Source organism: Tumidithrix elongata BACA0141 (assembly GCF_036349135.1).
In the GTDB taxonomy this organism is placed as follows: Bacteria; Cyanobacteriota; Cyanobacteriia; order Pseudanabaenales; family Pseudanabaenaceae; genus Tumidithrix; species Tumidithrix elongata.
The window spans coordinates 1-54,513 of sequence record NZ_JAZBJZ010000022.1 but is presented as its reverse complement, the minus strand read 5'-3'; the positions used below and the strand labels follow the sequence as shown (position 1 = coordinate 54,513).

67 protein-coding genes, 3 pseudogenes and 1 riboswitch are annotated in these 54,513 nt (G+C 44.8%); of the genes and pseudogenes, 29 read left to right on the top strand and 41 right to left on the bottom strand.

Going from position 1 to position 54,513, the window contains the following annotated elements:
• The first annotated feature begins 236 nt into the window (after positions 1-236).
• From V2H45_RS07865 to V2H45_RS07850, 4 genes are all read left to right on the top strand, one after another.
• Positions 237-461 carry a hypothetical protein gene (locus tag V2H45_RS07865; protein WP_330483077.1) on the top strand — a complete coding sequence of 75 codons (225 nt, stop codon included), beginning with the start codon at positions 237-239 and terminating at the stop codon, positions 459-461.
• 311 nt (positions 462-772) lie between these two features.
• Positions 773-1,165 (top strand): hypothetical protein, encoded by a 393-nt coding sequence (locus tag V2H45_RS07860; protein WP_330483076.1) that lies wholly within the window; start codon positions 773-775, stop codon positions 1,163-1,165.
• An 83-nt stretch (positions 1,166-1,248) separates the two neighbouring features.
• The gene (locus V2H45_RS07855) at positions 1,249-1,644 is read left to right on the top strand and encodes a pentapeptide repeat-containing protein (RefSeq protein ID WP_330483075.1); all 396 of its coding nucleotides are present in this window, start codon (positions 1,249-1,251) and stop codon (positions 1,642-1,644) included.
• 619 nt (positions 1,645-2,263) lie between these two features.
• On the top strand, positions 2,264-2,683 hold the full coding sequence (locus V2H45_RS07850) for an STAS domain-containing protein (protein WP_330483074.1): 420 nt from the start codon (positions 2,264-2,266) through the stop codon (positions 2,681-2,683).
• A gap of 311 nt (positions 2,684-2,994) precedes the next feature.
• Here V2H45_RS07850 and V2H45_RS07845 read toward each other — a convergent pair whose 3' ends face one another.
• Positions 2,995-3,822 carry a hypothetical protein gene (locus tag V2H45_RS07845; RefSeq protein WP_330483073.1) on the bottom strand — a complete coding sequence of 276 codons (828 nt, stop codon included), beginning with the start codon at positions 3,820-3,822 and terminating at the stop codon, positions 2,995-2,997.
• Positions 3,823-3,984: 162 nt separating this feature from the next.
• Entirely contained in the window at positions 3,985-4,473 is a 489-nt protein-coding gene (locus V2H45_RS07840) for a WbuC family cupin fold metalloprotein (protein ID WP_330483072.1), read from the bottom strand.
• 487 nt (positions 4,474-4,960) lie between these two features.
• On the opposite strand from V2H45_RS07840, the gene V2H45_RS07835 reads away from it, so the two are divergent.
• Positions 4,961-6,193, top strand: coding sequence for a glycoside hydrolase family 10 protein (locus V2H45_RS07835; protein ID WP_330483071.1), 1,233 nt, complete (start codon positions 4,961-4,963; stop codon positions 6,191-6,193).
• A 13-nt stretch (positions 6,194-6,206) separates the two neighbouring features.
• Positions 6,207-6,800, top strand: coding sequence for a 2'-5' RNA ligase family protein (locus tag V2H45_RS07830; RefSeq protein WP_330483070.1), 594 nt, complete (start codon positions 6,207-6,209; stop codon positions 6,798-6,800).
• A 302-nt stretch (positions 6,801-7,102) separates the two neighbouring features.
• Here the strand turns inward: V2H45_RS07830 and V2H45_RS07825 are convergent, their stop codons facing one another.
• Together V2H45_RS07825 and V2H45_RS07820 are read right to left on the bottom strand one after the other, a co-directional pair.
• Positions 7,103-7,348 carry a hypothetical protein gene (locus V2H45_RS07825; protein WP_330483069.1) on the bottom strand — a complete coding sequence of 82 codons (246 nt, stop codon included), beginning with the start codon at positions 7,346-7,348 and terminating at the stop codon, positions 7,103-7,105.
• 12 nt (positions 7,349-7,360) lie between these two features.
• Positions 7,361-7,671, bottom strand: a pseudogene (locus V2H45_RS07820) (ISAzo13-like element transposase-related protein).
• Between the two features lie 57 nt (positions 7,672-7,728).
• Between V2H45_RS07820 and V2H45_RS07815 the strand changes: the two are divergent.
• Positions 7,729-7,968, top strand: a pseudogene (locus V2H45_RS07815) (DUF433 domain-containing protein); the annotation flags it as partial.
• Between the two features lie 159 nt (positions 7,969-8,127).
• Here the strand turns inward: V2H45_RS07815 and V2H45_RS07810 are convergent.
• Together V2H45_RS07810 and V2H45_RS07805 are read right to left on the bottom strand one after the other, a co-directional pair.
• Positions 8,128-8,382 carry a hypothetical protein gene (locus V2H45_RS07810; RefSeq protein ID WP_330483067.1) on the bottom strand — a complete coding sequence of 85 codons (255 nt, stop codon included), beginning with the start codon at positions 8,380-8,382 and terminating at the stop codon, positions 8,128-8,130.
• A gap of 156 nt (positions 8,383-8,538) precedes the next feature.
• Complete coding sequence (locus tag V2H45_RS07805) at positions 8,539-9,465, bottom strand: AraC family transcriptional regulator (protein WP_330483066.1); 927 nt, start codon at positions 9,463-9,465, stop codon at positions 8,539-8,541.
• Between the two features lie 161 nt (positions 9,466-9,626).
• On the opposite strand from V2H45_RS07805, the gene V2H45_RS07800 reads away from it, so the two are divergent.
• The 3 genes from V2H45_RS07800 (at position 9,627) to V2H45_RS07790 (ending at position 13,795) form a co-directional block, all read left to right on the top strand.
• Entirely contained in the window at positions 9,627-10,703 is a 1,077-nt protein-coding gene (locus V2H45_RS07800; protein WP_330483065.1) for an alpha/beta hydrolase, read from the top strand.
• Between the two features lie 158 nt (positions 10,704-10,861).
• Positions 10,862-12,196, top strand: a complete 1,335-nt coding sequence (locus V2H45_RS07795; protein ID WP_330483064.1) for an NACHT domain-containing protein — start codon at positions 10,862-10,864, stop codon at positions 12,194-12,196.
• 417 nt (positions 12,197-12,613) lie between these two features.
• Positions 12,614-13,795, top strand: coding sequence for an RtcB family protein (locus V2H45_RS07790; RefSeq protein WP_330483063.1), 1,182 nt, complete (start codon positions 12,614-12,616; stop codon positions 13,793-13,795).
• A gap of 96 nt (positions 13,796-13,891) precedes the next feature.
• Here the strand turns inward: V2H45_RS07790 and trhO are convergent, their stop codons facing one another.
• The 3 genes from trhO to V2H45_RS07775 form a co-directional block, all read right to left on the bottom strand.
• The gene (gene trhO, locus V2H45_RS07785; protein ID WP_330483062.1) at positions 13,892-14,716 is read right to left on the bottom strand and encodes an oxygen-dependent tRNA uridine(34) hydroxylase TrhO; all 825 of its coding nucleotides are present in this window, start codon (positions 14,714-14,716) and stop codon (positions 13,892-13,894) included.
• A 153-nt stretch (positions 14,717-14,869) separates the two neighbouring features.
• Positions 14,870-15,361: a hypothetical protein gene (locus V2H45_RS07780; protein WP_330483061.1), complete on the bottom strand. Its 492-nt coding sequence runs from the start codon at positions 15,359-15,361 to the stop codon at positions 14,870-14,872.
• Positions 15,362-15,502: 141 nt separating this feature from the next.
• Positions 15,503-16,129 carry a glutathione S-transferase gene (locus V2H45_RS07775; RefSeq protein WP_330483060.1) on the bottom strand — a complete coding sequence of 209 codons (627 nt, stop codon included), beginning with the start codon at positions 16,127-16,129 and terminating at the stop codon, positions 15,503-15,505.
• 144 nt (positions 16,130-16,273) lie between these two features.
• On the opposite strand from V2H45_RS07775, the gene V2H45_RS07770 reads away from it, so the two are divergent.
• From V2H45_RS07770 to V2H45_RS07760, 3 genes are all read left to right on the top strand, one after another.
• The gene (locus tag V2H45_RS07770) at positions 16,274-16,510 is read left to right on the top strand and encodes a NifU family protein (protein WP_330483059.1); all 237 of its coding nucleotides are present in this window, start codon (positions 16,274-16,276) and stop codon (positions 16,508-16,510) included.
• A 107-nt stretch (positions 16,511-16,617) separates the two neighbouring features.
• Positions 16,618-17,565, top strand: a complete 948-nt coding sequence (gene bioB, locus V2H45_RS07765; protein ID WP_330483058.1) for a biotin synthase BioB — start codon at positions 16,618-16,620, stop codon at positions 17,563-17,565.
• A 118-nt stretch (positions 17,566-17,683) separates the two neighbouring features.
• Entirely contained in the window at positions 17,684-18,406 is a 723-nt protein-coding gene (locus tag V2H45_RS07760) for a Uma2 family endonuclease (RefSeq protein WP_330483057.1), read from the top strand.
• 40 nt (positions 18,407-18,446) lie between these two features.
• On the opposite strand, the gene V2H45_RS07755 is transcribed toward V2H45_RS07760, so the two are convergent.
• Positions 18,447-18,974 carry an MgtC/SapB family protein gene (locus V2H45_RS07755; RefSeq protein ID WP_408648752.1) on the bottom strand — a complete coding sequence of 176 codons (528 nt, stop codon included), beginning with the start codon at positions 18,972-18,974 and terminating at the stop codon, positions 18,447-18,449.
• Positions 18,975-19,190: 216 nt separating this feature from the next.
• Between V2H45_RS07755 and V2H45_RS07750 the strand changes: the two genes are divergently transcribed.
• Entirely contained in the window at positions 19,191-20,984 is a 1,794-nt protein-coding gene (locus V2H45_RS07750; protein WP_330483055.1) for a phosphodiester glycosidase family protein, read from the top strand.
• Between the two features lie 192 nt (positions 20,985-21,176).
• On the opposite strand, the gene V2H45_RS07745 is transcribed toward V2H45_RS07750, so the two are convergent.
• Positions 21,177-21,989 (bottom strand): SDR family oxidoreductase, encoded by an 813-nt coding sequence (locus tag V2H45_RS07745; protein ID WP_330483054.1) that lies wholly within the window; start codon positions 21,987-21,989, stop codon positions 21,177-21,179.
• A gap of 164 nt (positions 21,990-22,153) precedes the next feature.
• Here V2H45_RS07745 and V2H45_RS07740 point away from each other — a divergent pair, with 164 nt between their 5' ends.
• The 3 genes from V2H45_RS07740 to V2H45_RS07730 all read left to right on the top strand — a co-directional run bounded on the left by V2H45_RS07740 (position 22,154) and on the right by V2H45_RS07730 (position 24,944).
• A complete protein-coding gene (locus V2H45_RS07740; protein ID WP_330483053.1) occupies positions 22,154-23,143 on the top strand; it encodes a LysR family transcriptional regulator in 990 nt (329 codons plus the stop codon).
• Between the two features lie 128 nt (positions 23,144-23,271).
• On the top strand, positions 23,272-24,324 hold the full coding sequence (locus V2H45_RS07735; protein ID WP_330483052.1) for an anthranilate phosphoribosyltransferase family protein: 1,053 nt from the start codon (positions 23,272-23,274) through the stop codon (positions 24,322-24,324).
• A 52-nt stretch (positions 24,325-24,376) separates the two neighbouring features.
• Positions 24,377-24,518: riboswitch (cobalamin riboswitch) on the top strand.
• 21 nt (positions 24,519-24,539) lie between these two features.
• On the top strand, positions 24,540-24,944 hold the full coding sequence (locus V2H45_RS07730; RefSeq protein WP_330483051.1) for a DUF1636 domain-containing protein: 405 nt from the start codon (positions 24,540-24,542) through the stop codon (positions 24,942-24,944).
• Between the two features lie 123 nt (positions 24,945-25,067).
• Here V2H45_RS07730 and infA read toward each other — a convergent pair whose 3' ends face one another.
• The 4 genes from infA to rplO form a co-directional block, all read right to left on the bottom strand.
• Positions 25,068-25,304, bottom strand: a complete 237-nt coding sequence (infA, locus tag V2H45_RS07725) for a translation initiation factor IF-1 (RefSeq protein ID WP_330483050.1) — start codon at positions 25,302-25,304, stop codon at positions 25,068-25,070.
• 66 nt (positions 25,305-25,370) lie between these two features.
• Positions 25,371-25,934 (bottom strand): adenylate kinase, encoded by a 564-nt coding sequence (locus tag V2H45_RS07720; RefSeq protein ID WP_330483049.1) that lies wholly within the window; start codon positions 25,932-25,934, stop codon positions 25,371-25,373.
• Positions 25,934-27,235 (bottom strand): preprotein translocase subunit SecY, encoded by a 1,302-nt coding sequence (secY, locus tag V2H45_RS07715; protein WP_330483048.1) that lies wholly within the window; start codon positions 27,233-27,235, stop codon positions 25,934-25,936. Before secY ends, V2H45_RS07720 begins: the two co-directional genes overlap by 1 nt.
• 110 nt (positions 27,236-27,345) lie before the next feature.
• Positions 27,346-27,789, bottom strand: a complete 444-nt coding sequence (gene rplO / locus V2H45_RS07710) for a 50S ribosomal protein L15 (RefSeq protein ID WP_330483047.1) — start codon at positions 27,787-27,789, stop codon at positions 27,346-27,348.
• On the opposite strand from rplO, the gene V2H45_RS07705 reads away from it, so the two are divergent.
• Positions 27,788-27,928 (top strand): hypothetical protein, encoded by a 141-nt coding sequence (locus V2H45_RS07705; RefSeq protein ID WP_330483046.1) that lies wholly within the window; start codon positions 27,788-27,790, stop codon positions 27,926-27,928. The genes rplO and V2H45_RS07705 overlap by 2 nt on opposite strands.
• On the opposite strand, the gene rpsE is transcribed toward V2H45_RS07705, so the two are convergent.
• From rpsE to rplC, 17 genes are all read right to left on the bottom strand, one after another.
• Complete coding sequence (rpsE, locus tag V2H45_RS07700; RefSeq protein WP_330483045.1) at positions 27,925-28,545, bottom strand: 30S ribosomal protein S5; 621 nt, start codon at positions 28,543-28,545, stop codon at positions 27,925-27,927. The two genes, V2H45_RS07705 and rpsE, sit on opposite strands and share 4 nt — an antisense overlap.
• Before the next feature lie 84 nt (positions 28,546-28,629).
• A complete protein-coding gene (rplR, locus tag V2H45_RS07695; protein WP_330483044.1) occupies positions 28,630-28,992 on the bottom strand; it encodes a 50S ribosomal protein L18 in 363 nt (120 codons plus the stop codon).
• 35 nt (positions 28,993-29,027) lie between these two features.
• Positions 29,028-29,567: a 50S ribosomal protein L6 gene (gene rplF / locus V2H45_RS07690; protein WP_330483043.1), complete on the bottom strand. Its 540-nt coding sequence runs from the start codon at positions 29,565-29,567 to the stop codon at positions 29,028-29,030.
• A gap of 79 nt (positions 29,568-29,646) precedes the next feature.
• Positions 29,647-30,048, bottom strand: coding sequence for a 30S ribosomal protein S8 (rpsH, locus tag V2H45_RS07685; RefSeq protein WP_330483042.1), 402 nt, complete (start codon positions 30,046-30,048; stop codon positions 29,647-29,649).
• Between the two features lie 24 nt (positions 30,049-30,072).
• Positions 30,073-30,615, bottom strand: a complete 543-nt coding sequence (gene rplE / locus V2H45_RS07680; RefSeq protein WP_330483041.1) for a 50S ribosomal protein L5 — start codon at positions 30,613-30,615, stop codon at positions 30,073-30,075.
• A gap of 93 nt (positions 30,616-30,708) precedes the next feature.
• Positions 30,709-31,077 carry a 50S ribosomal protein L24 gene (gene rplX / locus V2H45_RS07675; RefSeq protein WP_330483040.1) on the bottom strand — a complete coding sequence of 123 codons (369 nt, stop codon included), beginning with the start codon at positions 31,075-31,077 and terminating at the stop codon, positions 30,709-30,711.
• Positions 31,078-31,446 carry a 50S ribosomal protein L14 gene (rplN, locus tag V2H45_RS07670; protein ID WP_330483039.1) on the bottom strand — a complete coding sequence of 123 codons (369 nt, stop codon included), beginning with the start codon at positions 31,444-31,446 and terminating at the stop codon, positions 31,078-31,080.
• 52 nt (positions 31,447-31,498) lie between these two features.
• Positions 31,499-31,750 carry a 30S ribosomal protein S17 gene (rpsQ, locus tag V2H45_RS07665; protein WP_330483038.1) on the bottom strand — a complete coding sequence of 84 codons (252 nt, stop codon included), beginning with the start codon at positions 31,748-31,750 and terminating at the stop codon, positions 31,499-31,501.
• A 68-nt stretch (positions 31,751-31,818) separates the two neighbouring features.
• Positions 31,819-32,022, bottom strand: coding sequence for a 50S ribosomal protein L29 (rpmC, locus tag V2H45_RS07660; protein ID WP_330483037.1), 204 nt, complete (start codon positions 32,020-32,022; stop codon positions 31,819-31,821).
• A 4-nt stretch (positions 32,023-32,026) separates the two neighbouring features.
• Positions 32,027-32,440 (bottom strand): 50S ribosomal protein L16, encoded by a 414-nt coding sequence (gene rplP / locus V2H45_RS07655; protein ID WP_330483036.1) that lies wholly within the window; start codon positions 32,438-32,440, stop codon positions 32,027-32,029.
• Between the two features lie 59 nt (positions 32,441-32,499).
• On the bottom strand, positions 32,500-33,246 hold the full coding sequence (gene rpsC / locus V2H45_RS07650) for a 30S ribosomal protein S3 (protein WP_330483035.1): 747 nt from the start codon (positions 33,244-33,246) through the stop codon (positions 32,500-32,502).
• A gap of 2 nt (positions 33,247-33,248) precedes the next feature.
• On the bottom strand, positions 33,249-33,605 hold the full coding sequence (gene rplV / locus V2H45_RS07645; RefSeq protein WP_330483034.1) for a 50S ribosomal protein L22: 357 nt from the start codon (positions 33,603-33,605) through the stop codon (positions 33,249-33,251).
• 6 nt (positions 33,606-33,611) lie between these two features.
• Positions 33,612-33,890: a 30S ribosomal protein S19 gene (gene rpsS, locus V2H45_RS07640; RefSeq protein WP_330483033.1), complete on the bottom strand. Its 279-nt coding sequence runs from the start codon at positions 33,888-33,890 to the stop codon at positions 33,612-33,614.
• A 49-nt stretch (positions 33,891-33,939) separates the two neighbouring features.
• A complete protein-coding gene (gene rplB / locus V2H45_RS07635; RefSeq protein ID WP_330483032.1) occupies positions 33,940-34,803 on the bottom strand; it encodes a 50S ribosomal protein L2 in 864 nt (287 codons plus the stop codon).
• 90 nt (positions 34,804-34,893) lie between these two features.
• A complete protein-coding gene (locus V2H45_RS07630; protein WP_330483031.1) occupies positions 34,894-35,208 on the bottom strand; it encodes a 50S ribosomal protein L23 in 315 nt (104 codons plus the stop codon).
• A gap of 30 nt (positions 35,209-35,238) precedes the next feature.
• On the bottom strand, positions 35,239-35,883 hold the full coding sequence (gene rplD / locus V2H45_RS07625) for a 50S ribosomal protein L4 (protein ID WP_330483030.1): 645 nt from the start codon (positions 35,881-35,883) through the stop codon (positions 35,239-35,241).
• A gap of 50 nt (positions 35,884-35,933) precedes the next feature.
• A complete protein-coding gene (gene rplC, locus V2H45_RS07620) occupies positions 35,934-36,575 on the bottom strand; it encodes a 50S ribosomal protein L3 (RefSeq protein ID WP_330483029.1) in 642 nt (213 codons plus the stop codon).
• Between the two features lie 425 nt (positions 36,576-37,000).
• Here rplC and efp point away from each other — a divergent pair, with 425 nt between their 5' ends.
• Both efp and accB read left to right on the top strand, forming a co-directional pair.
• Positions 37,001-37,561 (top strand): elongation factor P, encoded by a 561-nt coding sequence (gene efp, locus V2H45_RS07615; protein ID WP_330483078.1) that lies wholly within the window; start codon positions 37,001-37,003, stop codon positions 37,559-37,561.
• Entirely contained in the window at positions 37,562-38,038 is a 477-nt protein-coding gene (accB, locus tag V2H45_RS07610; protein ID WP_408648751.1) for an acetyl-CoA carboxylase biotin carboxyl carrier protein, read from the top strand. It abuts the gene before it with no gap.
• A gap of 73 nt (positions 38,039-38,111) precedes the next feature.
• Here the strand turns inward: accB and V2H45_RS07605 are convergent, their stop codons facing one another.
• On the bottom strand, positions 38,112-38,948 hold the full coding sequence (locus V2H45_RS07605) for a universal stress protein (RefSeq protein WP_330483027.1): 837 nt from the start codon (positions 38,946-38,948) through the stop codon (positions 38,112-38,114).
• A 276-nt stretch (positions 38,949-39,224) separates the two neighbouring features.
• Between V2H45_RS07605 and V2H45_RS07600 the strand changes: the two genes are divergently transcribed.
• From V2H45_RS07600 to accD, 4 genes are all read left to right on the top strand, one after another.
• Positions 39,225-39,521 (top strand): (2Fe-2S) ferredoxin domain-containing protein, encoded by a 297-nt coding sequence (locus V2H45_RS07600; RefSeq protein ID WP_330483026.1) that lies wholly within the window; start codon positions 39,225-39,227, stop codon positions 39,519-39,521.
• An 88-nt stretch (positions 39,522-39,609) separates the two neighbouring features.
• Positions 39,610-40,368: a nucleotide exchange factor GrpE gene (grpE, locus tag V2H45_RS07595; RefSeq protein ID WP_330483025.1), complete on the top strand. Its 759-nt coding sequence runs from the start codon at positions 39,610-39,612 to the stop codon at positions 40,366-40,368.
• Positions 40,369-40,513: 145 nt separating this feature from the next.
• Positions 40,514-42,373, top strand: a complete 1,860-nt coding sequence (gene dnaK / locus V2H45_RS07590; protein ID WP_330483024.1) for a molecular chaperone DnaK — start codon at positions 40,514-40,516, stop codon at positions 42,371-42,373.
• 257 nt (positions 42,374-42,630) lie between these two features.
• Positions 42,631-43,656 (top strand): acetyl-CoA carboxylase, carboxyltransferase subunit beta, encoded by a 1,026-nt coding sequence (accD, locus tag V2H45_RS07585; RefSeq protein ID WP_330483023.1) that lies wholly within the window; start codon positions 42,631-42,633, stop codon positions 43,654-43,656.
• On the opposite strand, the gene nagA is transcribed toward accD, so the two are convergent.
• The gene (nagA, locus tag V2H45_RS07580) at positions 43,571-44,659 is read right to left on the bottom strand and encodes an N-acetylglucosamine-6-phosphate deacetylase (RefSeq protein WP_330483022.1); all 1,089 of its coding nucleotides are present in this window, start codon (positions 44,657-44,659) and stop codon (positions 43,571-43,573) included. The genes accD and nagA overlap by 86 nt on opposite strands.
• Positions 44,660-45,227: 568 nt before the next feature.
• On the opposite strand from nagA, the gene aat reads away from it, so the two are divergent.
• A complete protein-coding gene (gene aat, locus V2H45_RS07575) occupies positions 45,228-45,815 on the top strand; it encodes a leucyl/phenylalanyl-tRNA--protein transferase (protein ID WP_330483021.1) in 588 nt (195 codons plus the stop codon).
• A gap of 13 nt (positions 45,816-45,828) precedes the next feature.
• Here the strand turns inward: aat and V2H45_RS07570 are convergent, their stop codons facing one another.
• Positions 45,829-46,218: a hypothetical protein gene (locus V2H45_RS07570; RefSeq protein WP_330483020.1), complete on the bottom strand. Its 390-nt coding sequence runs from the start codon at positions 46,216-46,218 to the stop codon at positions 45,829-45,831.
• A gap of 150 nt (positions 46,219-46,368) precedes the next feature.
• On the opposite strand from V2H45_RS07570, the gene psbO reads away from it, so the two are divergent.
• Positions 46,369-47,202 (top strand): photosystem II manganese-stabilizing polypeptide, encoded by an 834-nt coding sequence (gene psbO, locus V2H45_RS07565; protein WP_330483019.1) that lies wholly within the window; start codon positions 46,369-46,371, stop codon positions 47,200-47,202.
• Between the two features lie 76 nt (positions 47,203-47,278).
• On the opposite strand, the gene V2H45_RS07560 is transcribed toward psbO, so the two are convergent.
• Complete coding sequence (locus tag V2H45_RS07560; RefSeq protein ID WP_330483018.1) at positions 47,279-48,511, bottom strand: lipid-A-disaccharide synthase-related protein; 1,233 nt, start codon at positions 48,509-48,511, stop codon at positions 47,279-47,281.
• Between the two features lie 248 nt (positions 48,512-48,759).
• On the opposite strand from V2H45_RS07560, the gene V2H45_RS07555 reads away from it, so the two are divergent.
• The 3 genes from V2H45_RS07555 (at position 48,760) to V2H45_RS07545 (ending at position 52,042) form a co-directional block, all read left to right on the top strand.
• Complete coding sequence (locus V2H45_RS07555; protein WP_330483017.1) at positions 48,760-49,629, top strand: DUF3120 domain-containing protein; 870 nt, start codon at positions 48,760-48,762, stop codon at positions 49,627-49,629.
• A gap of 221 nt (positions 49,630-49,850) precedes the next feature.
• A complete protein-coding gene (locus tag V2H45_RS07550; RefSeq protein ID WP_330483016.1) occupies positions 49,851-50,861 on the top strand; it encodes an adenylate/guanylate cyclase domain-containing protein in 1,011 nt (336 codons plus the stop codon).
• A gap of 173 nt (positions 50,862-51,034) precedes the next feature.
• Positions 51,035-52,042 (top strand): adenylate/guanylate cyclase domain-containing protein, encoded by a 1,008-nt coding sequence (locus V2H45_RS07545; RefSeq protein WP_330483015.1) that lies wholly within the window; start codon positions 51,035-51,037, stop codon positions 52,040-52,042.
• 75 nt (positions 52,043-52,117) lie between these two features.
• Here V2H45_RS07545 and V2H45_RS25560 read toward each other — a convergent pair.
• From V2H45_RS25560 to V2H45_RS07525, 5 genes and pseudogenes are all read right to left on the bottom strand, one after another.
• Positions 52,118-52,213 (bottom strand): annotated as a pseudogene (locus tag V2H45_RS25560) (type II toxin-antitoxin system VapC family toxin); the annotation flags it as partial.
• On the bottom strand, positions 52,207-52,407 hold the full coding sequence (locus tag V2H45_RS07540) for a type II toxin-antitoxin system VapB family antitoxin (protein ID WP_330483014.1): 201 nt from the start codon (positions 52,405-52,407) through the stop codon (positions 52,207-52,209). The pseudogene V2H45_RS25560 and the gene V2H45_RS07540, both read right to left, overlap by 7 nt.
• A 135-nt stretch (positions 52,408-52,542) precedes the next feature.
• Positions 52,543-53,088 (bottom strand): DUF4334 domain-containing protein, encoded by a 546-nt coding sequence (locus V2H45_RS07535; protein WP_330483013.1) that lies wholly within the window; start codon positions 53,086-53,088, stop codon positions 52,543-52,545.
• A gap of 108 nt (positions 53,089-53,196) precedes the next feature.
• Positions 53,197-53,883 carry a phospholipase D-like domain-containing protein gene (locus V2H45_RS07530; protein ID WP_330483012.1) on the bottom strand — a complete coding sequence of 229 codons (687 nt, stop codon included), beginning with the start codon at positions 53,881-53,883 and terminating at the stop codon, positions 53,197-53,199.
• A gap of 4 nt (positions 53,884-53,887) precedes the next feature.
• Positions 53,888-54,244 (bottom strand): hypothetical protein, encoded by a 357-nt coding sequence (locus V2H45_RS07525; protein ID WP_330483011.1) that lies wholly within the window; start codon positions 54,242-54,244, stop codon positions 53,888-53,890.
• Between the last annotated feature and the right edge of the window lie 269 nt (positions 54,245-54,513).

Here is a 54,513-nt window from a genome sequence, read left to right as displayed (position 1 = left end):
AAGGAAAGGCTCTGGCAGTTTAACGGTAGACATTTTTACGCCGTAGTCTACTAGGTACAATTGGTTTCAATGCAACGCTCCCAGCGATCGCCTCAACATTATTACCAGAATTATTACCAGAGAGCCGACCATCTCAGGCAGTCACCAGCGATAAGATCAAACAAGGCGGCGACAAAATCAGAGAACTCAATCTCACAGATGCGCAAAAACAGCAGGTGCGGACGATTAGAAAAGATATGCACCAAAAGATTGACGCTGTTCTTACCAGCGAACAACGAGCAAAAGTTCTGCAAGCAAGGCAGTCAGGGCAAAACCTTAAAGATATGATGAAATCAATTCAGCTTACGGCTTTACAAAAACAAAAAATTCGTGCCATTCAGCAAAATTCCTATCAACAGATTAATGCGATTCTTACGGCTGAGCAACGAGCGAAATTAGGACAAATGCGACCACAACGCTAGTCAACTCTGGGAAGGTAACATCTTTTCCGAAATTGTTCTCAAATTTCAAGGGAATTGCGCCCTCAGAATCGGGGATTAGGGAGTTTATTGGAATTCTATTGAGAATAGTTTCAGGTTTAAAGGGGATTACCCCCTTTTTTTGCGCCTTTGGGCTTTTTGCTGTGCCTTTGGGCATAGATGTTCTCGAAAATTCAATGCTTGCGCTTAAATCTAAAGACAAGATAAAGCCTATACTGATAGGATGAAACTCTCAGTCACTTTTAAGCTAATTGACTGATTAACGAAAACTTACTTCCACAATAAAATTCACAATGCCATCTGCTGTCAGTTACTATTTTCCTTCCGATCCTCCTTACCTATTATTCATCGTTTCTCTAATTGCGGGGTTAGCCTGCGGTAGAGCATTTGAAGCCACATTGAGGGAACTAGTACAAGAATGGGCAGAACGTAAAACCTCGCGTACCCTCCTCCAGCTAAAGGGAATCAGTATACAAATCCCCTACTTAGGTATCACCCTATGTGTGGGTGTGTTTCTATCCTCTGGGCTAGAGGTTTTTGGGTTTCCTTCTGGGTTAGCTTATTCTGTCGCAATTCCCTTAACCTTGGGCAGTGCTTATTTTGTTTGGAGACAATTGGGAACTATGTTAGTAGAGTTAGAACGAGGTGGTTCGATGGCTATGGATCTTGATGTTTTTGAAAAGTAAAGAATAGATCATTCATCAACTGAGTGATTTCTAGTAAGTCAATAAATTGTAAAGCGAGCGTCTAAGCTTTTTAGGGCAAACCAATGGATGCCAGTGAACTCTTACAACTGTATAAAGCAGGCAGAGTTGAATTCTCTGATGTCGATCTGTCGGGGGCAGATTTGAGTGCAAGAGACTTGCATAAGGTTAATTTTAGTAGAGCTAGACTCTGCAAGACTAATCTCAAGTCTGCTAAACTCTGTCGCGCAAATTTAAGTGGAGCCGATCTGAGTTCTGCCGATCTTAAGGGCGCAGATCTGCATAAAGCAAATCTCCGCAGAGCAAATCTTAAGGGAGCAGATTTAAGAAATGCTGATTTGAGAGACGCAGATCTTAGAGGAGCCGATTTAAGTCGGGCTTATCTACAAGATGCGGTGTTTCAAGGCGCAAAGATGCAAAATGCGATTATGCAAAATGTAATTTGGGATCGAAGGTTTTAGCCTTGAATTACCCTCGTTAAAAACAGAGGCTGTAGAGGTTACAAAAGTTATATTTACCGATTTGGTAGTTGATTATACAGGAATCGCAGTTACGATCGCGGCATGGAAGGATGCCATGAAACCCTTGTAAATCAACGGTTTTAGCTTAGACTTCCAGCGGATTTAATCTAAAAGTTAGCTTTTAGAACCATTCGCGATCGCTAACTACTCGGTTATGTAGAGAGTGCTTTGCCAGTTAAAAAATAACTTTTGCGTCGGATCTCACCCCTTACGCAGATATTTTTGTGAAAATTTTGGGATTGTTTTAGCTGTCCCTCATAAAAAATATATCTATCAATTGGTCGAAATTAGTTTCACAAAAGTTGAAACCCTTATTCTTTCTTGGTTTCAGTGCGGGATTCCCCTATGGGTTAAACCTAGGTTATCTAGATTTGCTAGGAACTAACTTTTGTATAACTTTTCATACAACCTTTCACTAACTTTTTATACCTATTGGAGATTGTGCATTTTTTTTTTACGTGAATAATAGGTGAATGGAATCTAGATAACTTAAAACTAATTTTAAAGTTCTATCTTTTCTAGATTCCTTTCTCAATTATTTAGTTCAATGCGAGGCAATATGAAAATCCAATCCAGACCTGATAGCGCCACCTTTCGTCGAGTATTCAGCAATAGCCAAGCTTATGCTATGAGACTCACCTGCAATCGGTTCGATCGCGCAGAAGGCATTGAACTGCTTCAGAAGATTGAATCATGGGTTTCGATTAATGCCATGGTTAATTCTCAACAGATGCCTTTACTCACCCTAGATATGCAAGAAGTTGATTTTCTTGATAGCAATGGTCTGGCAGCACTTTTAGAAGCACGCAGAATTTTGAGATCCCATGGTAGCAACTTGTCACTCTGCTCTCTCCAAGTCTCTGTAAAACTAATCCTAGAGATTTCCAAGAGCGATCGCGCCTTTGCTATCTTTGATAGTTTCGACGGTTTTGTTGCCTATGTTGAGGCAAATCAAGAAGTAGAAGTAATGGCTGCATAATTCTAGAAACGTTAAGCATTCGGTTGATGGATAGCGTTAAACGCTCAAAGAGCTGAAAGCTGATTAATCTGGAAATGTAACAGACAAAACTTTTAAACTATGGCTTGCCTCGAAGCTCGTTTTCTTGAGATTCTCCTGTTTTCTGGGTTCGGTTTTCAACGCGATCGCGATTTTATCTGATAGGTCAAGTTTTTCAGCGCGGCGGAGCTTATCCTAAAAGAGTCATCTTTTCTTCGCTCTAAGGGATGAGAATTAAGCTCGTCAGCACGCTCGATGTACGCTCGCTAGGATCTAAATTTACCTGAGTCTGTTTATCTTCTCTGAATCTCAGGATGTTTTAGATCGTTTCTCAAGTCTTTTTTTCTTTCTAGAACTGGTTTTGCATTAGGGAAAAGTTGTTGAAACTTAGCCTTCATCTTTTCTCGTCCAGGCAGTTCGCGCTTGTGATCTTTTACCAAAGGACTGTTCAATAAGGTCTCGTACTCTGTCTGCGAGATTTTTTGAAGTTCTGCTCGTTTTTGTTGCCTTAATACGCGAAATCGTTCCCCACCTCTAACCACTTGGATCTGAGCTTGGGGTTCGTCTTTACGCGTAACTTCAACTTCACCCTCTAAAACCTGAATTTGATCGTTTCCCTGTTCATCAGCCTCTAGGATGTAGGTGGTGCCATGTACTGCCGCAACCATTGAGGAGGTACAGGTAGGAACTGCGCCATCGATCAAGACACTGCCACGTTGAAGTTGAGCACCGCACTGTCCGATGGTTAAAAGAGAATTTTTGCTGAGGCGCGCGATCGCGTCATTGTTAAACAACAACTCAGCACGGGACTCACCTGTGCGAACTTGTTCTTGCGATTTGGCGATATCATCAATGGCTGCTTGGCGATCGCGGATAAATACCTGTTGCCCATCTAAAATTTCAGTGACCTTTGCCGATTGAATATTTCCATTAGGTGTATTTGTAGACATTCCTGCTGAGCTGCTGGATGTTGATGGAGTCGTTGATGGAGTTGTTGATGAATGTGAAGCGATCGTTGCTATTGGGGATGAAGTGTTACCTTGAGAAGAATTTGGTGAAGGTACATCGCTATTGCAGCTAGCTGTGAGCAAGATACAACTGAGTAGAAGTATTTTTTTCATAGGATCGACTCAAGCTTAATAAAGTGGTTCGGAGACGAAATATCGGGTAAAATGTTCCCGATCTTCCCATTTAGCAATTTCTTGATAGACGTTATTTAGAGTCTGCTGAAACAGCGATTCCCTTCAGGATTCGTATCGCCGCTTATAGGGCAGGAGGTCGTTTCAACCAGCATGGCTAAAGTACCCCGTCCAAAGATGCACCAGTTCTGCCGCCTCTATAGTTCCTTCAAAAGGGAAGTTGGGGAGGAAATCCTTGTCTGAGGTCGGTTCATAGGGACCTTCCTTAATTTCTAAAATCGCCGTATTTGGTTGAAGAGCCACCAGAGTATGATAGACCCCCTCTGCCAGTTCTAAGCCCCAAGGATCGCCTCCTATGCGGCAGTGACTCTGCACATGGCCAGTCTCATCCAAAATTATCAATCCGATCTCCCCCTGAAGCACAGCGAATAATTCAAAACCGTTTTTCCCTTCTCCGCGAAGGTGGCGATGGGGGCGCACGTAGGTTCCAGGCTGAAGCACATTGACAAAGCGTTGCACGTGGTCGGAAAGTTTGTGCAGGTTATGATTTTGCCGCAGTCGCGGACTTAAACTAGCCTGTTCGCCTGTTTGGGTTAGTAAGGCAAGGGTTAAGGGTTTAACAAGATTGTCCATAGACCAAGAAATAAATTTAATTAACCTGAGTTCGGGTTAAGAATTTCGGAACAAAGCAAGCCAACTTGCTGGAACCGAGAGGTTTAATCGCCCTGCCCTATCGGGCATCCCCCTTTTTTAAGGGGGACAAGTGAGTTCTCCCCCCTTTTTTCAAGGGGGGCTGGGGGGGATCCTTGGGATGTATAGCGTTTCAGGTTTTCTTATCCCGAACTGACGTTAATTATCCTTGTTTATGGTGGTTGCGATCGCATCTATAGCTATCTTTAATCGTAATTGTGGTTTTTGGGTTCGTGCAGGCAAGATGCCTGCGCTACAAATTAATTGAAACTCATTTACGATCGCATCTATATCGTGATTTTCGCTTTTTGTTACGGTCGCACAAATCTTGCATGACGACACCCTTCGAGGTAAAGTGCTAACTCAGATCTTTATGGAAAAAGGAGAACTCTGAAATTCGTAAATTCAGGGTTTGCTCGGCTTAATCGTCATGAAAAAACTTCACATAAAAACTTGGCAGAGACCTTTACGATCGCTTGTTTCGCTCTGGTTGGGCTTGGCGATCGCGCTTATGACAAACCTTCCCTTTTTTAATTCCTTCTTTTGGGCGGCGGCACAACCTCCAGACCCTGATTCCAAATCTGCATCGGAACTGAGAGGGGTATGGCTGACCAATGTAGATAGTGATGTTCTCTTTTCGCGGGATAAACTCAGTCAGGCAGTTCAACGCCTAAAGCGCCTCAATTTTAATACGATTTATCCTACGGTTTGGCATGAGGGATATACCCTCTATCCTAGCGTAGTCGCTGAGAATACCTTTGGCAAAGCAGTCTCTCCGATTCCAGAATGGCAGGGGCGAGATATGTTAGCGGAAGCGATCGAACTGGGTCACGAGCAGAAACTAGCCGTAATTCCTTGGTTTGAGTTTGGGCTAATGTCCGAAGAGAGAGCCGAACTCACAAGACTGCATCCCGAATGGTTGACTAGTCGCAAGGATGGCTCCAAGGTGTTTGTTTATGGCGAACGAGGGCAACATCGTTTTGTTTGGCTCAATCCTTTACGACCTGAAGTGCAAAAACTGCTTGTCGATCTAATTATGGAAGTCGTCACCAAATATAATGTGGATGGCATTCAAATTGACGATCATTTTGGGATGCCTGCTGAGCTTGGCTACGATGACTACACGATCGCACTCTATCAAAAAGAACACAACGGCAAACGCCCACCCGAAGATATCAACGATCCAGAATGGACGCGCTGGCGATCGCATTTTGTGACAGATCTGATGGTGAAGATATTCGCCTCGATCAAAACCACCAAACCTAATTGCTTAATTTCTCTCTCTCCTAATCCTAGAGCTTTCTCTTACCAGCACTACCTCCAAGATTGGTATCGCTGGGTCGATCTGGGATTTATCAACGAACTGATCGTACAGGTCTATCGTTCCGAGATGGCTGAATTTGTGAATGAGTTAGAAAGTCCTGAGTTACGAGAGATTCGTAAAAAGATTCCTGTCGGAATTGGGGTTTTAGCGGGTTTACGCGTTCAAAATGTGGCGATGGAGTTGATTGAAAGTCAGGTTAAGGCAACCCGCGATCGCAATTTTCAAGGCTTTTCTTTCTTCTTTTATGAAACCCTGGGCGATCGCGATCTAGCTTTTGCCAATTTACTCGCTGCACCCGCTATTCGCCCTAGCAAACCAGTTTCGATCCGTAAAACCTAGCTGAGAATTTCTTATGTCTGATGTTCCTAAAGCTGAAGCATCAAAACAGCGATTCTTTATTGCACTACTTCTGCCTGAGCCTATTGAAGCCGAGATCGATCGGATTAGGCAGGATTTCCGCGATCGCTACCAAAGCCGAGGGGCTCTTAATTCGCCACCTCATATCACCGTACAACCTCCCTTTGAACTTCCGCTAGATGGTGCGACTGAAGATGTCTCGACCTTAACGAAATATCTAGAGGAATTCGCTTCTAGTCACCATTCCATTCCCATCACGATATCTGGATTTTCTGCCTTTGCGCCCAGTGTGATTTATGTGGCGGTCAAGTCTCCAGAGCTCCTGACGATGCGAGCCAATCTCGCCATACATCTTGAAAAAACGATGAATCTGGTCGATCCACAGGCAAAAACTCGTGCTTTTGTTCCACATGTAACCGTGGCATCCCGCGATCTGGGCGAACAAAATTTCAAGCTGGCTTGGGCAGAGTTTGAGCATCAATCGATTCACTATGATTTCACGAGCGATCGCATTACACTCCTCAGTTATGAGGAACAACAATCGATCGCTCATTCGCACTTCCCATTTATGACAGCCACCATCCAGTGATAACTCTTTAAGATATTCTCCCCCCTCTTTTCAGCTACGGTGTACACACAAGTAAAAAAGCTGTGCACACAAGTCGTGAAACCCATGCAATACAAGGTTTTTATGGATATTTACTCATTCTCAATAGCGCAAGGCTTATTGAGAATAGTGAACGAGAAATCAAGGTTTCAAGAGCCTAAAATTTCTCAGTTCAGCTTTAAATCCAATCTGGGTGGACTTGTGTGTACACGGTAGCTTTTTTCAGGGGGGCTGAGGGGGATCGAACCCTAAAACGAAGCACCAAGAACTTCTCAAACACGCTCCTACTGTTTGCCTGATGATGGACGGTCTAGGATGACGCGCACTAGAACGGCGAAAGCGAGAATTGCCCCAACAGTTGGACTGTTGACGATCGCGGGAATCGTATTAGATGCATCAACAGGAGTTGATGAAGGCGTAGACTCGATCGCGACCGACTTTTGTGAAGTTTTTATAAAATTAACCTCTAATCGATTTAACAATTTCAAGAATGCCAGTTTAAGTTTGGAGGTCACTCCATCTGGGAACATGGATTAAATAACCTATAATTCTGGCTTAGCGGTATAATTCCATTGTGGCAAAAAATCATCGAAGACAATTTTCATATTGGATTTGAAGTCTTCAGCAACCTTTCGACCTGTTTCATAGGTTTTGTCAATGACAGTCGTAAAGACCCTGAGCCCTTTACGAGTGGTTGCAGTTGCCATCAGTTCTTGCACAGTTTGGCACTATCAAAAATCACCCCCTGACAAACCCGAGAGATATGGGGAAATAAACGATGCTCAATGGGATTGTACTTTGAGGTGTAAGGGGGATAGTGAGCAATACGAATCTCGATTCCCAAATATGACACTGGCTGAATTAATGATTCATTCTATCTCCCTTTAACCCAAAATTCATCTGAAAAGTAATGAAACTAGATCGTATTACCAGAAATCCTAATCGTATTAACGGACAGCCTTGTATTCGCAACCTGAGGCTGACAGTTCGTCGAGTCCTTGAGCTACTAGCAACTTACCCCGATCGCAGCGAACTCTATCAAGAGTTTCCTGAATTAGAAGAGGAAGACATTCGACAAGCTCTTATTTATGCTTCTACCTACCTTGACGATCGCATCATCGATCTATCTCAAAGCTATGAAACTGTTGCCTGCGATCGCCGATCTTCTGTAGTTAGACATTTCAGTCTATTGTTTTACGGTGTTTTCAAAATCCTACAAGTGTTCGGTGCATTGCGTTGGTACTATCTGAAAAATAATTGCGATCGCTAAATCATCCACAAACCCGAAGACAACTCGATCGAACACCCGCTATTCGAGAAGCCAAGGAGGGAGTGGATACTCATACTGCCAATCCACACCAATAACATCCTCATCTTCATCTTCGATCAAGTCTTTGGCTTTAGCGAAAGCTTCATAAGCGCTGGTCGCATCTACTATAACTATTGGATTTTGGCTGGGTTTTCCTTCAGAAACAGCAACATGCCAAAATGACTGCCATTGCTCTCGATATCCTTCTATCGTTAAGAAGTATCGTTTGCCAGTTCGGCTGTTATCTATTGTCATACGATGACGCATTAGCTAGTTTTCCATATATCCTACTTTAAGCAATCGCATCAACAATCTATCTCTACAAGGCGATCGCTATTATTATCAGCCGTGATTTCTAGGTGAGTGAGCAACTTTGGATGAGTCTTTTGTGCCAATAGACCTGCCCAATTCTCATTGTCCTAAACTGCCACGCAGCTTAGCGATGTCACGAAGTGGGGGAGTCCCGAATAATTTTTTATAATCTCGACTGAAATACGATGAATCTTCGTATCCGACGCGGAAACTGGCACTGGCAACATCCATATTTTCACCAAGCATAAGACGACGCGCTTCTTGAAGCCTTATTTGCTTTTGGAACTGTAAGGGACTCATTGCCGTGACCGATTTAAAATGATTGTGAAAGCCTGACACGCTCATACCCAATTCGCGGGCTATATCATCAATTTTTAACGGCTGATCAATGTTCTCTCGAAGTTGCTTAACTACTCTCGAAATACGTTGGGTGTCGCCTTCGGCAATAACTAGATGGCTCAATCGCTCACCTTGTCTACCCTTTAAGAGTCGGTAAATGATTTCGCGGATAATAGACGGTGCAAATAATTTCATCTCGTCTGGCTTGTCCAAAAGTTTAACCAATTTGACGACCGCATCAAGCAAATCAGCATCTACTGGACTGACATCCATTGCTTTGACTTTTGCGTTGCTTTTTTTTGCTTCTATATTCGATTCAATCATCACGGAAGCGACAAGTACGGGATCGAGGTCTATCCTCAAATTTAAATATGGCTTTTCCTCAGATGCTTCGACTACATTACTCCTAATCGGTAGATCCAGAGTCGAGATTAAATAATGACCAGAATCATAGTGGAATAGTTCATCATTCAGAAGAACATTCTTGCTGCCTTGGGCAATCACGCAAAAAGCTGGTTTTAAAACAGATATGTCACTCTCGGTTGGTTTCGATGACTGATAGATGAAAACACCCGAAAATACTTCCAACAAGCTATTTTTAGAAGCGATCCGAGTCATTCTCTCAATCAGTTCTTCCTGATTGATTTGCATCTTTTTCTTTTCTAATTCCACTTCTTTTTGGTTCATACATTTATGTTAAAGACACTGCTTCTTTTTAGCACATGACACACTAGATTTTAGAGGATTGTCCTACTTTTTTTGTGAAATGTCCTCACGGTATTTGCTTTTGTCCCATTAGAATTAAATCAAATGATAAAACGATGTCCATAAAGCAAGGAGTGATAAACATGAAAAAGGTATTGATTTTAGGAGTAATGACAGTGGTTATGATGGGACAGCCTTTCGCACAAGCACAATCAAATGAACAATCAATAAAAAAACAAGAAATGGAACAAGTAAATCCAAAGGACTACACAACCTTTAAGGTTAGCGATACCATTACAATGTATAAGGTTACTTTTAAGAACCAATACAAAATGAATGTTGTGGGACATCTTTTTGTTCCTAAGAATCTGGACAAGAATCAAAAACATTCTGCCATCATTGTGGGGCATCCGATGGGGGCGGTGAAGGAGCAAAGCGCTAACATTTATGCGGCAAATATGGCTGCACGAGGATTTGTGACTTTATCTCTTGACCTGTCCTTCTGGGGCGAAAGTGGGGGTGAACCGCGCAATGTTGTCGCGCCCGATATTTATGCTGAGGACTTCAGCGCAGCAGTTGACTTTCTTGGCACACGCCCGTTTGTTGACCGCAACCGAATTGGCATAATTGGAGTTTGCGGCAGTGGCAGCTTTGTGATCAGTGCCGCAAAAATTGACCCTCGAATGAAAGCGATCGCAACTGTCAGTATGTATGACATGGGCGCAGCCAACCGTAATGCGCTTAATCTTTCCCAAACCCTTGAACAGAGGAAGAAAATTATAGCGGAGGCTGCGGAGCAGCGTTATGTGGAATTTACGGGCGGTGAAATCAAGTACACAAGTGGGACTGTGCATAAATTAGATGACAACACACATCCTATTCAGCGTGAGTTTTTTGATTTTTACCGCACTTCGAGAGGTGAGTATACGCCAAAGGGAAGTTCGCCTTTACTGACTACGCATCCGACTCTAAGCAGTAACACTAAGTTTATGAACTTCTATCCCTTTAATGACATAGAAACGATTTCCCCTCGTCCGATGCTTTTCATTACGGGTGATCAGGCTCACTCAAAAGAGTTTAGCGAAGATGCCTACAAACGTGCAGCCGAACCTAAAGAACTAGTCGTTGTTCCAAACTCTGGACACGTTGATCTATACGACAAAACCGATTTGATCCCTTTTGATAAGTTGGAAGCCTTTTTCAAAATGCATTTGAAGTAATGCGACCGTCAAGACCAAAAAGTCTTCGCACTTTAAAAAGAAATGAATGAGCAACATGAAATACCTAGTTGTAATTATGCTTTTAGTAGCATCTCAATCGCTTTGCGATCACCTGTCGGATTGCCGCAAGAGAATATCAATTTGAGCAATTTACAGAGGTGGAAATTGCTGATTTTGACGATCAGCAGATTAAGACGTTTGTAAATAATTGGTTTCGAGAGAAAGATGAATTAAAAGCAGAACGATTGCTAAAGAGGCTAAAGGATAATGAGCCTGTAAAAGAATTGGCGAAAAGCCCTTTGTTGTTGACACTACTATGCCTAGTGTTTGGGGAACGCAACGACTTCCCGCCGAAGCGCTCGGAACTGTATAAGGAAGGTTTGGAAGTGCTGATGAAAAAGTGGGATGCCAAGCGCAATATTGAACGGGAGCAAATCTACAAGCATCTTTCGCCACAAAATAAAGAGGATATGCTAGGGCAGATTGCTTTTAATACCTTTGTAAATGGTGAATATTTCTTTCGACAAGAAGATTTGCAACGCCAAATCAAGGACTATATTTGCAACTTGCCCGAAGCCTCTGCCGATCCTGAAGCGTTGCGCCTTGATAGTGAAGTGGTGTTGAAAGCGATTGAGCACCATCACGGTTTGTTGGTGGAGCGAGCTAGAAACATTTATTCTTTTTCCCATTTAACTTTTCAAGAATATTTTACTGCACGAGAAATCGAACGTGAGCGACAGCTCGAAACACTTATGCTGCATATCAAAGAACCACGATGGAAGGAGGTTTTTTTATTGGTTGCAGAAATGCTGAGGCGATCAGATGACTTCTTGCAATCGATGAAATATTACATTGATGGAATGTTAGTAGGGAATGAGAAGTTGCAAGAATTTTTGCTTTGGGCAAAGCAGAAGACTGATTTAGTCAAGACAAAGTATAAAGATGCTGCTGTAAGAGCTTATTACGCTTATGTTGGGTGTTATGCTCTCAATCTCGATTTAGCTCTCGACATTGACATTGGCATCGACAATGCCATCGATCTTGACCTTGACTCGACTCCTGATCTTGATATTGACATTGCCTATGACATCGCTCACAAAATCAACTTAGACAATGATCGTGATTTTACTCTTGACCTTGATCGTGCTCTTGCAATGGGTGACGACGTTTTGCGACAGGCGCTACAAGCATTCAAGGATAAGTTGAGTACGAATCGAGAAGAGTTTTACCAATGGTGGGAAAATAATGGAGAGCAATGGAAGCGCGAATTAAGTCAAGTACGTTTCAATCGCCGCAATATCGGTCACGATTGGCAATTTACTGATGATGATGAGCAAGTGAAACTGTTAGAAAAGTACTACGAAGCCAATCGTCTCCTTGTTCAATGCATGAACCGCAGCTACGTCAGTAAACAAGTCCGCGATGAGATCGAGGCAACGCTCTTGTTACCCGTGGACAAGGAAAAAGTAGAAAAGAAAGAGGGGAAATTATAAATGCACAGATCCCCGACTTTTTCTACGCTATCAAACAGACTCTACAAATTTACAAAAAAAGTCGGGGATCTCAATCGTGATGCTTGTCTAAGTTTTGAATGGAGAAATCAATCAAAGATGGTAAGGATCGTGAACTAAATTACCTGCAATTCTAATGGTGTAGAGTCATTATTTTAGAATGCCCATTATTTCTAAAGAACAGCACCTTAATAAATCCACGATCCTAAAGCCTTTGTTTACAGAGATTTTTTGAGAGGCGTTTAAAAATTGTGGTGCAAATGCTTAACTTTGCAAATTATTGGCGATCGCTATCAAATCAACCGAGCATGTCAAGTTACATAAGCCTTGTCAAATTTTGTAGTATGCTGTAGTATGAGCGCAATACATTAACTATAAGGAAACTAAAAGGACAAAGCAATGCCTTACGAACAGCTCGAATTATCTACCCCTAGTCCCGTGCTGTCTTGGGCAAATCATGAACTAGGGCATGAAGAAGTCAAGATGGCAAAGAATGTTGCCTCCTTACCCTTTGTTTTCAAGCACGTTGCCCTCATGCCAGACGTACATCTGGGAAAGGGTGCGTTGGTTGGTTCCGTGGTGGCGACCAAAGATGCCATTATTCCTGCGGCGGTGGGCGTTGACATTGGTTGCGGCATGGCTGCGATCGAGACTCCATTTAAGGCAGAGCAACTAGAAGGGAAGCTCAAAAAGATTCGCCTAGATCTAGAAGCTGCGATTCCCGTGGGCTTTAATGATAATAAGGAAATCGAAAAATCCGTACACAACTGGCAGGAATGGAACGAATTTAAACAGCTTCATCCTGGCGTGCAAGACCAGTTGGGTAAAGCCATGCGGCAACTCGGTTCTCTGGGTGGCGGCAATCACTTTATCGAAGTTTGTCTCGACACAGAGGGGAAAGTATGGCTGATGCTACACTCTGGCTCTCGTGGTATCGGCAATATCATGGCGCAGTGCCATATCAGCACAGCTAAGGATTTAGCGAAGATGACCAACACTTACTTGCCCGATCCAGATTTGGCATATTTTGTGGCGCAATCTCCTAAGTTCCATGCTTACTGGCACGATTTGCAATGGGCGCAAAACTACGCTCGCTTTAACCGTGATGTGATGATGGCTCGCTTTAAAAAAATAGTAGAGAAACACCTTGCTGGAGGTAAATTAACGAAGTCTCTGCTAGAAGTCAACTGTCATCATAACTATGCAGAGAAGGAAGTTCATTTTGGTGAAGATGTCTATGTCACACGTAAGGGTGCTGTACGTGCCCGCACCGAGGACTATGGCATTATCCCTGGATCGATGGGAGCAAAGTCTTTCATTGTCAAAGGAAAAGGAAACACTGAAAGCTACTGTTCTTGTTCCCATGGTGCGGGTCGGCTGATGTCTCGCAATAAAGCGAAGCTGCAATTTACCCTAGATGACCTGATCGAACAAACTCAGGGTGTGGAATGCCGTAAAGACGAAGGTGTGATTGATGAAATTCCATCTGCGTACAAGTCCATCGACCAAGTGATGCAAAATCAGGCGGATTTGGTGGAAGTTGTCGCAACGCTCAAGCAGGTTGTTTGCATTAAGGGCTGATTCTCATTCACCCCCTTTTCTTCCCCCTTTACAAGGGGGAAGAAAAGAAATCTTGTTCCCTCCCACTTTACAAGGGGAGGGTTAGGGTGGGGTAATTCATTCCTGTGGGTTGCTGCTACGTTGTTCTGATGTTGGGATACTATATTGGGGCGATAGGTGGGCATCAACACTCCTGCGATCGTCAAACACAAAGCATTCTCCTTGCCAGAGACTTTCTTCGGGAGGTACTTCCTCAAAATATTTCAGAATGCCACCTTTGAGGTGATAGACCTCAGTAAAGCCTTTCTCTAACATAAACGCACTGGCTTTCTCGCAACGAATGCCACCCGTACAGAACATGGCAATTTTTGGGTGGGATTCAGGATCCAGATTTTGTTCCACATAGCTGGGAAATTCGCTAAAAATCTCCAGATTGGGATCGATCGCTCTCTCAAACGTACCCAACTCGACTTCATAGTTATTTCTTGTGTCAATCACGATCGTTGTCGGATCGGAGATTAAAGCATTCCAATCCTTTGGCTCCACATAGGTTCCCACCGTGCGCGTAGGATTGATCGTAGGCACGCCCATTTTGACAATTTCTTTTTTTAGCCGCACCTTGAGTCGCTGAAACGGGACGCGATCGCTGTAGGATTCCTTATGCTCTAAGCTTTGTAGTCTGGGGTCAGAGCGCAAATAATCGAGCAAAGCATCAATACCCTCACGACTGCCTGCGATCGTCGAGTTAATTCCTTCTCGCGCCAATAAAATTGTTCCCTTAAGATTCCGCGCATCGCAAAAGGATTTTAGGATCGGACAGATTTCCTGATAGTCGTGCAAATCTGCAAAGTGATAAAACGCTGCGATTACAACATGTTCCAATGGGTTTTGCAGTTTCTCCGTTGTATTCAAATCTTGCACTTTTCGATCTCGCTCGTTCATTGATTTTATCACGCACCTTTTTTATCATAAAGGTAATTGATGGATTTTGATTTCCAAAGAGGGCAAAGCATTCGGAAGATTTGGGTTATAGTAAAATCATGAGATAGACACCCCAATGCTTACCCCTACTCGGATTTATTTCATTGTAAGTCTTTACCACTCTTCCTCCTGCCAAAACCAACGATCGCTAATCCGTCGAATTTTTTTAAAAGTTGGTGGCACTGGAAATTCGGGTTGCGTGGGTCTAAATTTCTGATATTCCGTTCTAGTCATAGAAATATCGCGATCGTCAGAACGATAGATGAAAGCTGCCCCTCCATCCCCCATGCCAAAAGTATATCTAGGGAAAACAATTTCCATTCTCTGTGCGTCTTTTTTAGCTCGAATCCGCCCTAACCAAAAATCTTCTTGATAAGTTAGGTTCGGGCTATTTGGCATCGCTGTAAATCGTGCGATCGCGCTTTGCCGCATCGGTAAATAAATATAGAAGTCTGTAACGATCGGGTCGATAAGATAAACAATTAGAGTCGTTAATGTTGCGATCGCTAAAGGAATCAAAGCCAGAAATTTTACTGTTTTAAACTGCTGCCGAAGGTAAATAATCGCCAAAACAAACGGGGCAATTACAAAAGACTGACTTAGCATCCAAATGATGACCCCAAAAATTTGGATGCACAAAATTGTGACTTGAAAAACTTTTACTCCTACCAACGTTAAGCAAGTAACAATAAGCCATACTAAAGTTTTACTTCTGGATTTGCTCAATGGTTTATTCATTAGGGATTCTCACGATTTAGGAACCCATACGGGAACCTTTTGCATGACCTCTTGAAATAACATACTATGCTCGTGCCCGCTGAGCCATTGCTGCAAATGATTATAGGATGTCGATTGAAACCATTCCAGATCGACTTGGGCAAACTGTCTGATAAATGGAAAGATCGCAATATCGGCAAGGGAAATGCGATCGCCGAGCAAAAAGGCATGTTGGCTCAGCAAACTTTCCAAAGTTTGTAAAAAGGTTTCCGCCTGACTTCTATAGGTTTCCTGAGTTGCTTCGGGGAAACGATTGGCATATTTGTAGCGATCAAGTGCCTGTTTGAATTCCAGATCGTTGATCGTAATTAACTTTTTGCCGAGCAACCGCGATATTTCCAATAGGTGATTCCAGCGATCGGGATCGTGCTGTTCCACTGCCCATTCCATAATATCGAGGCTCTCTTCTAAAACGCGACCATCGGTTAGTTGCAGGACTGGAGTTGTGCCTTTTGGGGAAATTGCCAGCATTTCCGCAGGCTTATTTTTTAAGGAAACTTCTCGCAACTCGTACTCGATCGCTGCATAGCGCAGTGCCATACGGGCGCGAATAGCATAGGGACAACGTCGAAAAGAATAAAGGATGGGGAGACTCATAATGGGTTAGCGATCGCACCCCACCCAGTCTTGCCCTGTCCAGACTCCCCTTGTCAAGGGAAAGTGACGAAAGCAGAGGGGGGATTCACGATTCGCGTTTTTTTGGATTAGCATAGATGTAGAAAATCATACAAGAGGTGCAATATGGCTTTAGAACTAACATCGGAAAATATTGAAAATGTTTTAGACGAGTTACGCCCTTACCTATTGGCTGACGGTGGCAACGTCGAGCTGGTTGAGGTAGAAGGACCAGTGGTGAGATTAAGACTACAAGGTGCTTGTGGCACTTGCCCTAGTTCTGCCATGACCCTTAGAATGGGGATCGAACGCAAACTCAGAGAGTCGATCCCCGACATTGGCGAAGTCGAGCAGGTTTATTAAGGCTAGCTTTTCCTAAAAATTTTGCTACCAGATTTTGCTAAAATTTGGGGCGCACTCAATGCGCCCTTTTTTTGCGTTCATAGTATTTTTTATTTCAGGGAATAATCTTGGTCTCTCTAGAACAGGTTCAACAGATTTATCGCCAACCGCTGGTCTCGCTGGTGTTTGATGCCCAAACGATTCACAGACAGCACCACCAAACCGATGCCGTACAGCTTTGTACGCTATCCAATATCAAATCTGGTCGCTGCCCCGAGGATTGTAAATATTGTCCGCAGAGTGCGCGATATGACACCGAGATCGAGAATTACCCCCTGCTACCCCTCGAAACCGTGATCGAGCAGGCAAAAACGGCAAAAGAAAATGGCTCGACGCGCTTTTGTATGGGGGCGGCATGGCGACAAGTCCCAGATGGGCAAGAGTTCGATCGCGTGCTAGAGATGGTAAGTGCCGTCGCCGATCTAGGCATGGAGGCTTGTGTCACCTTGGGGATGTTGCGCCCAGATCAAGCCAAACGTTTGGCTGAAGCGGGGTTGACTGCCTATAACCACAATCTCGACACCTCAGCAAATTTTTATCCTGAGATTATTACGACCCGTACCTACAGCGATCGCTTAAAGACAATCGAAGCAGTTGCTGCCGAGGGCATTCAAGTCTGTTGCGGTGGCATTGTTGGCTTGGGCGAAAGCGAGCAAGATCGGATCGAACTGCTGCATACCTTGGCAAACCTCAACCCCCAACCCGAATCTGTGCCGATCAATGCCCTCTCTCCTGTAGAGGGCACGCCTTTGAGTGATGCTGCGATCGTCGAACCGATCGTACTCGTGCGCACGATCGCCACTGCTCGTATTCTCATGCCCAAAGCGATCGTGCGTCTATCCGCAGGTCGGCATCGCCTCAGCGTAACCGATCAGGCGCTCTGTTTTATGGCAGGGGCAAATTCTATCTTTAGTAGCGAAAAATTGCTGACGACTGTAAATCCCAGTATCGATGACGATGCCTCAATGTTTGCCCAATTAGGGATCGCAGCATGGGAAACAGTCCCTCAGCGTTAAATTTCAAGCTACCCAAAATGATTTGGACTCACTCCTCTCACGAGTTAGTGGGCGATTTCATGCTGCCAAGAAACAAAAAACTATGACAGAATAAGGCTAACGTAAAAATGCCAAAATCATGTTTACAGTATCTTCAGAATACCGCCATTTACCAACTGCTGAGGAATTGCCTGACTCTGACGAAACCCCTGTGGATAACGAACTCCAAAACGATATTCCAAATCTCTTGCTGAACTTATTGAGAGAAATTTGGGCAGAGCGCTCTGATTGGTTTTGGGGTGTAGACATGTGCGTTTATTACGAACCCAATTTTGACAAATCAGAGGAGTCTAAAGCAGTTGTTCCCGATGGCTTTTTAGCATTAGGTGTTCCTAGGTATAGTGGCGAGGGTGGTCGTTTGAGCTACGTGGTTTGGGAGGAAAAAGTTCTCCCAGTTCTCGTGCTTGAGGTGATCTCTAAGCAATATAACGGTGAGTACGATCGCAAGTTAGAAGAGTATCAAAATTTAGGAATTCTCTATTACGTTATCTACAATCCGCTCAGTGGAAGACGAGGGCTTTATAAAAATCACCAATCTCTGGAAGTATATAAGTTAGTTGATGGAAAGTACGAACTGATGCCATCAATCTCACTTTTACCTGAAGGAGGAGAAATGGTATGGTTGCCAAAAGTGGAACTTGGAATTGGTTGCGCTCTTGGCGATATCGATGGTTGGGAACGTGAATGGCTCTATTGGTACGATCGCCAAGGAAATAGATATCCCACTGCGCGAGAACGTGCGGCAATGGCTGAAGCCTTGCTAAAAAAATATCGCGATCGCTTCGGCGATCTTTCCGAATAAATGCTCAAGCGATCGCCGCACGATCGCTTGAGCATCTAATCTAGCTCTGGCGATCGCTTGGGTCGATCTCCGTCTTAACCTTTGTTTTCCTTGGTTTATAGATTTTAAAGTGTGTCAGCTTCACCTTCTTTAACTCTTTAACGCCACCTAGCGTTCCAATAACCAGTAATAGAGCGATTAAACTCATCTGCCATAAACCACAGCCGATCGCCGCGCCTAGTGCTGCTGCTGCCCATACGGCTGCTGCTGTAGTTAGACCTCTGACCTTCGGAACGTTGGACTCTTTAGGCGTGTGCTGCAAGATTAATCCTGCCCCTAAAAATCCAATCCCCGTTGTTACTCCTTGAATCGTGCGACTTAAAGCATTAGCAGTCGCATAGGGACTGTCTCCTTCCACTTGTAAGGGAATCATCACAAACATTGCCGCTCCCATACTCACCAGCATAAAGGTTCTGATTCCAGCAGGTCTTCCTCCTTGCTGGCGATTCATGCCAATGATGCAGCCCACCAGCAAGGCGAACGCTAGCCTCATCGTAATACTGACCCAATCGTGGGAATTGACAAACATAGAATTCATGGGCATTTCCTCAGAGACTAACTACGGTAATACACAAATGTTATCGTAGATTAAGTTTTGGTTAAGGAAATTTTAACTTGAGATTAAGGCGTTAGGGATTTACGAAGGATTTTTCTGCCCGTTGTATTTGCTGTGCTTGACCTGTAACATGCTTACTGGTACGCTCACAAGCTTATGAGCTAGCTGTTTGTCCAAATTTGTAAACGTATGTCTCATCGGACGCTAACAACCATCATCGCAGCCAGTGTTTGTTCAATTTTGATTGCAGATGCTGCCCCCAGCTTGGCATTACCAGAGCAGGGAAATGTCGTACAACTCAACGGTCAGCCTTGGACTGGACGCTGGATCAGACGGGTAGAAAGCGATGGTCAGCAAAGTTTATACCTGCAAGATGAGTGGGTTGGCAGTGCCTTGGGTGTAGAACTGATGGACTCCGATCGCGTCGGTCAACAGCGCGTGCGTTGGTTTTCTAGTCCTTTTTACAGTCGGGTCACCTTCGATCGCCCCGTTCAGCATCGTTTTTTAGACATCAAAGCGATCGCGCCGCAGTGGCGTACAGAAATTTCTGGGAATACTCTACAAATCTTCACACCTGACGTGGCAGTACAGGCGATTCGACGCAGCAAACCAGAGGGAGGCGATCGCATTGTCATTGACCTGAGCAACCGTACCCCTTGGCAAATTCAACAACAGGGTAATGTCACGAGTCTGATTTTGGCTGCGGAACTAGCGCCAAGCATTAAACCCGGTGTGAATGCCGAAAAAGGAAATCTGATTAGTGCTGTAGATATTCAAAGTCAAAGCAAGCAAACCATCCTCCGCATTCAAACCACAGAGACACTTCAGCCTCATATCGAAACCCTAGCAGATCCTCCTCGCATCCTTGTAGATTTCAAACGGGGTTATGTTCCTACAGGGAGCAATATTCTCTGGGCTGAGGGCTTGCGTCGCATTGAGCGTATCGTGGCACTGCCAAATTCCAATGCAAAGACAGAGAAAGACCCCAAAACCCTGCGCTTTTCAGTGGTGTATCTCCTCCTCGATCTAAAGCATCGTGGGGTGGGAATGCGTCCGATCTGGAGCAATCCCAATGGCATGTTGGGGACTAGTTCTTTACGCACGATCGCCGATCAGTGGCAGGCAACCGCAGCGATTAATGGCGGATTTTTTAACCGCGATCGCCGCCTTCCCGTCGGTCTCATTCGCGAGGGAAATCGCTGGGTAGCAGGGGCAGTACTGACGAGGGGCGCGATCGCATGGAATGATAAGGGCGAAATATTTATGGATCGCTTGTCGTTCACCGAGGAAATCACAACTTCCAACAATCAAAAAATTACGCTTACCAATCTCAATAGTGGCTATGTGCAGCGCGGTGTAGCCCGATACACATCCCCTTGGGGAGCAGTCTATACACCTCTAACTGAGAATGAAGTTTTGGTTACGGTGCAAGGCGATCGTGTGGTTTCTCAATATCAAGGTGGTGCGGTGGGTCAGGGACAGGTTCCCATTCCCACTAATGGCTATGTACTTGTGGTGAGACAATCTCCAGAGTTGGTGTCGCAATTGATGCCGGGCGTTCAGCTTAAGGGGCGATCGGTGACCAAACCCACAACATTTAATACCTTTGCGAATATCGTCGGTGCGGGGCCCTTGTTATTAAAAAATGGGAAGGTGGTCTTAGATGCAATGCTAGAGCAATTTCGTCCTCCCTTTGATACGCAGGGCGCGACCAGAAGTGCGATCGCTACAACCAAAGAAGATGGAAAGTTGATTTTGGCAACCATTCATTCCACCCCCGAGGGTATTCTGCCTAGTCTGCTGCAAACTGCTGACATCTTAAAGAAACTCGGTGCAGTTGATGCGCTCAATCTCGATGGTGGAAGTTCCTCTTCTCTCTTTTTAGGTGGCAGCATTATCGATCGCGATATTAATGCAGTTGCTCCCATTCACAATGCGATCGGAATTTTCCTCTCTCCCGATGCTAAGTCCGATCAGTTCTAATCTCATACATTCCTAGTTTTTCTGTAACTTCCCGAAAGAGCGCGATCGTAGCTAAAATCGTGCATTCCGATCCTGCCCCCGATATTTTGCCAATAATCATATGGGAACAAGAGCGCAATCTCTTGATTAAGGGTTCACGAAGTTTTTTGTCAGCATCTTAACCAATGTATGACAATCGCTCTATTTTTCGGCTCAATCAATTAGCACACGTCTGATAAAAGCGCTAAAAGCGGCATCAGGTAAAAGTTTGCGAAGGAATAATAACATGCCAGCATTTTTCCCCGCAGGGTAGCGCAGCTTCCACGAGCCATCTGTACTAGCTTTATAAATTACTTGGGCTACAGATTCAGGAGAAGAACCATCCATTCCCGCCTTCTCTGTTTTTGGTAAAACCTTGGCAATAAAGCGATCGTAAGCAGTTAATCCTGGTCGAGACATAATATCGGCGGAACGACTGTAAAAATCCGTTTTAATTGCACCAGGTTCGATCAGCTTCACTCTGATTTGGAATGGTTTGAGTTCGTATTGCAGGGCTTCTGAGAAACCTTCGACAGCAAATTTGGTGGAATGATAGAGGCTATAGAGAGGAAAGGTAAGACGACCACCAATTGAAGCGACATTGACGATCGCACCTTGTTTCCGTTCTCGAAAATGGGGGAGGACGGCGCGTGTGACATCCATTAGCCCAAAGACATTGGTGGCGAACTGACGTTCTATTTGCGATCGCTCCGAAGCTTCAAACACTCCGACCAGCCCATAGCCCGCATTATTCACTAAAACATCGATCGCTCCAAATCTTTCGATCGTCGTTTCTACAGCCTGCTGAATGGAGTCAAGATCGGTAACATCAAGGCGCAAACAGAGAACGTGGCTAAGATTAGCGAGTTCAGTGTTTTTTTCTGGCGATCGCATCGTGGCGACAACATTCCATCCCCTTTGTTGAAATTCCAAAGCCGTTGCTTTACCAATTCCTGTCGATGCCCCAGTGATCAAAACCGTTTTCATAGGTTGAATTTTGCGTAAATCCTCACCCTAAGCATACAAGCGATCGCGATGGCGCGAATGCAGCTAAGGACATAGCTAAAAGGGAAGGGAATGTATCATTCCGTACTAAACCACCCGGCAAAAAACCTTACTTTCTTAATTACCCAAATATTCCTTAAGTTTCCATGCGGTTGGAGCAGTTACAAGCATTTTTAGCTGTGGTTGAGACAGGTAGTTTTCAACAGGCATCACAAAAATGTGATGTCAACCAGTCTACGGTGAGCAGGCAAATTCAGTCTTTAGAGGCAAGCTTAGGCATTCAGCTATTTCATCGTGGTGCCAGTGCCAAGGTAACCATCGGTGGTGAGCGACTGCTGCCCCATGCTCGTAAAATCTGCCAAGAGTGGAAAAATGTCGAGCAAGAGCTAAATGACTTGCAAGCAGGAAAGCAAACGGAACTTTGTGTGGCGGCGATTCCCTCAGCATGTGCCTATCAATTGCCCCCTGTTTTACAGAGCTTTGCCAAAACCTATCCCAACGTACAACTGCGGGTAACAACCTTGGGCAGCGATCGCGCCCTCAAGGTGCTCAAAGACGGGCTGATCGATCTGGCTGTGGTGATGAATAATCCTTTTTTAACCTCTAGCTCAGAGATGGTGGTCGATCTGCTCTATGAGGAGTCAATCCAAGTCCTGATGGCTGCTGACCATCCTCTTAGCTGCCACCAACAAGTAACTTGGAAAGATCTCGATCGCCACGATCAGGTGGTGTTTAAGGATGGCTACGGTTTGCAACGTCTCGTGCAGGAGCAATTTAACCGTCAGGGGCTGCACCTCAATGCTGTCCTAGAACTTAATTCTCTGGATGCCTTTCGAGGTGTGATCCGACAAGGTGACTTAATTGCGCTTTTACCTGCTACGGCTCTCAAAGATGTGAGCAACGATCCTTCGTTAGCTGTGCGCGAGATTGTCGCGCCAACGCTCACCCGTCAGATTGTCTTGGTAACAACAGGCGATCGCTTGCAAATTCCGCCAATCTATCATTTCCGTAAGTTGACCTGTGAGTTAATCCAGTCCAAAAATCGCATCCTCAGCGAGCAGGGATTTTATACCAGCCCAAGGTCAGCCCTTAGCAACCAATTATTGGCTGCAAATCCCCAACGCATGACCCACTAACTTTTTCTGGAGATTCAACCACGAGATCGCTTCAATGCCAACGAATCATTTGTAATGTCATACTGGTAAGCCGTAGATTCATTACATAGATCGACCTACGAATTTAATCCAACATCACGGCAAAGGGTATGAGTAAGGTTTTTCGTGAATTACTTCGCAAGGTTGGCAGTGGTAGACACACAGGCAAAGACCTGAGTCGGCAAGAAGCAGAATTAGCCACAAAGATGATTTTGGAGCAGGAAGCCACACCTGCACAAATTGGCGCATTCATGATTGCCCACCGCATTAAGCGACCGACGGGTGTTGAGTTAGCTGGTATGCTCGATGCCTACGACCATCTCGGCGGCAGAGTCGAAGCGGTTGATTCCAAGCGAACCGTACTGGTGCTGGGTTCGCCCTATGATGGCAGATCGCGCACAGCCCCCATCAGTCCGATTGCAAGTTTGATCTTGGCAAGTGCAGGCTGTCCCACGCTCCTGCATGGTGGCGATCGCATGCCCACCAAGGACGGTTTACCCCTGATCGATATCTGGCAGGCTTTAGGCGTCAATTGGCAGCAGCTATCCTTAGCGCAGGTGAGACAAGTCCTGAGCGAGACAAATTTAGGTTTTGTCTATCTGCCCAGGCATTTTCCTTTGGCGCAGGGCATAGTGCCATTTAGAGAGCAAGTGGGAAAAAGACCTCCCTTTGCTACCCTAGAACTAATTTGGGCTCCCTATCTAGGCAAAGCCCTAACTGTGTCAGGGTTTGTACATCCTCCTACGGAAACCAATATCCGCGAGGCATTTGCCCTGCGCGGTGTGACTGAATTTGCCACGATTAAAGGCTTAGAGGGAAGCGTCGATTTACCCCGCGATCGCACCGCGATTCTTGGCATTCACCGTGGCGGTGCGTTTGAGCGATTGACCCTTTCAGCCAGAGACTACAACTTGCATGGTAAAGATGTGGAGATTGCGGAAGCACTAGAAATTTCCCAAACGATCGCGTCTACGCTCAAGGGCGAGCCCTCGGAATATATGCAGTCTGCGATTTGGAATGGTGGATTTTATCTCTGGTTATATGGTATTTCTGCCGATCTACAGTCTGGGCTCGATCGCGCCAAAGAAATTCTCACCACGGGCATCGCCGAGCGCAAACTTAAGGATGTTAAGGAAGCGATCGCCGTCTTCACTACTTGCTGAGCGAAAAGCCTAAATTCAATCTGCCGTGAATCCAATTCAATTTGGTTGAAATGCTATAAGATAGGGGGTCGGTTCTGGTAGGGATCAGCTACTAGAGGTAACGGGGAAAGTATGGTGCAAGTCCTACACTGTCCCGCAACTGTAAAGGCAGTAATTGTCTAAGTCAGGATGCCCGCCGATTGCGATCGACAAAAAAATACATCTGCGAGGTATAGATGGTTCATAAATTATTTGTTTGCACGACCTGTGCCAGTATTTGGAAAGATGGCAAACGGGTTGGTACTAGTGGCGGGCAGCTACTACTAGACGAGTTGCTCAAGCTCAATCAAAGTTGGAGTTTGAGTTCAAACTTCTTAATTCAGTCTGTTGAATGCATGAGTGCTTGCAATCGTCCCTGTGTTGTAGCGATCGCCGCTGAAGGAAAATACACCTATTTGTTTGGCGATCTCCCTGTGGATGCGGCATCCCTCGCGACTACTGCATCAGCCATCTTAGTCTGTGCCAGTAAATATGCTACGCAATCCGACGGTAGCCTGCCTTGGTCAGAAAGACCTGCTCCGCTTAAAAAGGGGATTGTCGCCAAAATTCCGCCGATGCAGGAGCTTGCAGTCATTGGATAAAGTTTTCTGATATCAACAACTAAGGCAAGTACTCACAAGATATCAACTATCTAAAAGTACTTGCCTGAAAAGCAATATTCATTTTTGTGCTTCAAATATCTAGATTTAAAGATTTAGGATTGGCTACTTTTTACCACCCTGATTGCGCAGGCGATAAGTAATGCGTCCTTTGGTCAAATCATAGGGAGTCAGCTCTACCTTGACGCGATCGCCGGGCAAAATCTTGATATAGTTGCGACGAATCTTACCAGAGATATGAGCGAGTACGTTAAACCCATTATCCAGATCGACTCTGAACATGGCATTAGGCAGTGACTCAGTCACTGTACCTTCCATTTCGATTGCATCTTGCTTGGACAAATAACCTCTCCGTTAAAAACTTGGTTTAAAAATCAATAGGGACTTTTGTGAGAAAGTCCCCGATCGCTAAGCGATCACTAGTTGCTGTTGAATAGCCTCTGTCACATTCTCTAAAGATGGTATGCCATCAATTTGAACAACATGAGTCCCGTAAAATTCTAACAGAGGTCTTGTCTTTGCATAATATTCTTCAAGGCGGTTTTTAATCACCTCTTCGGTATCATCAGCCCTATTTTGCTCCTGAGCGCGTAAAAGGATTCTCTCAACTAGCACTGGCTCGGGCACATCTAAATTAATCACGCGATCGAATTTTTGATCCAACTCTGCCAAAAGATCGTTAAGAGCTTCTGCCTGTGGCACTGTACGAGGAAACCCATCTAAAATCCATCCTGATTGGGTGTCAGGTTGACTGAAACGAGTGCGCATGACGTCGATCACCACCTCATCAGGAACAAGCCGACCCGAGTCGCTAAAAGCTTTGACCCTTAGCCCTAACTCGCTCCCCTGCTTGATCTCTGCTCTGAAAATGTCCCCCGGTGCAATCCGAGGCACATTCCATAGCGCAGATAAGATTTCGCCTTGAGTACCCTTACCAGAACCAGGTGGCCCCATCAAAATGATTTTAGGCATTATTGCTTTACCATACCTTCGTAGCGTTGAGAGATCACATAGGTCTGAATCTGTTTTGATGTCTCGATCGCTACACCAACTAGGATCAATAAAGACGTTGCACCAATACCACTAAAGGTTGTGACACCTGTAGCTCGTTCTATAGCAGTAGGAATCACCGCTACCGCACCCAAGAAAACAGCACCTAGAAATGTCAGACGATTTAAAACACCCGCAATATACTCAGATGTTGTCTTTCCGGGGCGAATTCCTGGAATACTACTACCCATTTTCTTGAGGTTTTGCGCCAGATCGACAGGGTTAACAATCAGCGAAGAGTAAAAGTAGCTAAACCCTAAAATTAAAAGCAAATAGAGAACAACATAGCCCCAGCTATTGGGAGAAAGAAAGTTTGCAATATTTGCCAGCACAGGATTGTTAGAAAACTGACCGATACTAGCAGGCAAAATTAGAACTGAGGAAGCAAAAATGATCGGCATTACGTTCCCTTGATTTAGCTTCAGCGGTAAGTAAGACGCTTGTTCTCTAAACTGTTTACGTCCTACTTGACGACGTGCCGAAACAATTGGAATACGTCGGGTTCCTTCTTGAACGAATACGATGCCAACGATCATGACCAAGAAGATCACCATCAGCAAAATTACGCCGCCAACCCTAGAGCTATCCTGTTGCGCTAAAGCGATCGTGTTGCCTAAAGATCTCGGTAAGCCTGCAACAATGCTGATAAAAATTAGTAAAGATGCACCGTTACCCACACCTTTTTCCGTAATTACCTCACCAGCCCACATCACAAACATGGAACCTGCCGATAGAGCAAGCATGGTTTCAATCATAAAGGCAGGTCCAGGTTGGGTAGCTGCCCCAACTCCCTGTATCCAAAATGAAATGCCTAAACTTTGGATCAATGCCCAACCCAAAGCTACATATCTCGTGTACTGCGAGATCTTACGTCTACCTGCCTCACCTTCATTCTTTTGCAGATTTTCTAGGGTAGGTAATGCCGCAGTCAGAAGTTGCAAAATAATCGAAGCATTAATAAATGGGATGATCCCTAGTGCGAAGATCCCCAGCAGGGATAAACCACCACCAGAAAAGATATCCAAGAAATTAACGACAGCATTGTTTTTGACAACCTCACCAAAAATCTGGCGATCTACGCCGGGTAAAGGCAAGTAAATACCTAGGCGAATTAGAACGAGAATGCCCATCGTAATCAGAAGGCGATCGCGCAGACCAGCTGCCTGTGCCATCTGTAGGAATGTTTCTTGAGGAGTAGGGTTTTTCCCTTTGCTAACTACCATTGCTATACCTACCTTGAAGCTAGTAAGAGAGAGATAAGTGTCTTTGTTGTATTGTAATGCAGAATACTATTTTTCTGTATCACTGTGGATTGTGGCAATTTACCAAGCGACTAGACTTCCGTGCAGGTGCCACCAGCAGCTTCAATCTTTGCCTTTGCACCAGCAGTAAATGAGTGCGCGTGAACGTTTAAAGCAACACCAATCTCACCACGTCCAAGGATTCGCAGAGAACCATCGTTTTGGGTAACGATGCCTGCATCCATGAGCGACTCCAAGGTGACTTCAGTGCCTGCGGGTAATTCACTCAGGCTGTCAACATTGATAACGGTGAAATGTTTCGCATTTACAATTGGGAAATGCTTCAATTTTGGTACGCGCTTGTAGAGGGGGAGTTGACCACCTTCAAAGCCAGGTCGAGTCGGTCTACCCGAACGTGATTTTTGACCGCGCATACCAAAGCCACAACTTGCGCCTTGACCTGCGGAGATACCACGACCGACGCGGCGTTTACGATGTTTCGCCCCTACTTGGGGTCTGAGATCTTCTAAATTCATGGCTAATCAGTTATCAGTTATCAGTTATCAATTTTTGACGATTGGCTTTTCGCCGCAGTTATCAGTTATTCAAGAATCACGTCGTTCGATGCTCACTGATAACCGTTTACTGCCTGCTCCAAACTTAGTCTTAGCTTAGTTGTAGAGATGCTCAAGTGGAATGTCTCTAGACTTTGCAACTTCGCTGAAAGTCCGTAGAGCAGATAATGCATTCACAGCGGCGCGGGCATTGTTTAAAGGATTATCAGAACCTAGCTGCTTTGCCAGAATATTCTTAACCCCTGCTAGTTCGAGCACAGTTCTCACCGCACCCCCAGCAATTACACCCGTACCAGGAGATGCAGGACGAATCATTACCTTAGCGCCACCACCGACCCCATTACTAGGATGAGGGATAGAATTAGCCTTGGTTAAGGGCACTTGGATCAAATGCTTCTTACCATCGGACACGCCTTTTTTCACGGCTCCGATCACATCGCTTGCCTTGCCAACGCCAACGCCAACTTGACCTTTTTCGTTGCCAACGATCACGATCGCTCTAAAACTAAGCTTCTTACCGCCTTTTACCACTTTGGTAACACGACGAATTTGAACTACTCGTTCTTGCCACTCAGATTCCTTTTCTGTGCGACTACGCTCAGCTTTCTTTGCTTCGTTCCGCTTACCTTTACGTTTTTCGTCACGGCCTTCGCCTTCGCCGCCACCACTGCCGCCATCACGGGCGCCTTTACTATCTCTATTTCTACGTTCTGCCATTTTTCTGATGTGGATGAGTTAGTTACTGATTATCGTAATTTAAGTTATCGAGAGATTTAAAAATTAAGCGATTTAAGCTGATTTCTAAAATTCTAAACCTGCTTCACGGGCAGCTTCTGCCAAGGCTTGTACGCGACCGTGATATAAGTTACCACCGCGATCGAATACAACTTGTGTAATTCCTTTAGCGATCGCTCTTTTGGCAATCAATTCCCCCACTTTAGCAGAGGCATCACAGTTCGCTGTAGACTTAAGCTCAGGCTTTAACTCGGGATCGAGGGTAGATGCTGCAACTAGCGTATGCTGAGCTACGTCGTCGATTACCTGTGCCACGATGTGCTGGTTAGAGCGATAGACAGATAGTCTAGGCCGTTCAGGTGTACCTGACAACTTGCGACGGACGCGTTGATGACGACTTTTTGTTGCTTGCTTACGGTCTATTTTCATGATTTACCCCTTAGCTTTGTTGCCTTGACTCCTAGTTATTTCTTGCCAGCCTTACCAGCCTTACGACGTACAACTTCTCCTGCATAGCGGATACCTTTACCCTTATATACTTCGGGGGGACGTACATCGCGAATGCGAGCAGCTGTATTGCCAACATCCTCTTTACTAATGCCAGTAACGACAATATTTACGTTATTTTCTACTGCTAGCTGTATGCCAACAGGTGGCTCTATCTTCACAGGGATGCTATAGCCAACGTTAAGGGTTAAGGTTGTGCCCTGTACAGCCGCACGATAACCGACACCTTGAATTTCTAATCGGCGTTGAAATCCTTCCGAAACGCCCTGTACCATGTTGGCAACAAGGGTTCTAGAGAGACCATGTTGTTGACGAGCGGGACGCAAATCGTTGCGACGCTTGACAACAAGTACTTCACCTTCCTGAGATACTTCAACCTGATCGGGTAAGGTTCGCTTTAACTCGCCCTTAGGACCTTTGACAGTCACTTCTTGACCAGAGATAGCCACACTAACCTTAGCAGGGATAAGAATTGGGCGCTTTCCAATACGAGACATAATTACTCCTAACTTCAGAATTGAGAATACAGAAACTTAAATGTTCTGATTCTTGAGTCCTAATTACCCAATGCTGCCATCACCAGATGTAGCAAAGGATTTCACCGCCGACCTTTTGGCGACGAGCTTCACGATCTGTCATGATGCCTCTAGATGTGGAGATAATCGCAATCCCAATGCCGCCAAGTACACGAGGCAGATCCTGATGATTAGAGTAAACTCTCAGTCCAGGGCGACTAACCCGCTTCAGTTTTGTAATAATCGGTTGACGATTCTTACCTTGATATTTCAGTGACAGCATTAACCTGCGGTCAATCCCTTCACCAACTTCTTCAAAATCTCCGATGTAGCCTTCTTGCTTGAGTACACGGGCGATGCTCTGTGTCATCTTGGTAGCAGGAATTGCTGTGACCTGATGCCTTGCCATTGTGGCGTTGCGAATGCGTGTCAGCATATCCGCAATGGTATCGTTCGTAGCCATCTTTATCTCCTATGATCCCACTTGTTATTCTCTAAAGGGCATACCCATTGCTTTGAGCAGCGCACGTCCCTCTTCATCTGTATTCGCAGTCGTGATGATGGAAATATCCATCCCTCGGATTTGGTCGATGCTGTCATAGCTAATTTCTGGGAATATTAGCTGCTCGCGCACACCCAACGTATAGTTGCCTCGACCGTCAAAGCTTTTAGCACTTACGCCGCGAAAATCACGAATACGAGGAAGCGAAAAGTTAATTAGACGATCTAAAAAAGCATGCATGCGATCGCGACGAAGTGTAACCATCATCCCTACCGGCATACCTTGACGCAACTTAAAGCCAGCGATCGCCTTCTTTGCTCTTGTCACCACAGGCTTTTGACCTGCAATGGTTGCAATCTCAGCGAGAGAAGCTTCCAAAGACTTGGCATTTGAGGCACCTTCACCTAAACCACGGTTGATAACAACCTTTTCAAACTTGGGTACTTGGTGAATATTGGTGTACTTAAACTGTTCCATCAGTTTAGGCACAGCCTGTTTTTCGTAAAGTTCTTTAAATCTAGTAGACATTGTTGTGTTGTGTTGTATATTTCCTGGACTTTGTCAGGATTAGAAATTCAGAGCTAGGAAGTAATCTTGGTATTGATGCAGCAGCAAAGCTACTTACTTTTTATCAAGAATTTCACCTGTTTTTTTGAGCATCCGTACCTTCTTACCGTCATCGGTAAAGGTGTAGCAAACTCGACTGGCTTTCTTTTCCTTTTCCGAGTAAAGCATTACCTTAGAACTGTGGATGGGAAACTCGCGGGTAACGATTTGTCCTGCTTCCCCTTCGCGCTGAGCTTTAAGATGCTTTGTTTTATTATTCACATCTTCAACAATCACCTGACTGGTTGCAGGAAAAACCTTTAAGATTTTGCCAACTTTGCCCTTATAACTACCAGAGATAACCTGTACGACATCACCCGTTTTAACATGCACCTTAAATGCAGTACGGTTGCCATTGGGCTTTGATTTTAACTTGTTTAACATCTAGAGTACCTCTGGTGCTAAGGATATAATTTTCGTAAAATTTTTATCACGAAGTTCTCTGGCAACGGGCCCAAATACCCGCGTACCTTTGGGGTTCCCCTCTTGATTGATAATTACAGCAGCATTATCATCAAATCGAATACTCATGCCGCTCTCACGCCGAATGGCGCTTTTGGTGCGGACAATCACTGCTCTTACCACATCCGATTTTTTAACGGGCATATTAGGAGTAGCATCTTTGACTGTGGCAATGATGACATCACCCACACCACCAAACTTGCGATTACCGCCAGCTAGCACGCGGATACAAAGTAGTTTCTTTGCTCCACTGTTGTCAGCTACATTTAAATAACTTTCTTGTTGAATCATAACTTTACGTCTGTGCGATCAAGCTTCTATATTTGGGCTTGGGTATTCGGGCTTATGCATCTGAGATAGAGGTGAGAATCTCAACGATCTCCCAGCGTTTGGTGCGACTGAGAGGACGAGTTTCACGAATACGAACGCGATCGCCTTCTTGACACTTGTTTTCGGCATCATGTGCCTTAAACCGCTTTGTGTTCACAACAATCTTGCCGTATTTGGGGTGAGAAGAACGATTTTCAACCGCTACCACCACAGTCTTTTCCATCTTGTCGCTTACAACCAGACCAACTTTTTCTTTAACTGCCATACCTAATACATCTAACCTCTATAAACTAAGCCTGTGCTAATTCCTCAAATACAACAAACCTTGACGTGCTATGCCCTTGACTGCCGTTCACGCTCTACAGTCATTAGCTGAGCAAGGCGATGTTTAGCATGACCAAATTCATGAGGCTTGACAGGTTGCCTTGTCGCAGATTTGAGTCTTAAGGTAAATAACTCTTTCTTGACAGATAAAATTTGAGATTGCAACTCTTCGTCAGATAACTCTCTTGCAGACTGGACTTTAGGGAGTGCCATAGATTTACTCCTTCTCTCGCTTGATAAATCGGGTTTTAATGGGCATTTTGGCAGCAGCAAGTCGAATCGCTTCCTTCGCAATATCTTCGGTTACACCGGCAACCTCAAACATAATACGACCTGGCTTAACCACGGCTACCCAGAATTCTGGAGCGCCTTTCCCGGAACCCATACGGGTTTCAGCTGGGCGCATGGTGACTGGCTTATCAGGAAAAACGCGAATCCAGATTTTGCCGCCTCTTTTGATATAACGGTTCATCGCCCGTCTTCCAGCTTCGATTTGGCGAGAGGTAATCCAAGCAGGCTCAAGGGCTTGCATCGCAAAGTCACCAAAATTTAGTTCCGCACCTCTGGTAGCTGGACCAGACATACGACCTCTTTGCTGTTTACGGAATTTTGTGCGTCGGGGGCTCAACATAGTATTTTCAGCTTGTTACACTTTTCATTAGGGTTAAAGAGAACTTCTCAAAGCTCAATTTAACTGTCGGTACCTGACCGATCTTCAAACTGAGGGCGGCGTTGTTGCCGACGTCTCGGTTGACTAGGAGGAGGAGCTACTTCTTCACCAGAAATAATCTCGCCTTTGAAGATCCAAACCTTAATGCCGATAACGCCATAAATGGTTTGGGCAGTCTTATAGGAATAGTCAATGTCAGCTCTCAATGTGTGCAAAGGAACTCTTCCCTCTCTCACCCATTCAGTTCTAGCAATTTCAGCGCCATTTAAACGACCGCCGATTTGCACCTTAATTCCTTCTACACCAGCTCTTTGTGCCCGTTGAATCGCTTGGCGTACAACCCGACGGAAAGAAACGCGGCGTTCGATCTGTTGGGCAATATACTCAGCGATTAAAGGTGCTTCTGCATCTACGCGAGCAACCTCGACGACATTAATGCGGATTTGACTTGTACCAGACTTTGCCAGCGAACCTGCTTGAGTGAGATGTTTCACCAAGCCTTGACGCAACTGCTCGATACCAGAACCACCACGACCAACCACAACGCCAGGGCGAGCGGTACGAATTTCTAGATCGACTTGGTCGGCTTTGCGATCGATCAGGATGTCTGCGATGCCTGCATTATTGAGGGTTTTCTCAATATACTTACGGATCTCATGATCTTCAGCAATTAAGGTGGGGTAACGACTTGGATCGGCAAACCAACGAGATAGATGTGGTTGGGTAATGCCAAGACGCAGACCAGTGGGATGAATCTTCTGACCCATGACTATTTTTCCTCCATTGGTCTAACGGTTATGGTGATGTGACAAGTTGGCTTACGGATTTGATAGGCACGCCCTTGTGCTCTGGGGCGGAATCGCTTTAGGCTTGGTCCCATGTCAGCATAGGCTTGGCTAACCATTAAGTTTGCTGGATCTTGACCAGCATTATGTTCGGCATTTGCTACTGCGGAACGAAGAACTTTGGTAATTGGCTCGCAGGCACGATAGGGCATAAACTCTAGAACCATCAGGGCTTCGCGGTAGCTGCGACCACGAATTTGATCGAGTACACGACGCACTTTAAAAGGAGACATCCGAATGTACTTAGCTGTAGCGGGGGTTTCGTCAATATTAAGGATCATCTCTATCTACCTCTTTGCCTTTTTGTCACTCTTGGCGTGACCTCTAAATGTGCGGGTGGGTGCAAATTCCCCTAGCTTATGTCCTACCATTTGCTCGGTCACATAAACGGGGACATGCTGCTTACCGTTGTGCACAGCAATGGTATGTCCAATCATTTGAGGCAGAATCGTGGAGGCACGAGACCAAGTTTTGATCACCTGTTTGTCGCCTTTGGCGTTCAGGTTTTCTATTTTTGTCAGGAGGTGGTCAGCTACAAAGGGACCTTTTTTCAGCGATCGCGGCATAACTTTTATCTTTTATTCTCAGGCTTTTCCGAATCTAATATCTAGAACTCTAGGAGTTACGTCCACCCTTACCACGTTTGGAAGATTTGCGACGACGGCGCACAATCAGGGCACTGCTTAGCTTTTTCTTCTTACGAGTCTTATAGCCAAGGGTAGGTTTACCCCAAGGAGTTACAGGACCACTGCGACCGATAGGAGCGCAACCTTCACCACCACCATGGGGGTGATCGACAGGGTTCATGACTGAACCTCTGACCATAGGGCGACGGTTATTCCAGCGATTACGGCCTGCTTTACCCATGCTGAGGTTGCTATGGTCAGAATTACCAATCTGACCAATCGTGGCATAGCATTCTCTGCGTACCATGCGAACTTCACCTGAGGGAAGCTTAAGGGTGACAAAATTCCCCTCCTTAGCAGCAATTTGAGCACCAGCTCCGGCAGAACGTACCATCTGACCACCTTTACCGGGGGTCAATTCCACATTATGGACAACTGTACCTAGAGGAATGCTATACAAAGGCAGAGCGTTTCCAACTTCTAGAGGAGAAGATTCACCTGCTTGAACGATCGCACCAACTTCAAGTCCCTTAGGATGAAGGATATAGCGCTTTTCTCCATCACGATAAGCCAGTAAAGCAATGCGTGAATTGCGGTTTGGATCGTATTCGATCGCTGTGACTTTGGCAGGAATATTGCGCTTGTCACGTTTGAAGTCAATAATGCGATAGAGACGCTTGTGACCACCGCCACGTCTGCGGCTCGTAATTACACCACGATTATTACGCCCTCTTTTACGGTGGACATAGGTCGTGAGAGACTTCTCAGGCTCTGATTTAGTAATTTCGGCAAAGTCAGAGACAGTTAACTGTCTTGTACCTGCTGTGTATGGTTTATATACGCGAATGCCCATAGTTTTTGATTTATCGGGTCAATATTTTTGATCGGCGTTTGGAGAGTTTTAGAAATTCAATCTAAGCCTACTTAATAAGCTTGTAGATACCTAGACATCAGGGAATAGGTCGATTTTGTCATTAGGAGCAAGAGTAACAATGGCTCGTTTGTACTGCGATCGCTTGCCCGCAAACTTGCCAACCCGTCGGGTAGCTGCAGGTAACAGATGCGTGTTCACCTTCATGACCTTGACGGAAAACAAGCTTTCAATCGCTGCTTTTACTTCGGGCTTGGTAGCATTTTTAACGACTTCAAAGGTGTACTTATTCAGCTCCAACATCCGAGTCGCTTTTTCATTTACCAAGGGGCGGCGAATAATGTCGGGTAATCGCCGAGCATCAAATTCTGTGGGTATCTTAGCCATATCTTCCTTCCTCTAATACTTTATTGACGACTAACTATCTACTGATGCGCTGGTCCCATATACCGCATGAATCTTCTCTACGGCAGCAGATGTAATCACTAACTTTTTGGCATTGATGATGTCAAACACATTTAGCTGATCGGCAACAAGAAGAGTAACCGAAGGAATATTCCGAGCTGAAAGCGTAACAACTTCTTGCTTTTGATCGACAATGAGCAGTACCTTTTGCTCAGAAGTAACTCCCCAACGGTTTAAAGCTTGGGCTAGTTCCTTAGTCTTTGGCTGCGGCAGGTTAGCAGTAAAATCTTCAACCACAATAATGTCTGCTAAACGACTCACAAGTGCAGTCCGCAATGCCAAGCGTCTTTCCTTCCGATTCATTTTGAGATTGAAATCTCTTGGCTTAGGTCCAAAGATCACGCCACCACCACGCCATAGGGGAGAACGGCTCGAACCCGCTCTAGCACGACCTGTACCTTTTTGCTTCCAAGGCTTGCGACCACCACCTCTAACTTCAGCACGAGTTTTCGTACAAGCCGTACCTTGTCTGGCATTATTTAACTGTCTAATCAGCGCGCGATGCACAATATCTGAGGCACTAGACTCTTTTGCAACCTTAAGCTCAAGGTTAACTTCACCAACTTGATTTCCTTTCCAATCTTGCACTACAGGCATAACTTCTTCTCTTTGCTTTTACCTTTCAACCTACTGTTTTGTCCGACTAACTATTTGGCGTTACCAATGACTTTAGCGGGTGAAATACTTACGAGTGCACCTGGCTTGCCAGGAACAGTTCCTTTAATTAACAGTAGGTTTCGTTCAACGTCAATTTGAAACAAAATCAGCTTCTTGGAAGTAATGCGCTTACCCCCCAATCGACCGGCCATTCTTTTGCCAGGATAAACACGACCAGGGGTTGTACCTGCACCTGTAGATCCAGGTTGTCTGTGATTCTTAGAACCATGCGCCATTGGGCCACGCTTAAAGTTATGACGCTTTTGGTATCCAGCAAAGCCTTTTCCAATTCCTGTACCAGTTACATCTATCGCTTGACCTTCAAAAAATTGACTAACATCAATTTTTTGACCTAGCTCGTAGATGCTTGGATCGGGAACCAGATATTCTCTCAGATGCTTGACTGGAGAACTTTCAGATCTTTTTAAATGCCCTAACTCTGGTTTAGTCAGTAGCTTTTCACGCGTTGTACCAAAACCAAGTTGAATGGCTTGGTAGCCTTCTTTGGTTACAGTTTTGATCTGAGTAATCGTACATGGACCAGCTTGAACAACAGTGACTGGCACAGCATTACCCTCTTGGTCAAACACTTGGGTCATACCAAGCTTTGTTCCGAGAATTCCGACAGACATGGATAAACTCCCTTGCTTCTAAGTGAAGGTTTTGAGAGAACTCTGATGAACTATTTAAAACGCTGATAGAACTATCGAAACGTTGGTTGAAGTTTCAGACACTCAAGCTTTTTTGTTAGGGAAAGAAACATTTGCCAACCCTAAAGTGTGACAGGACTTAAGACGCTCGATTTTTCAAGTCAAACCCTGAACTTAGCTGCTCAGTTTCCTTTTTTAGTCACAGTTAACAATCCTACCTTAAGACAATACAGATTGTCTATAGCATCTTACTGATTTCTTTGTATTTCTCCTGAGCCGATGATAAAAACCTTGCCGTGAAGGATGTTTTGGCAAAGTTTTCCAGAAAAGAAAAATGTCAAGATGTACGTTGTCTCAGATGTTACATCTCTACGCTAAAATTAGCCTTGGCTATTAATCTATTAACAATGATTTCCAGCAACGATTTTCGAACTGGCGTAACGATCGAGCTTGACGGAGGCGTCTGGCGTGTTATTGAGTTTTTACACGTCAAACCTGGTAAAGGCTCGGCTTTTGTGCGCACTAAACTAAAGAATGCTCAAACTGGCAGCGTGTTGGAAAAGACGTTTCGAGCAGGTGAGAGCGTTCCGCAGGCGGTGCTTGAGAAAAGCACAGTGCAGCATACTTATAAAGATGGGGCAAATTTAGTATTTATGGATATGGCTACCTATGAGGAAGCTATATTAAGTGCCGAGCAAATTGGCTCCCGTGTCAAATACATCAAAGAGGGCATGGAAGTCAATGTGGTGCGTTGGGGTGACCAAGTCATTGATGTGGAATTACCAAACACCGTAGCTCTTGAAGTAACGGAAACCGATCCAGGTCTACGTGGTGATACTGCAACTGGTGGGACTAAACCGGCAATTGTTGAAACTGGCGCACAAATCATGGTGCCGTTGTTTGTAAATATTGGCGATCGCATCAAGATCGACACTCGTGATGACTCATATCTGGGGCGAGAGAATTAGGTGGAATTTAGCTTGGAGCAACTACGGGAACTGATCACGATTCTAAATCAGACTGATATTACAGAGCTGACTTTAGAATCGGGGGATCTACGCTTGAGTATTCGCAAGAGCGATACGAAGCCAATTGCGGTAATGCCTTCTTTATCGCCACCGACAGGTGCTTTTGAGACCTCATCAACTTATGAGCCCGTTCCTGTTGTACCTAGTCCAATCGTCGATGCTATTCCAGCTAAGAAGTTAGCCGATGTTGTTTCACCCATGGTTGGAACATTCTATCGTTCGCCTGCTCCTGATGAAGCTCCATTTGTGGAAGGTGGAGATAATGTGCGTAAGGGGCAAACCGTCTGCATTATCGAAGCAATGAAGCTAATGAATGAAATTGAAACAGAAGTTTCAGGTCGAATTGCCGAAATCCTAGTTGAAAATGCGCAACCAGTCGAGTATGGGCAGGTTTTGATGCGTGTTGAATTGCTGTAGCAAGGCATACTACATCTAATCAAAGAAGGGGGCGGATTTAATCCGCCCCCTTCTTTGATTAGTATTTTCTAAATTACTCCTCTTTAGGACGAGTGAGTAACACAGGGCAACTAGCATTGACTCGCACATAGTCTGATACTGAGGTACCAAGTAGGCGATCGAGATCGGGTAAGCTACGAGCGATCGAGGGACGGCGATCGGGAGAAGCTAACACCAATAAACTGGCATTGCTTTCTTCCGCAGCTTTGCAGATTTCCTTGCCAGGATCGCCTGCGCGCAAAAAGGTGCGATAGGGGATATTCATCCTTTTTAATTTGGCGATCGCTTCTGATAGGACTGGATCGGATTCGGCAGTGGTGTCGTCATTTTTCTTAAGCACCCTAGATAAGAAAATTTCAACATCGGTTGCTCCATCAATCAACTTAATCGCAAAATCTAGACTATCTTTAGACGAGTTTGAACTGTCCAACGCGACCATAACGCTTCTGATCGTTTTGATATACACGTCATCTTTAATCAAAAGCATGGGTATGGCGGCAAGCTGAAACACATATTGACTGACAGAATTAGCCAAAATCGCTTGTAACCGACCCATGCCTCGCGATCCCATGATTAACAGCGAAGGTTTAAGTTCATCGGCAACCTTACAAACAATATCCTTGGGATCTCCCTCTTTTAAAAGTGCCACAGAACGATTCTCTGAGTTAAGTCTCAAGCTCTTGGTTTCTTTGTCTACAATCCTTTCCCCTGCAAGACGATATTCTGTCAATCCCTCAGAACTTGCGGGCACTGGAATTACATGTAATACCGTAATTTGAGTCCGTTGCAAACTGGGGAGTGCCAGCAGCATATTCATCATTTCACGCGATCGCCCAGATCCATCTACTGCCAATAAAATTTGCTCAAACATTTTATTCTTAGCCCTAAAAAATTATTATTTCCCATTCTTTGAGTAAATCTCACTTAAGGGTGGATGCAGACAAAATGTTGGGAATCTTAAAATTGTTATCCTCTAGGTAAATTAAGGGGGTTTTAGGATTTATAGTTTCTTTTTTAAAGTGATACAACCCTCGCTGTATTTTTATATAATGACTCCGAGAATTTCCAATCGCTGTGTTTAGATTAAGATATGAATTAGGTAATCTATCTACCTTGGGAAGACTGGGAAAGCTGGGAGTAAAACCGATTGCAAAGACAAGTCCTCGTCTGTCAGCACCGTACCTGTAAAAAGGATGGTTCAGCTAATGTGCTAAAGGTTTTTCAAGCTGAGCCAATTCCCAATGTTACGATGTCAGCCTGTGGCTGTTTGGGATTGTGTGGTTCTGGTCCAATAGTTGTTGTCTTACCTGATAACATCTACTATTGGCATGTACAACCTAAAGAAGTCACTCAATTGGTTGAAAAGCACCTGTTGAATGGTCAACCTGTTTGTACAATGATGCACCCACGATTGCACCCCGATCCTTCACAATTTCTATCTTAGAAATTTTGTTTTCCCGATTTCTATCTAATTCCTATAATAATTGCTAAGCTAAAACACCAAACTGTGAAGCGCAAATAGTGTTAACACAATGATTGACGAAGAAAATCAACTCCCCGATTTGGACGAGTTAGTAGATGATGAACTCGATCTAGAGGCCTCATTAAATCAACTGGCTGAAAAAGAAGAACGATCTGAGCATAAAGAAGCCGCTAGCCCAGCTAAAACTGATGCAACTGAGGCTTCAAATGCAAACAACGCTACCAAAGAAAAAAAACAAGCTGATGCCAGTGCTGAGAAAATAGATGGACTGATGTCGGAGATTATTACGCTCAAGCGTCAGTTTGAAGAGCGCAGCAGCCAATATACTCGTCTATATGCAGACTTTGAGAATTTTCGCAAGCGTACAGAGCGAGAAAAAGAAGAAACTGAAGATAAGATAAACGCTAAGATCCTCAAAAAGTTTTTGCCTGTAGTCGATGATTTTGAGAGAGCACAGCTTCAAATCAATCCTAAAACTGAAGCTGAAGCACTCATACACAAGAGCTATCAATCTGTCTATAAGCAGTTGCTAAAGTGTCTCAAAGAAGCTGGGCTATTGCGTATGGATGTTGTCGGGCAGGAATTCGATCCCAATTTTCATGAAGCGATCGCACAAAGTCCATCCCCCGAATACAATGAGGGTATTGTGATGGATGAGTTGCGTCCAGGGTACCTTTTAGGAGAGCGCGTCCTTCGCCACGCACTAGTCAAAGTATCTTCAGGCCTAGAATCTTCACCTGATGCAGAGCCCAACCCTGAAACAGAAGTTGGGGATCAGGTAGACAGCCTTGAGTCAACAAATAGTTGACTTTAATTTATACAGTAATTATTTATTACATAATTACTGTAATTATTCATGTAGATTCATAGCAGTAGTTGCTGCTGCCATGAACACTACAAAGCATAACTGGGTAAGCTAAACTCTTGAAAAGGCTCTAGCAGGACTGGCGATTATGTCAAAAGTAATTGGAATTGACCTCGGTACTACAAATAGTTGCGTCTCTGTTTTGGAAGGCGGAAAGCCTGTAGTCATATCTAGTGCTGAAGGTGGACGCACTACTCCAAGTATTGTTGGGTTTCTTAAGGATGGTACAGAACGTATTGTCGGTCAGGTAGCAAAGCGCCAAGCTGTTACTAACTCAGCCAATACCATCTTTAGTATTAAGCGGTTTATCGGTAGACGCTGGGATGAAACTGAAGATGAGCGGAAGCGCGTATCTTACACAGCCGTTAAAGGCAAAGACGATACGGTGAATGTATCGATCGCCGGCAAAGAGTACACCCCTCAAGAAGTTTCAGCCATGATCTTGCAGAAGCTGAAGCAAGATGCCGAGAACTATCTGGGTGAGCCTGTCGAGCAAGCTGTAATTACAGTACCTGCTTACTTTACGGATGCACAACGACAAGCGACTAAAGACGCGGGTCTGATCGCGGGTCTACAGGTATTGCGGATTGTCAACGAACCAACAGCAGCGGCACTTGCTTACGGCTTAGATAAGCAAGATCAGGATCAAACCGTTTTGGTATTTGACTTAGGCGGAGGAACCTTTGACGTCTCGGTGCTGCAACTTGGAGATGGTATTTTTGAGGTAAAAGCAACTTCAGGTAATAATCACTTAGGTGGGGATGACTTTGATGCTGCGGTTGTGAATTGGATCATCGGTGATTTTAAAGAAAAAGAGGGGATAGATCTTAGCGAAGATAAAACCGCTTTACAACGCGTGAGAGAAGCGGCAGAAAAAGCCAAGATTGAACTATCTACTGCCCCAAGTACCCTGATTAGTCTGCCTTTTATTGCCAGTGATGCCACGGGTCCCAAGACAATTGAATTGGACTTTAGTCGTGCCCAATTCGATCAACTGACTGCTAGCTTGGTGAAATCAACCCTAGAACCTACTGCTCAAGCCCTCAAAGATGCCGGTGTCGTCCCTAAAGAAATCCAAAAAATTATCTTAGTGGGTGGCTCAACCCGCATTCCATCAGTTCAAGAAGCCATTAGCAAATTTTTTGATGGCAGAAAGCCCGACCAATCTGTTAATCCAGATGAAGCTGTAGCCGTTGGAGCAGCGATTCAGGCTGGGATTTTGGGTGGTGAGGTCAAAGACTTACTGTTACTAGACGTCATTCCTCTATCTATTGGTCTAGAAACACAGGGCGAAGTATTTACGAAAATTTTGGATCGCAACACCACAATTCCAACCAGTAAGTCGCAAATTTTCTCAACGGCTGTGGATAACCAATCTGTGGTGGAAATTCACGTCTTACAGGGCGAACGGGCTATGGCTAGAGACAATAAAAGTCTTGGGCGATTTGAATTAGAGGGTATTCGTCCCGCCCCTAGAGGTATTCCTCAAATTGAGGTTTCTTTTGACATTGACGCAAACGGCATTCTTAAAGTCGCGGCTAGAGATGCTGATACGGCTGTTGAGCAAAGCATTAGTATTACGAATACGGGTGGTTTGAGCCCCAGCGAAATCGAGAGGATGCGTATGGAAGCAGAAGTTTATGCGGATGAGGACTCTGCCCGCAAAGAGTTGGCAAATATGCGCAACCAAGCTTCAAACCTCATTCGTACAGTGGAAGAAATTCTCAAGGACAATGGTCCCACGGTTATTTCCCAAAGTCTGCGGGAACCCACACAAAACAATGTGGCGAAACTCCGCAGTTTGATCGAGCAAGACAACATAGAACTGGAGGAAATGCAGACAACGATCAAGCCACTCCAGCAATCATTGTTTGAAATTACTCAAGCTGTGGAAAAGTATTCACAGGTTGAGCGGGTCAAGCAAAAAGGTGCTGAAGATCTTGCATAAGTTTGAGCTACAGCGTTATTGCTAGGTGATTTGACCTTAAACGATAATAGGCAGCAAAACAGGATATCTTTGAATAGAGACTTACTCGTTCTTGGATATATAAATCAAGACTGACAAGGTGCAAGAATAAGCCTACTGTCAGCTTGTTTCTAATGTAATGATATGATGACAAAATACTTGGGTCTATAGTAGGTCTTAATACCTATCCGTCTGATATTTGTCTGAGTCAATTGCGCCTATAAATTGCTTTAAGCCCTATGTCACTATTTGATTGGTTTGCTGAGACGCGATCGCGTGCGAATGAGGTACATCGTCGTGAGGTTCAAAATGTAACCCCTCCTCAATATCAGGAACGGGAAATTCCTGATGGTCTTTGGCATAAATGTAGCTCTTGCAGTGTCCTTACCTATATCAAGGATTTACGTACCAACTTGATGGTGTGCCCCGAATGCGGGCATCATAATCAAGTTAGTGCGTCCGATCGCATTGCTCAGTTGGTGGATGTTGGCTCTTGGGGAGAAATCGACGCTCAATTGTCCTCATGCGATCCCCTAGAATTTCGCGATCGTAAGCCCTACAGCGATCGGCTTAAAGAATACAAGCAAAAAACTGGCTTAGAAGAAGGGGTCGTTACAGGGATAGGTAGTATTGAAGGAAATCCAACCGCATTAGCGATTATGGACTTTCGGTTTATGGGCGGCAGCATGGGGTCTGCGGTGGGTGAAAAGATCACCCGTTTAATCGAAGCAGCTACCCAAAAACGCATACCCGTCATTTTATTCTGTGCGTCAGGTGGAGCCAGAATGCAGGAGGGCATTCTCAGTTTGATGCAGATGGCTAAAACTTCTGCAGCACTAGAAAGGCATCGTCGGGATAACCTTCTGTACATCCCTGTTTTAACCAATCCCACCACGGGTGGTGTAACCGCTAGTTTTGCCATGTTAGGCGATATTATTTTGGCTGAACCCAAGGCAATGATCGGGTTTACAGGTAGACGTGTGATCGAACAAACGCTTAAACAAAAAATTCCTGATGATTTTCAATCGGCTGAGTATTTGCTCGGTCATGGATTTGTGGATTCCGTCATACCCCGTACGCGGCTTAAGTCTACCTTAGCAATGATTCTTCGATTACATAACATTACAGGCACGTTGCAACAAAGTAGCGCGAGTACCCCTGTTTCTAGTTCTAAGGTCTCTAGCAGCGATACCAAGCTAAATCACCATTCTTCTGCCAATACCAAGCCAGAGAATGAGAATGTGCCAATACCAAATCGTCCTTAGAACCTAGCGATCGCTGAAGTGCGCGACGGGGTGATTCTGTCGCAAGTGCGATCGCTCGTTTGGGTTCGCAAATGCCCCAACGCACTAAATTTTTAGCGCAATCTAGTAAGGGTACAGTCGTACCTGATAAGGTACCGTCCTCTAGACGCGCAGTTCCTGCTTTGACTGCGATCTCGCGCCGATCCCAAGGATATTTACCATCAGGCAAGCCCAAAGGAGCCAAAGCATCACTAACGAGGAAGAGTGACGATAGATTGTTCGTGTCTTCTGTGGAATAGTTAGGGGAATAGGATTTAACGCGATAGACCATATCTACCATTTGGGGATGAACGTGAACACCATCCGCGATTAGACCGCACCAAACATGCGGATTTAGTAGAGCCTCCCCTAATAGCCCAGGTTCGCGGTGATGAAGCGGGGGCATGGCATTAAAAGCATGGGTGATCGCGGTCGCGCCTTGTGCAAAAGCTTGTCTTGCTTGCAGCGCTGTTGCACAAGAATGCCCCAGACTGACAATAATGCCCCGATCTCGTAAAAATGGAATCACCTTTTGCTCGGTATCTAGCTCTGGCGCAAGGGTCATTAGTTTGACGATCGCGCCATAATCACCCAAAACTTGCTCGATCTGCGGGATGTTTAGCGATCGCAAATGTTCGATGGGATGAGCGCCGCGTTTGTCAGGGTTTAGAAAAGGTCCTTCAAGATGTACGCCCAAAATTTTGGCACTGCATGATGCGTAGCGATCGCTCTCCATAGCCTCAGCAATGATCGCAAGGGATGCCTTGTAGTTTTCAAGGGAGGTTGTAACTAGGGTGGGCAAAAATGCATCTACACCTTGTTGCCAGAGAAAGCTACAAATCTCAGGTAGTTTATGCTTGTTCTCACTGCCCAAATCGTTAAAGGCTACACCCAATGCCCCATTAATTTGGAGATCGCACCCTCCTTGGGAGTAGCAAATAATGTCTGAATCTGCAGGAATTTTAGTCTCAGGATTGCTTAGCATTCAGTTTCGATAATCCTATGGAAATATGTGGGAATTGAAATATGCGATAGCACAACTACCAATCGTAAGGTCTTAGTCTGAAGTAGGCAGCTTGGCATAATTTACATAAAAAAAATGAGGTAAAATTTTACAGGCTTTCAGTACTTATTCTTGTTAATCAAATATTCTGTCGCTAACAATACAAAGAAATTCTTAAGCGATCCCCATTTTTTAACAACTTCGGGCACAATAATATTCATCAAACGGAACCAGCAAATATAAAGGTTCTGAATATAAAAGCAAATTTAATAACCTACTTCAGAGAGGTGTAGCACTTGGGTCTAGAGTTTTTAACTCGTTTCTCAATCTGCTACATCTTTCTTTTTGGGTTTGAATCTCAATTTGGGTTTCTTTGCATTTTCTTTATATTTTCTTTATGATTGGGAGGGCAAGAATATGCAGAACCCCTCACAAATTGCTCTAAATTAGCTCTCAATTAAACGAGCTAAATCAGCAATTCTGGCTGCATGATTGACGTAACATTTAGAATCATGTCATGACTCCGTAGATGTTTAGCTAGGACTTATACATGCCTATCGATAGGCTCAGTATTCACAAGATTATTGATGGCTACGCACAAGGTCACTTTCTCATGGCAGAGCATGAGGGGGAGCCTGTGGAGTGGTATTACACCCATTGCCGCACATTAATTCCCCTCGACCAGCGCTTTCATTGCCCAAAATCTCTGCGTCGAGCGATTAATCAAAATTGGTTTGAAGTAAAAATTAATACTGCCTTCGATCGCGTAGTTGAGGGCTGTGCCGATCGCAGTACCACTTGGATTTCCACCGAACTCAAGCAGATCTACCACGATCTCAACCAAGCAGGATTTGCCTATAGCTTTGAGACTTGGCAGGGAGAGCAGTTGGCAGGGGGTATTTTAGGCATTGCGATCGCGGGAGCCTTTATCGGTGAGTCGATGTTTTATCGCATTCCCGAAGGCTCAAAAGTTGCCATGGTGAAGTTGGTCGAACATTTGCGATCGCGCGGTTTTGTTTTGTTTGACGCTCAAATGATGAATCCTCATCTAGAGCGGTTTGGTGCCTATGAAATTGATGACGAGCAGTACCAACAGCTTTTGCAGGTTGCTCTGCGCCAAAATTGCTCCCTGCTTTAAGTTCGTTCGGGAATTATTTGCCACTTGGATCTTTACCCGAAATATCGGAAGCGTCAATTTGCTCTGGTAGCTTTGGGGCAAATTGAAGATTTGCTAGATCTGAAGCCTCCAAGTTTTGCAGTAAATCCTTGAGTTTTATTCGATAAATATAGGGCCAACCGCCATTGGCTTCGATATTTCTAAGTAAATCGAACAAGGCATGGCGACTGTTTGGCATGGCGGGTTGAAACAAGTCATTACAGATCTGACTATGTAAACTTTCTAGAACCCGCAAAATCTCTAAAAGTTGAACGGCATTCCCCTCATGCTTTTGAGCTAAGGATTTGATTCGATCGGCGATCGTCTCTAGTTCTCCAGAGTCACTTTTAACGACCTCTTGATTTTGCTTTTTCGTTTGCTCCAAGCAAGTACCCTCAATTGCACGGTAATATGATGAATGGAATTTTGCAGTAAAAGTTTTTGTAGGCTTAACGCTAGGGTCAGTTTAAAGCGACAATAACTTATATCAATGATTTATTTCGGTTTTACTTACGGGTTAAACAAGAGGTTATTTATGAGGTTTCGCACTTTTACTAAAGTGATTTTAGCTTTGTGTATCAGCTTAGCAACTTTCGTTTCAGGGATCGTGTTTACAGATAGTGCGATCGCCGGCACTAATCTTCCCCTGACCTACGATCAGATTAGAGGTACTGGTCTGGCAAATACTTGTCCAGATGTTTTTGGCAGTTCGCGTGGTCGCGGCATTATTCCAATCCCCAAGGGCGGAACTGTGCAGATCACCAATATGTGTTTACAGCCAACCTCATTTTTTGTTAAAGAGGAATCTAATAATAAGCGTAAAGAGGCTGAGTTTGTCGCAGCCAAATTGATGACTCGTGCAACTTCTAGTCTTGACTATGTCAAAGCAGAAGTTAAACTCAACGATGATGGCAGCTTGACTTTAACAGAAAAAGATGGCATGGATTACCAGCCTATCACCGTACAAATGCCCGGTGGTGAGAGAGTGGCAATTTTGTTCTCGATTAAAGGTTTCACTGCAACCACGCAGCCAGGTTTCACTGGAATTGGTACCTCTACCGATTTTGAAGGCGCAACAGACGTACCAACCTATCGTGGAGCCAACTTTATCGATCCTAAAGGTCGTGGTCTTGCCATTGGTTATGATGCTGCCGAAGCACTACCTGGTAAGCGCGATCGCTATTCTAAGAGCACAAAAGATGACAGAACTTCTAAAGGAAGAATTTCTCTTCAAATTGCCAAACTCAACAGCGAAACTGGTGAAATTGCTGGCACATTTGAATGCGAACAATTTTCTGGTACAGATTTAGGCGCGATCGAAGCCAAGGAAGTCATTATCCGAGGCATCTTTTACGCAAATGTTAGCTAGTTTGGCTTTGTCGTAAGCTTTTTAAAACTTAATTGCTCCTGCCTTGAAACTATCGATGTAAAAGGCAGGAGCATTTTTATGCGATTCCAAGTTGGCGGGCAAACCTATCAGCAATTTGGGCGGAACCACCAGGATCGCCAACCCGTTCCAACCCATTCTGGATGCATTGTTGTAAATATTCGGCGTTCCCTAAAGTCCGTTTGACTTGTATAGCTGTCTCAATTAAATCCTGAAATGTCGCTGGCGTTTTGCCAATCGTCTGCACCGATCGCCCCAACAAGCGCATCTGAGCCTCTGCAAACCGATAGGTAAATTGAGGACCTTCCCCAATAATTTGAATTACAGGCTTACCCAATCCTACAGCCTGCTCGACAGCAGTACCAGCCATCCCAATCACGAGATCGGATTTTTGCAGAATTGTGGCAAATGCATCGCAGTGGCAGTTGACGATCGCATCCTGTTGGGCATGGTAGAGCCGTCCATTTTCTTGATATTGCCAGCCTTTCTGTAACGCTACGGTTTGTAAAGGCGTACATGCTTCTACCCGATTCGACTCGCCTCCTAGCTGGGGTAACATCATGTTTGGTGTTAAGGCAGCTTGAAACTGTACGGGATGAGGTGCAAATTCACGGAAAATTTCGATCGCCAGATCTAATAACAAGCCCAAGTTACGGGCAGATTCGGGTAAGCGACTGCCGGGCAATAAAGCGATCGTCGGCAATTGCGGCACTAGTCCTAAATTTTTGCCCGTGGGCTCAAGCACATCCATGATGGGATAGCCAGCAAACAAAGCTTTGGAAATACCTCTCTGATTTAACTGTTGGGCACTAAAGGCATCACGGGTAAAGATGACTTGGCATTGGCGCGATCGCAGCAATTGCATGGTCAAAAAAGGCAAACTAACGCGATTTTCGTAATAGCTCGATGACGACACGATAAAGGCAGCATAGGGGCAGCCCGTAAGACGAGCGATCGCTAAAGGGACAATATCACCAGCGGCAAAGATCAGATCGCAAGTACGACCATAGGCTCGCGCTGCTTGAATTTGTTGCCAAGTTAAGCCTAGCAAACCCGATCGCAGGTCAGAAAGTAATTTACGGTTGTCCATATAGACAAACCCCCCAGAGGGCAGCGATCGCGTCGGCGCAATAATAGGGGCATCGAGGCGGCGGTAGGCATTTCCCTCACCCACAATCGGCAAAGCTGCTACTTCGACTTCTGGGTATTTTTGCTGGAAGGCTTTTAAAACTAAGCTGGCATTTAGATCTTCTCCATGCCCATTACTGAGAAATAAAACTCTTTTTGTCATGGATTGCCAATTTGTCCGTTGTCAGGCATCGGTTGCTAGTTTTTTACTGAATTTTTGTGGTGATTTTTGATTGTCCTTTGGGCGCGATCGATGGCAAATGGATTTTTCTGCTATGGATATTCGTCATAGATACCTGTCAACCGTCAACTGTCAACTGTCAACTGTCAACTGTCAACTGACCGCGCTTCACCAAGATCGCGTTTGCTAGTATATTAAGGATTAATAATAAATATAACTTTAAACAAAATTTGTTTTTATATACCACTGGCACAAATGCTTTAGAAGAGGCATTCCCAGAGGAGGAAAAAAAGCCCGAACAGGTTAGAGAGCATCTTTTACCCGAAGAAAGCATCAACTTGTCCAGTGCTTCTTTGTCCTCACTGACGGGAGTAACCACAGACGGTTTGCCTTTACTCCAGTTCCCGCCCGAATCGGCGATCGCTCAGTCTTGGTCGCAAAATTCGAGATCGTTGCATTGGAAGGTTTGGCTGGCAACTGTTTTTTTAGTATCCGCACCTGTCTTTTTTGAAGCTCCCCTCGTGCGTTTTGCACCTTGGTTGAGTATCGTGCTGACAGTGGGCTGGCTATCAATTAGTCGCCAACTACGAGAAAATCCCCAAAATCAACTATGGGGTAGTTTGCTATGGGGCTTTAGTCTTACTTGGTTTTGCGGCGCAATCTATTGGGGATGGCTGCGATCGGAACCTTCTTGGCATTTACCCATCGAAGCGATCGCCTTGCCTTGGGCAATTTGGGCAGTCAGTCAAACTCCCAATCAATCACAATATCGCGTTGGTGGTTGGTTTTATCTCGGTTCGCTTTTTGGCACTAGTATCACCGATCTATATTTCTATCTAGTTAATTTGTTTCCCCATTGGCGGGCAATTATGCGGGTTGAGTCCGACCCTGCACAGGTGCAACCAATTTTTCAAAGTGCTTTATCTCAGGTGCAAACAAGTTGGGGCATGGCTTGGGCATTGGGCTTGGCAGCGGTTTTACTTTTGTTAGGCAGTCGCGCCATGCGTTCCCATCAGGTTTGTTATTGGGCTTTTGCGGGTGCTGTATTTGGTACTATTTTTGTCGATTTGCTTTTTGCGGTCTTAGCGTATTTCGCTTAGTTATAGATAAACCAATCGGTTACAGCTAAGATAATAAGGTCGCTTTTACTCAAATTTTTAGCGCTCTATGATTGCCGTGAAAAATCTGGGTTTTAGGGGAAATTCATGTTTGAGGCTATTCTTAAAGCTTTAGCTACTTGTAAAGAAGTTAGCACTGTTTTTTAATCACTTGCAGTATTCGGTAGGTTGCCTAGAGATTAATTGAGGGGATAGAGAGATTCGTGAATGATACGGAAGCAGCTTTACAGACACAACCCTATCTCGCATTGCATGGTTCTCGTGGCATTAAGCATATCCCACTAGTAAACGCTAGTGCCTGGAAATTGGGACGCGATCGCGAAAATGATATTCCTCTGTCAGACAAATGTGCCTCCCGCAGCCATGCCATGGTACAAATTATTGGGCAAGGGGCTTACTACCTGATCGATCTGGGTAGTCGTAACGGTTCGTTTTTGAATGGGCGGCGGGTGACCATTCCTGTAAGTTTAAAAAATGGCGATCGGATTACCCTTGGGGAAACCAATCTCGAATTTTTTTGCCCTGAGACCAACACAGCACCCAACGATGAAGGAATAGGGCAGGAGCAAAATACAGACACCGTGATGCTGCACAGCCGCCGATTGATTACGGTGGTGGTGATTGATATTCGCAATTTTACGAAGCTGACGCAACAATTAGACGAACATATCCTGTCGGAAGTCATCGGTACGTGGTTTCGTAAAGCAGGGGAAATTATTAACCACTACGACAGTTGGGTAGATAAGTACATTGGTGATGCCGTGATGGCAGTCTGGATTCACAACACGAGCCCGGGAACCGATCAAGTACCTACTAAGGAGATGCTCAAAGCCTTTCAGGCGCTGCATGCGTTGTTTGACATGAGCAATCAGCTCAATAGTGAATTTGCCTTACCCTTTACCCTGCGCGTAGGGGCAGGCATGAATACAGGCTATGCCATGGTGGGGCAGATGGGAACCAGCGAACGACCTGACTATACGGCACTCGGTGATACTGTGAATGCGGCTTTTCGGTTAGAGTCTGCCACTAAAGAACTAGGCTTGGATGTCGCCCTAGGTGAGAAAACCTATGCTCATACTCCCTATGCGGCAGTTCTGCTTCCCTTTAAACAGCAAATTGTTAACCTCAAGGGATATGACAATCCCACCTTGACCTACGCGGGCACGTTTGAAGATTTAGCGCAATTTCTCCATAAGATTACACCTCAAGAGTAAATTGTGGGTATCTTGTTACAATACCCTCGTACCTAAGTTTGACCGTTACACTTGTAATGCTGAGTCAATCGACGCAGATGTGTTAGCCAGATCTCGATCGCAAAGTTTGCAATCTAGATTGAGCATTTAGAATGCGCACATGGGGTTGAGCAAGCAATTGTGAATTTTAACCTATGGAACTTTCCTCACAGCCTCACCTAAAAATTCACTATGCGGATGGCGATCTAACATTTCCACTCGTCAATGCTACCTCATGGACATTTGGAAGAGGCGAAGAGAACACCGTAGTTTTAAAAGATAAATGGGCTTCGCGCAACCATGCCGTCATCCAAATTATGGAGTCGGGCAACTTTTACTTGATCGATCTGGGAAGCCTGAATGGCTCCTTTGTGAACGATCGCCGCGTTAGTATTCCAATTGTGTTGCAAAGTGGCGATCGCATCACCTTGGGCATGACCGATATGGAATTGGTCTGTCCTCCCAATCGCCCCTCACCCGATGTTACAGCTGGGGCAAAACAGCGATCGACGATTATGCTGCACCAACGCCGCATGATCTCTGTATTGGTGATCGATATTCGCAATTTCACCAAATTAACCCGCCAATTAGAGGAACAAGTGCTTTCGCAGGTGATTGGAACTTGGTTCGGTAAAGCAGGGCAAATTATTAAGCAATATGGCAGTGGAGTAGATAAATATATTGGCGATGCTGTGATGGCGGTCTGGGTGCATAACACCATACGCGGCACTGACAAGGTCGTCCCTCAAGAAATGTTGCGGGTGTTTCAAGCCCTTCACGCGCTCTATAAGGTCAGCGATCAGCTAAACCAACAATTCGATCTGCCTTTTCCCTTGCGTTTTGGGGCGGGAGTGAATACGGGCAATGCGATCGTGGGACAAATGGGTGCAGGCGATCGCCCAGAATACACTGCCCTCGGTGATACGGTAAACGCGGCGTTTCGGTTGGAATCTGCTACGAAGGAATTGGGTTTAGATATTGCCTTGGGTGAAACGACCTTCGAGCAATCTCCTCAAGCGATGGCTCTATTACCTTTTCAGCAGCATTCCGTTATGCTCAAGGGCTATGATGCGGCGACCACGACCTATGCAGGTACGTTTGCCCAGCTAGAGAGCTTTTTAGAGAAAGTGCAAGGACAAGTCGATAGCTCAACTGGAGAATAACGAATATGTTGAGCGGTTAGAGATTATTAACTGCCACTGCCATATGTTTCTCGGTCAGTGTTTAGCTAAAAAGACTCAAGATTCAAAGCGAATCTGTTGGAGCGATCGCACTTGGGCAATGGTTTCAAAGTCGCGATCGTTATGAATCAAAAGTAAATTATTGTCTAACGAGTTTCACGTAGGGCTTTGTGGTCGAAATCTGCGGCAAACTGAATTTGTCCAGCAAGATCTAAAAGATTTTTCTTTCGACGCGATCGCACAAATTCCTTCAGAGCGAGATCAACTAGTTCTTCTTGAGTAGTGAGGTTGGTAAGTTGAAAAGCCTCGTTGAGAAGAGATTCGTTGAGGTTAAGGGTAATTTGCATGGGAGACGTATGAGTTGAAGTAGACAAAACTCTTTTTACATTTTATCCCAAGAGACGATCTGTCTATCAGGACACATTGATGGTCATTGTTTATCTCCAAAACAAATAGGTATCTCCCGCCTAGAAATGCCCTTATTACCCAGAGCATCGCTTGAGAATAAAAAAGAAGGGTTGAGGTAAGTTTTTGAAATCCATAATTCCCAATACAGTGTTTTCATCCACTTTTCTAAACGAGTCAGCGATCGGCAGATAATCGTAGATCATCGTGGCACTGACTTTCCCGCGATATTCCATCATTCGCAGTCTGGCTTGACTTCTTTCTGTTTTTAGGAGGGAATTTGTCAGTATGAGTAAAGGTTTCAGAAAGTCATTTTTGAGAAATGGCATTTTCAACACCCAATTCATCGCGGTGGGATTGGGCGCAACTTTGATTACCTTTCCCTGACCATCTAAAAACAATAATGGATGCACGTTCTCAGGATCGATAAATTCCTTCCCATACCAATTGGATGCTTCCAGTAAGCCATCCATTGGATGAGATGTATGCAGTCCAGAACCTTGCCAACGACCGAGCATAAAGTCTAGATTCACAGGTTCCAAGGTGTCAAACAACTGTAAAGCCTGTTCGATTGTGGCTTTAGCATTTGTGAGGATCGATGGGTAGCCTTCTAGTATTTCCATTTTTTCTGCTGGTTAAGAGGATATTTTAAAAATATCAGTTCAAGTGCCAATGATTAACAAGTCTTTCGTGAAGTTTAAAGTTATTCTGGAGCCAAGCGAGGAAAGCCTCTAAGCACTGGTAGCTCGATCGCATAGTTCATGACTGAGATCGGGAGCATTGTCATAGCGTAAAATTAGCCTCTGAATTTCATGGGAACTGCGGTGAATTGTTCCAGCTTCATCGCCTTGAATGTCAGGATAGGAAGCTTTGAGATTGGGAATGGTGGAACTGAGGACGTTATGACTGCCAACATAGGCAAATTTACGATCGCAGACAAAATACTTGCTATGTCCGCCTGTGAGCTTTAGCTGCAAGCGATCGGGATATCTCTTTTGCAACTGAAAGAGTTTGTTCATAGCACTATAGCGATGTTGTCCATCACGGGAGAATGTGAAGTTACCGTTACTGTCTTGCTTGATGACAGTACCCATGTCGTATTGATAGCCCCAACCAATATCGATTTGCACATCGCGATCGAGGGCATAGTTGAGTCGCAACATTAAATCATTGTCGATGCCGTAATTGCTTGCCCAAGGACATTTGATGATGATGCGTTCTTTGGCTTCTTCGAGGGTTTTGAATAGAAGAAAGCGACCTCCCGACTTCCCAAATACAATCTCTGTTTCTAATTGGGGTTGAAGGATTCCTAATCTTTCTAGAAATCGCTCAGGTTGCAGATTGTATTTATCGATCATGGTTTCGGCTTGAGCGAGCAGTTGATAGAGGTCTTTGATATCGGTGCTGTTTTGGTGCATAGCTTTACTTCCTTACTCGACGCTTTGTATCGAAATTCCAATATGTTGTCAGGATTTGAGGAGTAGATAAGCCTTGTAAACAGATGACCTGTAAACCTCTGAGGGTGTCGGTAAATCTTGCATAGGGGCTTTGTTTGAGTTGACGATCGCCTAATGTATAGACGATTGCTCCGCGACGATCGAAGTGTTTTTGACCATAGGCGATCGCTACACGGATCATGTCATTGCTGATAGCTCGTTGTTGTTGGCGACGTTGGAGGTGATTGAGATCTTTAGATTTACGGATGGGGGTAAAGGCGATCGCTCGATCTAACTGAGCATCAGTAGTCGCGATTTGTTGAATCTGTTGGTGTGTATTCATAACCTGCAAAATTTCGATGTGTCCAACTTATCGGCTGTACAAGTTGAAGTGAAGGACATTTACGGGAAGATATTAAGTGTCTTAAATGTCGTTATCTGTCCCGATTTATGGAGTCACAACCCAAGGAAATTCGCGAGTATACAAAATCTGATGGTTCAAGTCCTTTTGCTCAATGGCTTGATGGCTTACGCGATCGCGTAGCTCAAGATAAAATAAAAGGTAATTGCTCAACCTAGGTAAATTGACAAAAGCAGCAAAGCTGATAAAGT

Bases quoted from the DNA above. Each gene is read 5' to 3' on its own strand.
- V2H45_RS07865 (WP_330483077.1), top strand. From the start codon at position 237: ATGCACCAAAAGATTGACGCTGTTCTTACCAGCGAACAACGAGCAAAA.
- V2H45_RS07860 (WP_330483076.1), top strand. From the start codon at position 773: ATGCCATCTGCTGTCAGTTACTATTTTCCTTCCGATCCTCCTTACCTA.
- V2H45_RS07855 (WP_330483075.1), top strand. From the start codon at position 1,249: ATGGATGCCAGTGAACTCTTACAACTGTATAAAGCAGGCAGAGTTGAA.
- V2H45_RS07850 (WP_330483074.1), top strand. From the start codon at position 2,264: ATGAAAATCCAATCCAGACCTGATAGCGCCACCTTTCGTCGAGTATTC.
- V2H45_RS07845 (WP_330483073.1), bottom strand. From the start codon at position 3,822: ATGAAAAAAATACTTCTACTCAGTTGTATCTTGCTCACAGCTAGCTGC.
- V2H45_RS07840 (WP_330483072.1), bottom strand. From the start codon at position 4,473: ATGGACAATCTTGTTAAACCCTTAACCCTTGCCTTACTAACCCAAACA.
- V2H45_RS07835 (WP_330483071.1), top strand. From the start codon at position 4,961: ATGAAAAAACTTCACATAAAAACTTGGCAGAGACCTTTACGATCGCTT.
- V2H45_RS07830 (WP_330483070.1), top strand. From the start codon at position 6,207: ATGTCTGATGTTCCTAAAGCTGAAGCATCAAAACAGCGATTCTTTATT.
- V2H45_RS07825 (WP_330483069.1), bottom strand. From the start codon at position 7,348: ATGTTCCCAGATGGAGTGACCTCCAAACTTAAACTGGCATTCTTGAAA.
- V2H45_RS07810 (WP_330483067.1), bottom strand. From the start codon at position 8,382: ATGACAATAGATAACAGCCGAACTGGCAAACGATACTTCTTAACGATA.
- V2H45_RS07805 (WP_330483066.1), bottom strand. From the start codon at position 9,465: ATGAACCAAAAAGAAGTGGAATTAGAAAAGAAAAAGATGCAAATCAAT.
- V2H45_RS07800 (WP_330483065.1), top strand. From the start codon at position 9,627: ATGAAAAAGGTATTGATTTTAGGAGTAATGACAGTGGTTATGATGGGA.
- V2H45_RS07790 (WP_330483063.1), top strand. From the start codon at position 12,614: ATGCCTTACGAACAGCTCGAATTATCTACCCCTAGTCCCGTGCTGTCT.
- trhO (WP_330483062.1), bottom strand. From the start codon at position 14,716: ATGAACGAGCGAGATCGAAAAGTGCAAGATTTGAATACAACGGAGAAA.
- V2H45_RS07780 (WP_330483061.1), bottom strand. From the start codon at position 15,361: ATGCTAAGTCAGTCTTTTGTAATTGCCCCGTTTGTTTTGGCGATTATT.
- V2H45_RS07775 (WP_330483060.1), bottom strand. From the start codon at position 16,129: ATGAGTCTCCCCATCCTTTATTCTTTTCGACGTTGTCCCTATGCTATT.
- V2H45_RS07770 (WP_330483059.1), top strand. From the start codon at position 16,274: ATGGCTTTAGAACTAACATCGGAAAATATTGAAAATGTTTTAGACGAG.
- V2H45_RS07760 (WP_330483057.1), top strand. From the start codon at position 17,684: ATGTTTACAGTATCTTCAGAATACCGCCATTTACCAACTGCTGAGGAA.
- V2H45_RS07755 (WP_408648752.1), bottom strand. From the start codon at position 18,974: ATGTTTGTCAATTCCCACGATTGGGTCAGTATTACGATGAGGCTAGCG.
- V2H45_RS07750 (WP_330483055.1), top strand. From the start codon at position 19,191: ATGTCTCATCGGACGCTAACAACCATCATCGCAGCCAGTGTTTGTTCA.
- V2H45_RS07745 (WP_330483054.1), bottom strand. From the start codon at position 21,989: ATGAAAACGGTTTTGATCACTGGGGCATCGACAGGAATTGGTAAAGCA.
- V2H45_RS07740 (WP_330483053.1), top strand. From the start codon at position 22,154: ATGCGGTTGGAGCAGTTACAAGCATTTTTAGCTGTGGTTGAGACAGGT.
- V2H45_RS07735 (WP_330483052.1), top strand. From the start codon at position 23,272: ATGAGTAAGGTTTTTCGTGAATTACTTCGCAAGGTTGGCAGTGGTAGA.
- V2H45_RS07730 (WP_330483051.1), top strand. From the start codon at position 24,540: ATGGTTCATAAATTATTTGTTTGCACGACCTGTGCCAGTATTTGGAAA.
- V2H45_RS07720 (WP_330483049.1), bottom strand. From the start codon at position 25,934: ATGCCTAAAATCATTTTGATGGGGCCACCTGGTTCTGGTAAGGGTACT.
- secY (WP_330483048.1), bottom strand. From the start codon at position 27,235: ATGGTAGTTAGCAAAGGGAAAAACCCTACTCCTCAAGAAACATTCCTA.
- V2H45_RS07705 (WP_330483046.1), top strand. From the start codon at position 27,788: ATGGCTAATCAGTTATCAGTTATCAGTTATCAATTTTTGACGATTGGC.
- rplO (WP_330483047.1), bottom strand. From the start codon at position 27,789: ATGAATTTAGAAGATCTCAGACCCCAAGTAGGGGCGAAACATCGTAAA.
- rpsE (WP_330483045.1), bottom strand. From the start codon at position 28,545: ATGGCAGAACGTAGAAATAGAGATAGTAAAGGCGCCCGTGATGGCGGC.
- rplR (WP_330483044.1), bottom strand. From the start codon at position 28,992: ATGAAAATAGACCGTAAGCAAGCAACAAAAAGTCGTCATCAACGCGTC.
- rplF (WP_330483043.1), bottom strand. From the start codon at position 29,567: ATGTCTCGTATTGGAAAGCGCCCAATTCTTATCCCTGCTAAGGTTAGT.
- rpsH (WP_330483042.1), bottom strand. From the start codon at position 30,048: ATGGCTACGAACGATACCATTGCGGATATGCTGACACGCATTCGCAAC.
- rplE (WP_330483041.1), bottom strand. From the start codon at position 30,615: ATGTCTACTAGATTTAAAGAACTTTACGAAAAACAGGCTGTGCCTAAA.
- rplX (WP_330483040.1), bottom strand. From the start codon at position 31,077: ATGTTAAACAAGTTAAAATCAAAGCCCAATGGCAACCGTACTGCATTT.
- rplN (WP_330483039.1), bottom strand. From the start codon at position 31,446: ATGATTCAACAAGAAAGTTATTTAAATGTAGCTGACAACAGTGGAGCA.
- rpsQ (WP_330483038.1), bottom strand. From the start codon at position 31,750: ATGGCAGTTAAAGAAAAAGTTGGTCTGGTTGTAAGCGACAAGATGGAA.
- rpmC (WP_330483037.1), bottom strand. From the start codon at position 32,022: ATGGCACTCCCTAAAGTCCAGTCTGCAAGAGAGTTATCTGACGAAGAG.
- rplP (WP_330483036.1), bottom strand. From the start codon at position 32,440: ATGTTGAGCCCCCGACGCACAAAATTCCGTAAACAGCAAAGAGGTCGT.
- rpsC (WP_330483035.1), bottom strand. From the start codon at position 33,246: ATGGGTCAGAAGATTCATCCCACTGGTCTGCGTCTTGGCATTACCCAA.
- rplV (WP_330483034.1), bottom strand. From the start codon at position 33,605: ATGATCCTTAATATTGACGAAACCCCCGCTACAGCTAAGTACATTCGG.
- rpsS (WP_330483033.1), bottom strand. From the start codon at position 33,890: ATGCCGCGATCGCTGAAAAAAGGTCCCTTTGTAGCTGACCACCTCCTG.
- rplB (WP_330483032.1), bottom strand. From the start codon at position 34,803: ATGGGCATTCGCGTATATAAACCATACACAGCAGGTACAAGACAGTTA.
- V2H45_RS07630 (WP_330483031.1), bottom strand. From the start codon at position 35,208: ATGGCTAAGATACCCACAGAATTTGATGCTCGGCGATTACCCGACATT.
- rplD (WP_330483030.1), bottom strand. From the start codon at position 35,883: ATGCCTGTAGTGCAAGATTGGAAAGGAAATCAAGTTGGTGAAGTTAAC.
- rplC (WP_330483029.1), bottom strand. From the start codon at position 36,575: ATGTCTGTCGGAATTCTCGGAACAAAGCTTGGTATGACCCAAGTGTTT.
- efp (WP_330483078.1), top strand. From the start codon at position 37,001: ATGATTTCCAGCAACGATTTTCGAACTGGCGTAACGATCGAGCTTGAC.
- V2H45_RS07605 (WP_330483027.1), bottom strand. From the start codon at position 38,948: ATGTTTGAGCAAATTTTATTGGCAGTAGATGGATCTGGGCGATCGCGT.
- grpE (WP_330483025.1), top strand. From the start codon at position 39,610: ATGATTGACGAAGAAAATCAACTCCCCGATTTGGACGAGTTAGTAGAT.
- dnaK (WP_330483024.1), top strand. From the start codon at position 40,514: ATGTCAAAAGTAATTGGAATTGACCTCGGTACTACAAATAGTTGCGTC.
- accD (WP_330483023.1), top strand. From the start codon at position 42,631: ATGTCACTATTTGATTGGTTTGCTGAGACGCGATCGCGTGCGAATGAG.
- nagA (WP_330483022.1), bottom strand. From the start codon at position 44,659: ATGCTAAGCAATCCTGAGACTAAAATTCCTGCAGATTCAGACATTATT.
- aat (WP_330483021.1), top strand. From the start codon at position 45,228: ATGCCTATCGATAGGCTCAGTATTCACAAGATTATTGATGGCTACGCA.
- psbO (WP_330483019.1), top strand. From the start codon at position 46,369: ATGAGGTTTCGCACTTTTACTAAAGTGATTTTAGCTTTGTGTATCAGC.
- V2H45_RS07560 (WP_330483018.1), bottom strand. From the start codon at position 48,511: ATGACAAAAAGAGTTTTATTTCTCAGTAATGGGCATGGAGAAGATCTA.
- V2H45_RS07545 (WP_330483015.1), top strand. From the start codon at position 51,035: ATGGAACTTTCCTCACAGCCTCACCTAAAAATTCACTATGCGGATGGC.
- V2H45_RS07540 (WP_330483014.1), bottom strand. From the start codon at position 52,407: ATGCAAATTACCCTTAACCTCAACGAATCTCTTCTCAACGAGGCTTTT.
- V2H45_RS07535 (WP_330483013.1), bottom strand. From the start codon at position 53,088: ATGGAAATACTAGAAGGCTACCCATCGATCCTCACAAATGCTAAAGCC.
- V2H45_RS07530 (WP_330483012.1), bottom strand. From the start codon at position 53,883: ATGCACCAAAACAGCACCGATATCAAAGACCTCTATCAACTGCTCGCT.
- V2H45_RS07525 (WP_330483011.1), bottom strand. From the start codon at position 54,244: ATGAATACACACCAACAGATTCAACAAATCGCGACTACTGATGCTCAG.